General features: G+C 50.4%; 58 protein-coding genes and 2 pseudogenes (2 of these 60 running past the window's edge). 7 read left to right on the top strand and 53 right to left on the bottom strand.

Annotated elements, in window-relative coordinates:
• From opp4C to KVT34_RS18825, 6 genes are all read right to left on the bottom strand, one after another.
• Positions 1–310: the start of an oligopeptide ABC transporter permease gene (gene opp4C, locus KVT34_RS18850; protein ID WP_217560355.1), read on the bottom strand. 620 nt of this gene lie to the left of the window's left edge; only the first 310 of its 930 coding nucleotides appear in the window; the start codon lies at positions 308–310; the stop codon falls past the left edge of the window.
• A gap of 12 nt (positions 311–322) precedes the next feature.
• Positions 323–1,279, bottom strand: coding sequence for an ABC transporter permease (locus KVT34_RS18845; protein WP_042231988.1), 957 nt, complete (start codon positions 1,277–1,279; stop codon positions 323–325).
• 75 nt (positions 1,280–1,354) lie between these two features.
• Positions 1,355–3,079: an ABC transporter substrate-binding protein gene (locus tag KVT34_RS18840; protein ID WP_217560354.1), complete on the bottom strand. Its 1,725-nt coding sequence runs from the start codon at positions 3,077–3,079 to the stop codon at positions 1,355–1,357.
• 774 nt (positions 3,080–3,853) lie between these two features.
• The gene (locus tag KVT34_RS18835) at positions 3,854–4,333 is read right to left on the bottom strand and encodes a hypothetical protein (protein ID WP_217560353.1); all 480 of its coding nucleotides are present in this window, start codon (positions 4,331–4,333) and stop codon (positions 3,854–3,856) included.
• A gap of 99 nt (positions 4,334–4,432) precedes the next feature.
• The gene (locus KVT34_RS18830; RefSeq protein WP_009675738.1) at positions 4,433–4,603 is read right to left on the bottom strand and encodes a hypothetical protein; all 171 of its coding nucleotides are present in this window, start codon (positions 4,601–4,603) and stop codon (positions 4,433–4,435) included.
• Between the two features lie 220 nt (positions 4,604–4,823).
• Positions 4,824–5,726 (bottom strand): LysR family transcriptional regulator, encoded by a 903-nt coding sequence (locus KVT34_RS18825; RefSeq protein WP_217560352.1) that lies wholly within the window; start codon positions 5,724–5,726, stop codon positions 4,824–4,826.
• A gap of 179 nt (positions 5,727–5,905) precedes the next feature.
• Between KVT34_RS18825 and KVT34_RS18820 the strand changes: the two genes are divergently transcribed.
• Positions 5,906–6,649 carry an SDR family NAD(P)-dependent oxidoreductase gene (locus KVT34_RS18820; protein WP_217560350.1) on the top strand — a complete coding sequence of 248 codons (744 nt, stop codon included), beginning with the start codon at positions 5,906–5,908 and terminating at the stop codon, positions 6,647–6,649.
• Between the two features lie 334 nt (positions 6,650–6,983).
• On the opposite strand, the gene KVT34_RS18815 is transcribed toward KVT34_RS18820, so the two are convergent.
• Positions 6,984–7,775, bottom strand: coding sequence for a formate/nitrite transporter family protein (locus KVT34_RS18815; RefSeq protein WP_042231999.1), 792 nt, complete (start codon positions 7,773–7,775; stop codon positions 6,984–6,986).
• Positions 7,776–8,053: 278 nt separating this feature from the next.
• Here KVT34_RS18815 and KVT34_RS18810 point away from each other — a divergent pair, with 278 nt between their 5' ends.
• Positions 8,054–8,659 carry a hypothetical protein gene (locus KVT34_RS18810; protein ID WP_217560349.1) on the top strand — a complete coding sequence of 202 codons (606 nt, stop codon included), beginning with the start codon at positions 8,054–8,056 and terminating at the stop codon, positions 8,657–8,659.
• A 207-nt stretch (positions 8,660–8,866) separates the two neighbouring features.
• On the opposite strand, the gene KVT34_RS18805 is transcribed toward KVT34_RS18810, so the two are convergent.
• The 9 genes from KVT34_RS18805 to KVT34_RS18765 all read right to left on the bottom strand — a co-directional run bounded on the left by KVT34_RS18805 (position 8,867) and on the right by KVT34_RS18765 (position 20,020).
• A complete protein-coding gene (locus tag KVT34_RS18805; protein ID WP_254634986.1) occupies positions 8,867–9,757 on the bottom strand; it encodes a transporter substrate-binding domain-containing protein in 891 nt (296 codons plus the stop codon).
• Between the two features lie 71 nt (positions 9,758–9,828).
• Positions 9,829–11,817, bottom strand: a complete 1,989-nt coding sequence (locus KVT34_RS18800; protein ID WP_217560514.1) for a methyl-accepting chemotaxis protein — start codon at positions 11,815–11,817, stop codon at positions 9,829–9,831.
• 346 nt (positions 11,818–12,163) lie between these two features.
• Complete coding sequence (locus KVT34_RS18795) at positions 12,164–13,195, bottom strand: Gfo/Idh/MocA family protein (RefSeq protein ID WP_217560348.1); 1,032 nt, start codon at positions 13,193–13,195, stop codon at positions 12,164–12,166.
• A 29-nt stretch (positions 13,196–13,224) separates the two neighbouring features.
• Positions 13,225–14,226 (bottom strand): sugar phosphate isomerase/epimerase family protein, encoded by a 1,002-nt coding sequence (locus KVT34_RS18790; RefSeq protein WP_254634985.1) that lies wholly within the window; start codon positions 14,224–14,226, stop codon positions 13,225–13,227.
• 17 nt (positions 14,227–14,243) lie between these two features.
• Positions 14,244–15,068: a carbohydrate ABC transporter permease gene (locus KVT34_RS18785; RefSeq protein ID WP_217560347.1), complete on the bottom strand. Its 825-nt coding sequence runs from the start codon at positions 15,066–15,068 to the stop codon at positions 14,244–14,246.
• Positions 15,069–15,125: 57 nt separating this feature from the next.
• The gene (locus tag KVT34_RS18780) at positions 15,126–16,079 is read right to left on the bottom strand and encodes a carbohydrate ABC transporter permease (RefSeq protein ID WP_217560346.1); all 954 of its coding nucleotides are present in this window, start codon (positions 16,077–16,079) and stop codon (positions 15,126–15,128) included.
• 33 nt (positions 16,080–16,112) lie between these two features.
• Complete coding sequence (locus tag KVT34_RS18775) at positions 16,113–17,474, bottom strand: ABC transporter substrate-binding protein (RefSeq protein WP_217560345.1); 1,362 nt, start codon at positions 17,472–17,474, stop codon at positions 16,113–16,115.
• Positions 17,475–17,481: 7 nt separating this feature from the next.
• Positions 17,482–17,706: a hypothetical protein gene (locus KVT34_RS18770; protein WP_217560344.1), complete on the bottom strand. Its 225-nt coding sequence runs from the start codon at positions 17,704–17,706 to the stop codon at positions 17,482–17,484.
• 40 nt (positions 17,707–17,746) lie between these two features.
• On the bottom strand, positions 17,747–20,020 hold the full coding sequence (locus KVT34_RS18765) for an Ig-like domain-containing protein (RefSeq protein ID WP_217560343.1): 2,274 nt from the start codon (positions 20,018–20,020) through the stop codon (positions 17,747–17,749).
• A gap of 237 nt (positions 20,021–20,257) precedes the next feature.
• Between KVT34_RS18765 and KVT34_RS18760 the strand changes: the two genes are divergently transcribed.
• From KVT34_RS18760 to KVT34_RS18745, 4 genes are all read left to right on the top strand, one after another.
• Complete coding sequence (locus tag KVT34_RS18760) at positions 20,258–22,390, top strand: cache domain-containing sensor histidine kinase (RefSeq protein WP_217560341.1); 2,133 nt, start codon at positions 20,258–20,260, stop codon at positions 22,388–22,390.
• Positions 22,391–22,407: 17 nt separating this feature from the next.
• Complete coding sequence (locus tag KVT34_RS18755; RefSeq protein ID WP_217560339.1) at positions 22,408–23,466, top strand: helix-turn-helix domain-containing protein; 1,059 nt, start codon at positions 22,408–22,410, stop codon at positions 23,464–23,466.
• Positions 23,467–23,702: 236 nt separating this feature from the next.
• Entirely contained in the window at positions 23,703–24,731 is a 1,029-nt protein-coding gene (locus KVT34_RS18750) for a YrpD family protein (protein ID WP_254635007.1), read from the top strand.
• Between the two features lie 284 nt (positions 24,732–25,015).
• A complete protein-coding gene (locus KVT34_RS18745) occupies positions 25,016–25,477 on the top strand; it encodes a hypothetical protein (protein WP_217560337.1) in 462 nt (153 codons plus the stop codon).
• 169 nt (positions 25,478–25,646) lie between these two features.
• Here KVT34_RS18745 and KVT34_RS18740 read toward each other — a convergent pair whose 3' ends face one another.
• The 16 genes and pseudogenes from KVT34_RS18740 to KVT34_RS18665 all read right to left on the bottom strand — a co-directional run bounded on the left by KVT34_RS18740 (position 25,647) and on the right by KVT34_RS18665 (position 36,676).
• The gene (locus tag KVT34_RS18740; protein ID WP_217560336.1) at positions 25,647–26,102 is read right to left on the bottom strand and encodes a DUF6630 family protein; all 456 of its coding nucleotides are present in this window, start codon (positions 26,100–26,102) and stop codon (positions 25,647–25,649) included.
• A gap of 180 nt (positions 26,103–26,282) precedes the next feature.
• On the bottom strand, positions 26,283–26,699 hold the full coding sequence (locus tag KVT34_RS18735) for a DUF6985 domain-containing protein (protein ID WP_254634984.1): 417 nt from the start codon (positions 26,697–26,699) through the stop codon (positions 26,283–26,285).
• A 53-nt stretch (positions 26,700–26,752) separates the two neighbouring features.
• Positions 26,753–27,241 carry a hypothetical protein gene (locus KVT34_RS18730; RefSeq protein WP_217560334.1) on the bottom strand — a complete coding sequence of 163 codons (489 nt, stop codon included), beginning with the start codon at positions 27,239–27,241 and terminating at the stop codon, positions 26,753–26,755.
• Between the two features lie 131 nt (positions 27,242–27,372).
• Positions 27,373–27,853: pseudogene (locus tag KVT34_RS18725) on the bottom strand (DUF6985 domain-containing protein).
• 216 nt (positions 27,854–28,069) lie between these two features.
• Positions 28,070–28,726: a hypothetical protein gene (locus tag KVT34_RS18720; RefSeq protein ID WP_217560333.1), complete on the bottom strand. Its 657-nt coding sequence runs from the start codon at positions 28,724–28,726 to the stop codon at positions 28,070–28,072.
• Positions 28,727–28,962: 236 nt separating this feature from the next.
• The gene (locus tag KVT34_RS18715) at positions 28,963–29,505 is read right to left on the bottom strand and encodes a DUF6560 family protein (RefSeq protein WP_217560332.1); all 543 of its coding nucleotides are present in this window, start codon (positions 29,503–29,505) and stop codon (positions 28,963–28,965) included.
• Positions 29,506–29,660: 155 nt separating this feature from the next.
• Positions 29,661–30,374 (bottom strand): pentapeptide repeat-containing protein, encoded by a 714-nt coding sequence (locus KVT34_RS18710; protein ID WP_217560330.1) that lies wholly within the window; start codon positions 30,372–30,374, stop codon positions 29,661–29,663.
• A 25-nt stretch (positions 30,375–30,399) separates the two neighbouring features.
• Complete coding sequence (locus tag KVT34_RS18705; protein WP_217560329.1) at positions 30,400–31,191, bottom strand: hypothetical protein; 792 nt, start codon at positions 31,189–31,191, stop codon at positions 30,400–30,402.
• A gap of 59 nt (positions 31,192–31,250) precedes the next feature.
• Complete coding sequence (locus tag KVT34_RS31885) at positions 31,251–32,513, bottom strand: hypothetical protein (protein WP_254634983.1); 1,263 nt, start codon at positions 32,511–32,513, stop codon at positions 31,251–31,253.
• Positions 32,474–33,337 carry a hypothetical protein gene (locus KVT34_RS18695; protein ID WP_254634982.1) on the bottom strand — a complete coding sequence of 288 codons (864 nt, stop codon included), beginning with the start codon at positions 33,335–33,337 and terminating at the stop codon, positions 32,474–32,476. The genes KVT34_RS31885 and KVT34_RS18695 overlap by 40 nt, the downstream gene beginning before the upstream one ends.
• A 189-nt stretch (positions 33,338–33,526) precedes the next feature.
• The gene (locus KVT34_RS18690; RefSeq protein ID WP_217560328.1) at positions 33,527–33,970 is read right to left on the bottom strand and encodes an SMI1/KNR4 family protein; all 444 of its coding nucleotides are present in this window, start codon (positions 33,968–33,970) and stop codon (positions 33,527–33,529) included.
• Positions 33,963–34,112: pseudogene (locus KVT34_RS31880) on the bottom strand (HNH endonuclease); the annotation flags it as partial. The pseudogene KVT34_RS31880 and the gene KVT34_RS18690, both read right to left, overlap by 8 nt.
• A gap of 344 nt (positions 34,113–34,456) precedes the next feature.
• A complete protein-coding gene (locus tag KVT34_RS18680) occupies positions 34,457–34,834 on the bottom strand; it encodes a hypothetical protein (protein ID WP_217560327.1) in 378 nt (125 codons plus the stop codon).
• A complete protein-coding gene (locus KVT34_RS18675) occupies positions 34,771–35,661 on the bottom strand; it encodes a restriction endonuclease fold toxin (RefSeq protein WP_217560326.1) in 891 nt (296 codons plus the stop codon). Before KVT34_RS18675 ends, KVT34_RS18680 begins: the two co-directional genes overlap by 64 nt.
• Positions 35,651–35,929: a hypothetical protein gene (locus KVT34_RS18670; RefSeq protein WP_217560325.1), complete on the bottom strand. Its 279-nt coding sequence runs from the start codon at positions 35,927–35,929 to the stop codon at positions 35,651–35,653. The genes KVT34_RS18675 and KVT34_RS18670 overlap by 11 nt, the downstream gene beginning before the upstream one ends.
• 204 nt (positions 35,930–36,133) lie before the next feature.
• Positions 36,134–36,676, bottom strand: a complete 543-nt coding sequence (locus KVT34_RS18665) for a T6SS immunity protein Tdi1 domain-containing protein (protein WP_217560324.1) — start codon at positions 36,674–36,676, stop codon at positions 36,134–36,136.
• A gap of 249 nt (positions 36,677–36,925) precedes the next feature.
• On the opposite strand from KVT34_RS18665, the gene cdiI reads away from it, so the two are divergent.
• Positions 36,926–37,309, top strand: a complete 384-nt coding sequence (cdiI, locus tag KVT34_RS18660) for a ribonuclease toxin immunity protein CdiI (protein WP_217560323.1) — start codon at positions 36,926–36,928, stop codon at positions 37,307–37,309.
• Positions 37,310–37,648: 339 nt separating this feature from the next.
• On the opposite strand, the gene KVT34_RS31875 is transcribed toward cdiI, so the two are convergent.
• The 21 genes from KVT34_RS31875 to KVT34_RS18555 form a co-directional block, all read right to left on the bottom strand.
• Positions 37,649–37,813, bottom strand: a complete 165-nt coding sequence (locus tag KVT34_RS31875) for a hypothetical protein (protein WP_254634980.1) — start codon at positions 37,811–37,813, stop codon at positions 37,649–37,651.
• Positions 37,814–38,018: 205 nt separating this feature from the next.
• On the bottom strand, positions 38,019–38,612 hold the full coding sequence (locus KVT34_RS18650) for a hypothetical protein (RefSeq protein ID WP_217560322.1): 594 nt from the start codon (positions 38,610–38,612) through the stop codon (positions 38,019–38,021).
• Positions 38,613–38,615: 3 nt separating this feature from the next.
• On the bottom strand, positions 38,616–39,443 hold the full coding sequence (locus KVT34_RS18645; RefSeq protein ID WP_217560321.1) for a hypothetical protein: 828 nt from the start codon (positions 39,441–39,443) through the stop codon (positions 38,616–38,618).
• A 16-nt stretch (positions 39,444–39,459) separates the two neighbouring features.
• Positions 39,460–42,183 carry a contractile injection system protein, VgrG/Pvc8 family gene (locus KVT34_RS18640; protein WP_254634979.1) on the bottom strand — a complete coding sequence of 908 codons (2,724 nt, stop codon included), beginning with the start codon at positions 42,181–42,183 and terminating at the stop codon, positions 39,460–39,462.
• A 22-nt stretch (positions 42,184–42,205) separates the two neighbouring features.
• Positions 42,206–42,595, bottom strand: coding sequence for a DUF4280 domain-containing protein (locus KVT34_RS18635; protein WP_217560320.1), 390 nt, complete (start codon positions 42,593–42,595; stop codon positions 42,206–42,208).
• A gap of 28 nt (positions 42,596–42,623) precedes the next feature.
• Positions 42,624–43,055 (bottom strand): hypothetical protein, encoded by a 432-nt coding sequence (locus tag KVT34_RS18630; protein ID WP_254634978.1) that lies wholly within the window; start codon positions 43,053–43,055, stop codon positions 42,624–42,626.
• A 143-nt stretch (positions 43,056–43,198) separates the two neighbouring features.
• The gene (locus tag KVT34_RS18625) at positions 43,199–43,747 is read right to left on the bottom strand and encodes a hypothetical protein (RefSeq protein ID WP_217560318.1); all 549 of its coding nucleotides are present in this window, start codon (positions 43,745–43,747) and stop codon (positions 43,199–43,201) included.
• Entirely contained in the window at positions 43,744–44,379 is a 636-nt protein-coding gene (locus KVT34_RS18620) for a hypothetical protein (RefSeq protein ID WP_217560317.1), read from the bottom strand. Before KVT34_RS18620 ends, KVT34_RS18625 begins: the two co-directional genes overlap by 4 nt.
• Entirely contained in the window at positions 44,376–45,788 is a 1,413-nt protein-coding gene (locus KVT34_RS18615; RefSeq protein WP_217560316.1) for a phage baseplate assembly protein V, read from the bottom strand. The genes KVT34_RS18620 and KVT34_RS18615 overlap by 4 nt, the downstream gene beginning before the upstream one ends.
• Positions 45,785–46,384: a hypothetical protein gene (locus KVT34_RS18610; protein ID WP_217560314.1), complete on the bottom strand. Its 600-nt coding sequence runs from the start codon at positions 46,382–46,384 to the stop codon at positions 45,785–45,787. The genes KVT34_RS18615 and KVT34_RS18610 overlap by 4 nt, the downstream gene beginning before the upstream one ends.
• Before the next feature lie 29 nt (positions 46,385–46,413).
• Complete coding sequence (locus KVT34_RS18605; protein ID WP_217560313.1) at positions 46,414–47,190, bottom strand: DNA and RNA helicase; 777 nt, start codon at positions 47,188–47,190, stop codon at positions 46,414–46,416.
• Positions 47,191–47,216: 26 nt separating this feature from the next.
• Positions 47,217–49,868 carry an Hsp70 family protein gene (locus KVT34_RS18600; RefSeq protein ID WP_217560312.1) on the bottom strand — a complete coding sequence of 884 codons (2,652 nt, stop codon included), beginning with the start codon at positions 49,866–49,868 and terminating at the stop codon, positions 47,217–47,219.
• 22 nt (positions 49,869–49,890) lie between these two features.
• Positions 49,891–50,586 (bottom strand): iron-dependent peroxidase, encoded by a 696-nt coding sequence (locus KVT34_RS18595; protein ID WP_174446831.1) that lies wholly within the window; start codon positions 50,584–50,586, stop codon positions 49,891–49,893.
• On the bottom strand, positions 50,577–51,863 hold the full coding sequence (locus KVT34_RS18590) for a normocyte-binding protein (RefSeq protein WP_217560311.1): 1,287 nt from the start codon (positions 51,861–51,863) through the stop codon (positions 50,577–50,579). The genes KVT34_RS18595 and KVT34_RS18590 overlap by 10 nt, the downstream gene beginning before the upstream one ends.
• Positions 51,860–53,623 (bottom strand): serine/threonine protein phosphatase, encoded by a 1,764-nt coding sequence (locus KVT34_RS18585; RefSeq protein ID WP_217560310.1) that lies wholly within the window; start codon positions 53,621–53,623, stop codon positions 51,860–51,862. Before KVT34_RS18585 ends, KVT34_RS18590 begins: the two co-directional genes overlap by 4 nt.
• A gap of 50 nt (positions 53,624–53,673) precedes the next feature.
• The gene (locus KVT34_RS18580; protein WP_217560309.1) at positions 53,674–54,516 is read right to left on the bottom strand and encodes a PP2C family protein-serine/threonine phosphatase; all 843 of its coding nucleotides are present in this window, start codon (positions 54,514–54,516) and stop codon (positions 53,674–53,676) included.
• On the bottom strand, positions 54,516–55,052 hold the full coding sequence (locus KVT34_RS18575; protein ID WP_217560308.1) for an FHA domain-containing protein: 537 nt from the start codon (positions 55,050–55,052) through the stop codon (positions 54,516–54,518). Before KVT34_RS18575 ends, KVT34_RS18580 begins: the two co-directional genes overlap by 1 nt.
• Before the next feature lie 60 nt (positions 55,053–55,112).
• Entirely contained in the window at positions 55,113–55,649 is a 537-nt protein-coding gene (locus KVT34_RS18570) for an FHA domain-containing protein (RefSeq protein WP_309244107.1), read from the bottom strand.
• A 209-nt stretch (positions 55,650–55,858) separates the two neighbouring features.
• Complete coding sequence (locus KVT34_RS18565) at positions 55,859–56,290, bottom strand: DnaJ domain-containing protein (protein ID WP_217560306.1); 432 nt, start codon at positions 56,288–56,290, stop codon at positions 55,859–55,861.
• A gap of 189 nt (positions 56,291–56,479) precedes the next feature.
• Positions 56,480–56,905, bottom strand: a complete 426-nt coding sequence (locus tag KVT34_RS18560) for a hypothetical protein (protein ID WP_009675650.1) — start codon at positions 56,903–56,905, stop codon at positions 56,480–56,482.
• 119 nt (positions 56,906–57,024) lie between these two features.
• On the bottom strand, positions 57,025–57,671 hold the 3' portion of the coding sequence (locus KVT34_RS18555) for a transcriptional regulator (RefSeq protein WP_217560305.1). Its footprint extends 1,522 nt past the window's final position; the window shows 647 of its 2,169 coding nt (coding positions 1,523–2,169); its start codon lies off the right edge, out of view; its stop codon occupies positions 57,025–57,027.

The raw sequence follows: 57,671 nt of genomic DNA, 5'->3' as shown, positions 1-57,671 counted from the left end.
CGACCGTAAGCGAAATGCGGCCCGCCTGCATAAGCCGGGTCAGAATATCGCGGCCAAGCTGGTCCGTACCGAGCCAGTGCTTTAGACTGGGCGGCGCCTTAATCAGACCGGCATCCACTTTACCGGAGCTGTACGGTGAGAAAAACGGGCCGATGAAGCAGAGCAGAAATATAAATATAAGAACGCCCAGACCGAGCATGGCCATCTTGTTCTTCCTGAGCCTCAGAAACGACTGTTTCCACAAAGAAGACTTGGGAGCCGACGGCTGTACCGCGGCCGGATTTAACGGATGTTGAGCGGTGACTGACATGCAAGAGCCCTCCTATTTCAATCTTACGCGCGGGTCGGCCACGCGGTAGAGCAGATCGGCGATCAGGTTGCTGATCACGGTCAAGGTCGCGATAAAGATCGTGAACCCCATCAGGACCGGATAATCCCGTACGGAAAAAGCCTGCATATACACCTGCCCGATCCCCGGCCAGTTAAAGATTTTCTCCGTGATGATCGCTCCTCCGAACAAGGAAGGAATCTCGAAGCCGAGCAGAGTGATGGCGGGCAGCAGCGCATTGCGCAGCGCGTGCTTGTAGACGACCGTCTTCTCCTTGAGCCCCTTGGCTCTGGCGGTCCGGATAAAATCCTGCTTGATGACCTCCAGCAGATTCGTCCGGAAGTACCGGGTCAGCGAGCCGACGCTCAGCATCGTGAGGACAGCGACCGGAAGGGCCATGTGACGGATGACTTCCCATACGTAAGCCAGACCCGTCGTTGTGCTGCCGGTCGTGATTTTGCCTCCCGGCGGAAACCAGCCGAGGTCGACCGCGAGCAGTTTAATAATAAGCAGCCCCACGAAAAAAGCCGGAAGCGACATGGCGGCGAAAACCAGAAACGTAATCAGGGCGTCAAACCAGGAATACTGCTTCGTAGCCGAGAAAACCCCGATCGCTATCGCGATCAGCCACGTGAAAATCATGGAAGTGAACGCGATCAGAAAGGAATTGCCGATAAAGCTGACGACCAGCGAGGTCACCGACTGCTGGTACTGCAGCGAGAAGCCCAGATCGCCCTTCAGCAGATTGCCCAGCCAAATAAAATAGCGCTCCACGACCGGCTTATCCAGTCCGTACAGCTCTTTCAGCTCGATCTTGCGCTCCATCGACAGCTTCGGGTTGGAATCGACGAAGTCGCCGGGCGTCAGCGCATACAGCATAAAAATAAGCATGGACGCCCCGATCAGGGTGATCAGCATATAAATCAATCGTTTGATTACGTAAGACTTCATTGTGTACCTCCCAAGAAAGATGCCCAGCCTGTAAGCTGGGCATGACTCTTTCCGCTATTGATAGGATGGAAAAGACTACTCGACCTTCAGCTTAGGCAGGCTGGAGGAAATGCCCGTGTAGCCGTTCGGTTTGAAGCCTTCGATTCTCGCGTTATGCGCGGAAATGATTTTCCGGTACGTCAGGAGGATAAACGGCGGATCGTCGGACAGTTCCTTGTACAGCTCTTTATAAGTCGCTTTTCTCTGCTCGATGTCAAAGGAAGAGATTCCTTTCTCGATCAGCTCATCGACTTTCGGATTCGCATAGCCGTTCGTATCGGTAAAGCTGCTTTTGTTCTTGGAGTAGAAGCTGATGACACCGTCGGACGGATCGGGCAGCATCGTAGTCGAGAAGGAAGCCAGATCGTGATCGCCTTTGCTTGTTCTCGCCAGCAGGGCGTTGTAGTCCATCAGTTCCGTTTCGAGCTGGATGCCGATGTTCTTGTAATTTTCTTTGGCAATCGGAACGAGCACGTCGCTGAGCGGGCCTTTCGTCGTGAAGTAATGGACGACCAACTTCGTGCCGTCTTTCTCCCGGATGCCGTCCGCTCCCGGTTTCCAGCCCGCATCGTCGAGAAGCTTCTTCGCTTTTTCCGGATCGAACTTGAACGTATTGACGCCTTCTTCGGTATAAGCCCAGGAAGCGGGAGAAATCGGCACGTTCGCTACCTGCCCGTAGCCCTGGTAAGCGGCTGCGACGATTTTCTCGCGGTCCAGGCCGTAAATAAACGCCTGACGGACGTTTTTGTCTTTAAAAATCGGCTTGCTGTGGTTGAACTTGATAAAGCTGTAAGCCGTAGACGTATAAATGTTTACGTTCGCGTAGCCAAGGCCTTTGAGAAGTTCCAGGCTGTCGTCGTTGGCCGGATAAGCGCTGTAATCCACTTCTCCGGTCTGGAAGAATTGCGTCGCGTCACCCGAGGTCGTTTTATAAATAAAATGTTCCACGGACGGCTTGCCGCCGAAGTAGTTTTCGTTCGCGATAAAGCGGACTTCCTGTCCCGGAATGAATTTCTCCAGTTTGTACGGACCCGTTCCCACCGGCTTGGTATGGAGCGTTTTTATGTATTCGAGATTGCCCGGCTTGTAGTCTTTGCCGTAGTAGGCTTTGGAAAGAACCTGGCCGCCCAGCAGCAGAAGCGCTCTGGCGTTAGCTTTCTCCGTCGTGATTTCGATCGTTTGCGGATCAATGACCTTGATGCCTTCGATTGTGGAGGCTTTGCCCTCTTTATAAGCCTGACCGCCTTTAACGGCCGTTTCCGTAATATCCGTTTCGCCGTCGTAAGCTTTGTCGTAGAGCACGCTCAGGGTAAACGCCACGTCATCCGCGGTCAGCGGGGAACCGTCGCTGAATTTAAGATTTTTTTTAAGATGGAACGTATACTTCAGCCCGTCCTGGGAAATATCCCACTTCTCGGCCAGAGCCGGGATCGGCTTGCCGGTTTCGTCGATGTCGACCAGCGGCGAGAACATGACCGAGGTTACGTTGCCGTCATAGCCGTTGTGATAAAAATAAGGATTGAACACGCCGCCGGGTTCCGTGAGCGTAACCACGACCGTATCCTTCCTTGCGGTAGCGGCGGCCGGCGACTTGGATTTGTCGGTTGCGGCAATAAACTGATTCGCGCCCGTCTGCTGTTTGGCCTGGTCGTCCGTTTTCGGCGCTTCCGATGCGCCGGGTGTTCCGGAGCTGCTGCAAGCCGACAGGGCCAGTGAAGCAGCCAAAATCAGACTAACCGCGTATGAAGCTCTTTTTTTCATGATTGTTCCTCCCCGTTTTTAAGCTGCATCCCATCCGAATGCTAATTTCTTAATATCCCATTGGTAAAGTAGGAATTAATCTATCGCCATTATAGGAGGATTTTTCGGTTCTGTAAATAGGGAACTTAAAAATTTTTCTCCGAAAACAGTACCTCTAAATACCCGATAGGCATTATCCCTTAACAAAATCATTTTATGGGCATTTTCCCCTTTAGCGGTTTATACTACAATCTGTTAAGGAGGTGCTGTATCTAAATGGAATTCATAGAAACAGGACTAAAACTATTTGTTTTTATACTAGTTATTTCACTATTTTTTACTTTGGTAGGGTTCCTGGTCAAAAAGTATCTAAGTGACTTCTTTCAAGGTTTTTCTGAAATCATAATGAAAACGTTTAGTTCAATTAAAGAAATTTTTAGAAAAACGGGCTAACCCTATTGTTAGCCTGTTGAACCTGTTGAGCAACTTAGCTGCTCTAAGCATAGCGATTCAGACTGATGATTCTGTGGCCGCCCATTACGGCGACATATCCCTCAGCGCGGGCTGGTTCAATCCTTTCAGTAAAGGTCATTTTATAATCAACTTAAGCCGAATGATAACCGAATAAAAGCAGCACAAAAAAGACGCCCGGCCAAAAATCGGGGGTCTTTGTTTCGTCGGCGGGCGTCCTTGGAAGAGGGTGTCCGCTTATTCAATTTGTAGATTCGGGCGTGTCTGGGTACACGTTCGTGCCGATTTTCCTCTCGGGTTTCCCGCCCCGTTCCCGGTCAGCCGTTACCCGGCTGCCTTTTCCGAACCGGGCGCAAGCTTGCTCCCTCCGCGGAAAAAGGCCGGCAGCCGCATATGTACGAACTCGGCCGCCAGCAGCACAGCCGTCAGCCCTGCCAGGGACACGGCAACCGCGAGCGGAATATCCCAGATGCGGGGAGTCACCGTAAAGAAAGGGATCAGCGAAACGGCGAGAATCGGCGGCGCGTTCCACTTGGCCCTATTTAGCCAGATGATGATCAGCGTATTGACGAAGAGCGAGAAGATGCCGGGAATGAGGTGGTAAATCAGGGTGCCGACGACCGAGGCCAGCACCGCACCCGCCGAAATGGAGCTCATCGCCTTCGCGGTGAACGGACGGGAAATAAACAAAAAGCTGAAAGCGCCGATCGCCGGAAAAAACAGTCCGTGCATAGCCGGGTAGTGCTTCGAGATCCCGTAGATAAGCATGATGTAGAGCGCTACACCGATTATTTTCACATTCATGACGGACGGTTCCTTTCTCAAACGAAAAACACCAAGTCCCGGAAGCGGGCTTGGTGTCTTCCTCTCCTTTATAAGTCATTACAAGGGTTTCAGGAAGATCTACGAGTTTCTTTGAAGTTCATATTCATTCTGATGCAGCTCTTTAATCATGTTTCTCAGAAAGCTGCTTTCCTGCATACCGAGACCTTTCGTATTGTCTTTTGCAATCATGTCTCCGATGGTACGCTTTAAAATTTCACTGCGCCGTCCCAACATTTCCGCATACGTCAATCCAAGTCAACTCCCGGTTCGTTTATTCGTGTGTAAAACACTCTTATAAGTATAAAGAAGGAAGCCGGGTTTGGAAAACGGACTCAGCCCCGCTGACGGTGGCTCACCCTTGCTCACCCCCGACGAGACGTACTGAGCCGGGACGTTCGGAAACATCCTCCGATATCCTCCCATATCCTGCCGCGAATCCTATGGATACGGACGGAAGCGAGCCGGAAATCTACTGGAGACCGCTTCTCAGCCGCTCCACAAACGTCTTGGAAACCCTCGGGAAATGGCGCCCTTCCGCGCGCACCCAGCCCAAGTAAACCGGCTGCCCCGCCTTGAATTCCAGCTCCGCCGTCAGCATGTTGACTTCCGTGAACAAGGGGGCCCATTCCCGCCGGAAGGAATAATCCATCCCCACGGTTACCGCATTCTGCTCTTCCACCGCCTTGCGGATGGCGTCCGTGTTGTTGGTCGTGAATAAAATGTCCACCTCGCCGTGCTCCGCGGCGAACCGGTTCATAAACCACCGCACGTATTCGTCGTTATACAGCACGACAGGCTGGGCGCGGAGCATTTCGGGCGTGACGTTTCCCCGGTAAGCCAGCGGAGACTTATCGCTCATGGCGACGACCATTTTTCCTTCCAGCAGCCGTTCGAAGGTCACGCCCTCGCTTTTTTTCAGCAGACTCTCGAACAAGATGATAAAACCGATGTCCAGCCGGTTATGGCGGATGTCATCGAGAATTTCCTGCGAGCCTTTCTCCGCGATTTCCATCCGCACCAGCGGGTAATCTTGCTTGAACCCCGCGACGGCATCTACCAGAAGGGACATGGGCCCCGGGATGGTGCCTATGCGAAGCTCCCCGCTCAGGGTCTCGCCCCAGCCCCGCGCGGCTTCTTTGAGCTCGTCCAGCTTGCTGAGCACTTCGAATGCCTTGCGGATGATTACCTTGCCTTCGGCCGTCGGAACCGCGCCCATTCGCGAGCGTGCGAACAGAACGACCCCGAGCTCGCCTTCCAAGTGAGTGATGGACTGACTGACCGCGGACAAGGACACGTGCAGATTGCGTGCGGCGCTAGTGATCGATCCCGTTTTCGCCACTTCGACGATATATTCCAACTGCTCCAGATGCAAAATCCCGCCCCCTTTCCTTAAGCACGGCTTAAGTATAGCTCACTAAGTTTAAATAGTTCTATAGGAATAAAAGCGATACAATAAAAGCAAGATGATGAGGACTTGCCTCATGGCAGGACCTCCTGGATTACACGGCCGTCACGACCGTTCACCCTACTTGAGAAACGGAGAGATACCTCATGAGATTTACCGATAAAGTAGCCATCGTAACCGGAGGAGCCAGCGGAATCGGAGAAGCGACGGTCCGCCTGTTCGCTCGGGAAGGCGCCAAAGTCGTTATCGCGGACTTTTCCGACCGCGGCCAGACCATAGCCGACGAGCTGAAAGCCGAGGGCCACGAAGCCATGTTCGTCAAAACCGACGTCACCAAGGAAGACGACGTTAAACATATGGTTGCCGAAACGGTCAAACAATACGGCAAGCTGGATATTTTATTTGCCAATGCGGGCATTGCCAAAGACGGCCCCGCCGACAAGCTGAGCTGGGAAGCCTGGCAGAAGACGATCGACATCAACCTGTCCGGCGTGTTCCTCAGCGACAAATACGCGCTGGAGCAAATGCTCGCCCAGGGAACCGGCGGAGCAATCGTCAACTGCGGCTCCATCCACAGCCACGTCGGCAAGGCCGGCGTCACCGCGTACGCTTCCGCGAAAGGCGGCGTGAAGCTGCTCACGCAAACGCTGGGCATCGACTACGCGCAGCACGGCATCCGCGTGAACGCCGTATGCCCCGGCTACATCGACACGCCGCTGATCGCGGGACGCACCCAGGCCATCACGGACCACCTCACGGCGCTGCACCCGATGGGACGCCTCGGCAAGCCGGAGGAGGTCGCGAAAGCGGTGCTGTTCCTCGCCAGCGACGACGCCTCCTTCGTGACCGGCACCACGCTGCTTGTGGACGGCGGATACACCGCCCAGTAACGCGCCGCGCGATTCGCCGGATTGATATTTCCCGACGGGGAATATCAGCGGGGTTTTATAAACCTTAAACCTCCTTAACCGTTTGTCCGGTTAAGGAGGTTTTTTTGCTGCCCGGGGCTGCCGGGACGGGGCTGCCGCACAAAAAGGCTCACACCCGTCAAACGGGGTGAGCCCTTTTGTGGGCCCGGCTGCGCAAGGCCCTGGACGTTCGCGTCCCGGGGTTGTAATGCGGCGTCCGCCCCGCGCCCGCGACGAAGCCCAAGCGCGGCGATCCGCCTCGGACTCCGCTGCGTCTCCGCATGAAGAGGACAGCTCTGCGCTCCTTTTTTCACCGCTAAGCTTCTTCGTGCTCGTCCATAAACGGTTTGTTCACGTAGTGATACATAACCGCCATCAGAATACCGCCTCCGATAAGGTTGCCGAACGTCACCGGGATCAAATTATGGAGAACTCCGCCCCAGGAAATCGTATCCGGATGCTCGACCACCAGCGCAATCGCGAACGTACACATATTGGCAATGCTGTGCTCGTAACCTGAGATGAAAAAACAAAAGACAAACAGCATCATGGCGAACAGTTTCGCCCCATCCCCTTTGAGCGACATCGGAATAAAAAAGGCCAGACACACGAGCCAGTTACAAAGAATGGCCCTGAAAAAAAGCTCCAGCGTAGGCGCGTTCATCTTTTTTTCCGCCACGCTGAGAAGGAATCCGTTCACGTTGTGCTCCCTGAAAAGCCCCGTTGCCAGAATAAGCAGCGCGAACGCCACGGCTCCGAGAATATTGCCTCCGTAGCTGGTTAGCCACAACCGGATGACCTCCGGCCAGCGGAGTTTCCGCCTTAACGCGGCAAACGTATAGTAGAACGTGTTTCCCGTAAAAAGATCCCCGCCCCCGTACGAGATCAGAATGATCGCGGCACCGAAGGTGATCGCGGCCATCGGATAAGTGAACGGGGAATGCTCCAAATAAAAGAAGCTGCCCGTCTTGAACGCGACAATCACCCCGAACCCGATAAACATGCTCGCTAGCGCCGAACGGGATAAATAGCGGAGCTTGCTCTGCTTGTAAATTTTCATTTTTTTCATCGCCAGCTTCTCCACTTGCAGCAGCGGCTGTACTTCCATAACCCGGTCTCTCCCTTCCCGGTGTCTTCACCCGTTGTTGATATTTTCCATTCCTATGTAGCTTATTATGAATTCCGTTTTTAATAAAGGTATCCGACGTTGAAAACTATATTTAATGGTATTCACCATTCTAACCTCAACTTTATCATCCACAAAATAAATGCAAGACAAAAAAACATTTATTGTAAAATATGTTATAATGCCTGCTATTATTGGTATAGCTTTATGTTCCACTCATGAGATCGTTTTTTATATCCCTAAAAAAGTGAGGATACAAAATGAAACTCAATAAAACGGCCAACAAACAAACTATTATTTTAACTCTGTTAGCAGGCCTTCTCTTAATTTCTAGTTTATATTATTTTTTCATTTACAACTCAGTTAAAGATACCGTTATTAACACAACTGGAGTTTACGCATCGTTTGAATCGGAAGATGAGCTTTTCAACAGTGCCGAATGGATTGTATCAGGATCAACTAATCAGAGTTTCGAGGAAAGAAAAAAAATGATCGCAACTTTTTCGGTCACTAATGCTATCCAGGATTTTTATACGATCACCGATTTTCAAGTAGAGCATGTTATCAAAGGCAATCTTACACCTAAAACAACGATCCAAGTCGGTGAGCCAATTAGTTATTATCAAGGCTTAACAGGTAAAAGTAAAATAACAAGAGAAGATTATTCGGAATTAAAAAAATCGAGTAACTATCTTCTGTTTCTGAAAAAGAACAGCGAGGGCCTTTATTTCATCATGAATGCAGAGTTCGGAAAATATAACACGGACCATACGGATGCGGACGACGAGAAGTATGCCCCCAAACAAACGTTCAGAGAGCAAATGATTCAGGACAAAACGTACGCGCCGCTGAAGCTTGACCGTTAAACCCGGGCGCTTAAAACCTTTGGGTCATCAAGCAGAATGCGCGTGAACGGAGTGTAAAAAAGAAAAAGAGACCTTCACGGAAGGTCTCTTTTTCTTTTTCTTTTTCTTAGGCACTACACGGCTGACGACCGGGCTTACGCCAGACGCCGCCGCACTGCCCTGTTGAACAGCGGGCAAACCGGGTAGATTACTTAATGTTTCCGCAGCTTACTCTACCCAAGTTTTACGAAGCTCGTCGAATTTGCCCTGCAGCTTCATTTCGTCCATCCATACGTCGAGGTAGTTCTCGAAGATGGTGTCGCCGCGCTGGATCATGAACGCTTTTTCGCTCTTCGTGAACGTGTTGTCGGACAGAGCGGCATACAGACGCTTGTCTTTCTTCGCATAAGTCAGCGCTTCGATGTTGTCGGTGATCATGACATCATAGGTGCCGTCGGCAACCAGACCAGGGATGTCCAAGTTGTTTTGAACGACGGTCACGTTGGCGTTTTTCAGGTGTTCGCGTACGAACACTTCGTTCGTGCCGCCCGGATTTACGCCGATTTTTACCGTTGGCTTATTGATATCTTCAACGGATTTGTACTTGTCTTTGTCTTCCAGACGAATCAGCGGGGACTTGCCGAACGTGATGTAGCCTTCCGTCATTTGAGCTTTCTTCTGACGGTCGGTGTTGCGCGTTACGCCGCCCACTGCGATATCGAATTTGTCGGCCAGCATATCGGTCATCATGTTCGGCCAGGAAGTCTGTACGAAACGGACTTCAACGCCCAGGCTTTTCGCCAGCTGCTTCGCCGCGTCGATGTCATAGCCCTCGTACTGCTTCGTTTCCGGGTTCAGGTAAGTGAACGGGCGATAGTCGCCTGTCGTACCCACACGGATATATCCTTGAGCCACGATTTGGTCGAGGCGGGATTCGTATTTTTTCTTGTGGTCTTTTTTGAGCTCTTTCGCTTCATTATTGTCCTGTGCCGCAACCGCTACCGGAGCTACCGCGTGAGACACGCTGATCGTCGAACCGACGGCAATTCCTCCCGCAAGCAGAGATACCGCCAATGCCCCTTTTACCCATACGCCTGTCATGCTCTTCAACTGTTTCATCGTTTATCGTCTCCAATTCTATTAGATGTGTAAAAAAATGTGCAGCCGGAGATTTTCCGCAGCCGTGAGTTTTACAGCGTAAACTTGCGCAGTTCCTCCCGCAGCTGCTTCATCATGCTGTCGAGTGAATGCATGGAACGGGCCATGTCCTCCATCGCCTGGAGCTGATCCCGCGTCGCGACGGCGACCTTCTGCGAATCGTCCGACGTATGCTTCGCGATTCCCTGCATCTCGTCTACCGATGCGGAAACCTCTTCCGCACCAGCGGACATTTCCTCCGAAGCCGCCGACACTTCCTGGATATTGGCCGCTACGTGGCGGGACGAGGACAGAATGTGCTGGAACTTCTCGCGCACTTCTTCGATCAGCTTAAGGCCGTCCCGGACGTTGCGGTCGCCGGCCGACATCGCATCGACGACATAATCGGTCTGGCTGCGGATATCGCCGAGAAGAACGGAAATCCGGCCTGCGGAGTCTTTCGACGCCTCGGCGAGCTTCTTCACTTCCTCGGCGACGACCGCAAAGCCGCGGCCGTGTTCGCCGGCCCGGGCCGCTTCGATGGACGCGTTCAGCGAGAGCAGGTTGATCTGCCCGGCCAGCTCCGTAATCGTGTCCACGATGCCGGAGATTTCGCCGGAGCGCTCATGCCACTGCTCCGCCGCCTGCAGGGCACGGGTCGTGCCGCTGCTGATCTCGTTCATCTGGCGCACCGTCTGCTCGACGACATCGGCGCCCTCTTCGGCCTCGCGGGCCGCGTCGGTAGCGGCTTCGGCCACAGTGGCGGACGTTTCCGCAATCCGGACGATCCCGCGCGACATCTCGCCCATGGAGATCGTCACTTCTTGCGAGCTGCCGGCCTGCGCTTCCGCGCCCTGCGCGATCTGGGTGATCGCTTCGTTGGTCAGACGGCTGGAATCCGCCGCAAGGTCGATCCGCTTGGCGAGATCGCTGCCCAGCTGAAGCACTTCGTTCGAAGACTTCGACACGCCTTCGATGAGCTGCTTGAGATGACCGACCGTCTGGTTGAAATCTTGAGACAGAACCGCGATTTCGTCATTTCCGAGTACCTCGACGGCATTGCTGAGATTGCCTTCCGCCACCAGCTTAACGGCTTTGTTAAGACGCGTGATCGGACGGACCAGACGTGCGGCGAAGAGGTAAATCAGCCCCACCGCGACAACGAGCGTGCCGAGCGAGATCAGCACGAGCTTGGTGGACAACTGGGTAACCGGCGCAAAAAGTTCGGATTTGGGAGCGGTGATGAAGATCCCCCACATGAGTCCGGTAGGAGCGTAAGACACGTATTTCTTGTCTCCGTCCGTCGTGTAAGTGGCCGTTCCGCTTTCGCCGGCGACGATTTTTTTATAAGCGTCTTGAAGTTCCGGGACCGGGATATCCGATACGGATGCCTTCAGAATCATTTCTTTGTCCGGATGCCATAAAAATTTGCCGGTTTTGCTGATCAGATAGGCATAACCCGTCTGCCCGAACTTTTCCTCCGAGACATACGTCTGGATTTCGTTGATCGGGATGGTCGAGCCCGCGTAGCCGATCTGCTTCTTGTCCTTCATGATCGGCACGATCAGCGTCACGATGTTATTGCCTGTCCGCTTGGAAACGATCGGCTCGGAAACGACGATCTTGCCTTCGCCCTTGCCCGCTTCCTGGTAGTGGACGCGATCGCTGACGTCCGTAACTTCCCCTTTGAAGTTGATGACGTTCTTGCCCGTCAAATCGTGGGAAAAGAAAAACGTCTCAAACTCGGGATATTGTTTCTGCGCCTGCTGGATCACTTTAAGATCCTGCTCCCGGCTTGCATCTTCCGAAAGCAGCTTGGTGACCGTTTCCACAATCGCGATTTTGTTCTCGAAAAACTTGTCGAGCTTCATGGCCAGTTGTTTGGACTGCAGGGCGGATTCCCTGTCCAGACTCGTGCTCAGCATCTTGGAAGCCGTTAAATAACTCGCCGTATACACGGCAGCCAAACTGACAATCAGAATCAGGCACATCAACCAAATCAGTTTTTGCTTAAGGCTGTTGAACTTCAGTAGAGCCTTCATATTCACCGTCTCCCCTCCTCTTCCGTTATGTCGTACCCATCCGTTATCCGGTATGATCCGTAAGATCGTTGTCGGCCCGCCAACTCTCCAGTCGTCTCCGGATTTGTCGGTCTCCCCCGCAAAGGGAAGCCCTCTTTTTATATCGGCTGAAAGTCCTGGTTTTTTATACCTATTTTCGACGAGAATTTAGAATTTTTTGTTGATATTTGTTGAACATTGCTCGTTTATAACCATTTTTTGTGATTAAAACGCCAACATTCCCTAATCCATCTTCTTCCATTTCAAAAAAAGAAACACCTCTTCCCCGCCTTTTACGGCAGAAAAAAGGTGTCTCTTTAAGTGAAGATTACCCGACCGGAGCGCCCTGGCAAACGATTTCCTTGCCGGTCCGGGCTGATTCGTAGGTTCCCAGTATGATCTCCAGCGAATGCCTTCCCTCCGTTCCGGGCACAATGGGCTCTCTGCCCTCCCGCACAGCGAGTGCCATGTCCCGGATCTGGATCCGATGGCCGTCGGGAATGACCTTGAACGGTTCGAATTCCGGGAGTTCCACAGGGTCCCCGTCGATTTTAAGCGCTACGATATCGTCGTCTTCGATCACCAGGGAGCCCTTCTCCCCGTGAATTTCGATCCGATGCACAGGCCCCAGATGCGCGGTGGTCGTAATTTCAAGCAGTCCCAGCGCGCCGTTCTCGAACTGAAGCACCGATACCGCGGTATCTTCCACCTCGATATCCCTCAGGACGGCCTTGGCTTTGCCGTACAGGGAAGCGACGGGGCCCGCCAGCCACTGGAGGAGGTCCACCGTATGAATCCCCTGATTCATCATGGCTCCACCCCCGTCCATCGCCCAAGTGCCGCGCCAGCCTGCGCTGTCGTAATATTCCTGGCTGCGGTAAATATTTACGCGGCCCGAGCAGAGGCTGAGCTTGCCCAGCCGGCCTGCCCGGATCAGCTCCCGGGCATATCGGGCCGCCGGGGACATCCGGCGGGGGAATACCGTCGAGAGGATTACGCCGTTCTCGCGGCTTACCCGGAGCATGTCGTCGAGGTCGGCCATTGTAATGGCCATCGGCTTTTCGACGAAGACATGCTTGCCCGCTTTGGCGGCCTGCATGGCCTGCCCGGCATGAAGCCCGCTCGGCGTGCAGATGCAGACCACGTCCAGATCGTCGCGGGCGAGCATCTCTTCGAGGCTCTCGTACACCGCCGCCGAGTAGGTCTGTCCGAAACGGACCGCGGTCTCCGGCACGAAGTCGTACACCGCGGTCAATTCCGCTTCCGGCGTCTCCCGGATTCCCTTGGCATGGATGTCGGCGATGATGCCGCATCCGATAAGGCCGAACCGGACTGGCTGCGCCGTAACCGGTGTTGTCATAAGAAAGTCACTTCCCTTTCGATGGTAGGCTAATTTCCGCAGGGCGCGGACACGGATGAAGAAGATGGAGATGCCGATTTGGGCGCTGTTGTCGCTGCAGTCGGAGATGCCGGTGCTGTCGTTGTCGGCGCTGTTGACGCAGTCGGGGATGCTGGCGCTGGCGCCTGCATCGTCGCCGATGCCGTCTCCCGAAGCAGCTGCCGGACCGCGTCGCGGTCATGGGCAAGCTGCTCCAGAGGCGGATACGGGGCGAAGCATTCGAGCGTCACCCAGCCCCCGTATCCCGTCTCCGCCAGCGCCTCGAAGAGCTCCCGGTGGTCCACTTCCCCTTCGCCGAGGCGGCACTGGAGGAAATGCTCTTCCCCGTGACGGGTGACGTTTCGGAACGTCCCCGGCCCGCCCGCCTCGGGGATTCTTTTCTCGTCCTTCACATGGACATGGAGCAATCGGCTGCCCAGCCCCGTAACGGAAGCGCGGCCGAAATCGGTGTCGCTGATGTACATGTTGCCCGCGTCGTGAATCAGTCCGACGTTATCCTCGCCGATCATCTCCAGCAGACGCATGGAGCTCTCCACGGTCTCGATCAGGCTCACATTGTGAATCTCCAACAAAATTTTCTTCTCATGCCTGCGGGCTTCCGCCGCACATTTGCGCAGCCAGTGAGCCGCCTTCTCATAATGGTAATCGGCAGCCAGGAAAGCGTTGGGTCCTCCCGGAAAAATCCGGATCATATCCGTCTCCAGATAATCCGCCCGCTCCAGCAAACCGAGAAACTCGTCGTAAGCGGCTGCGCATTCGGAATCGCCGGATTCGGAGAACCGTCCCATGTAACCGCCGAGCGCGGGGATGTCCAGCACATGCTCATCGGCGAGCCTGCGGATCTCTTTTACCCTTGGAAGAGAGGTCTGAGGCGAGAGATGCGGCTCCCGGCACGCGATTTCGATCCCGTCGAATCCGAGATTCGCCGTGATTTTCATCGCTTCCTGAATGCTGTACTCCATGAGAGCGCCGCTGAATGCCGCGATTTTCATAAGAGTGCCGTCTCCTTTCACTTAATGCCCGAGGCACTGTGATTTTGAACGAAATACTTTTCCGCGAACAGGAATACGACCAGAATCGGCACCAGGCTGAGCAGCGCGGCCGCAACCATCAACTGCTCGTTGCCGAACCATTGGCCGCCGAGCGAAAGAATCCCGATCGGAAGCGTAAACTTATCGTTCGAGGTCAAATAAATGACCGGCGTCAAAATTTCGTTCCATTTGCCCATAAACGTAAAGATCGCCAACGTAGCCAGAGTCGGCCTCGCCATCGGCATGAAGATCCGCCAGTACACTTGGATCGGGTTGCAGCCCTCCAGCTTCGCGGACTCCTCGTACTCCTTCGGAATGTTCATGAACGCCTGCCTCATCAGGAAAATGCCGAACGGCTGCGCGAGCCATTCGATTACCCAGAGCGGCGTCAGCGTATCGAGCAGATGCAGCTTATTGAAAATAATAAAATGCGGGATAATGATGACGACCGGCGGAATCATCATCGTTCCGAGCACCATGACGAACAGCGCGTTCTTAAGCGGAAACCGGAGTCTGGCGAACGCATAGCCGACCATGGAGCACGAAAGCAGCGCCCCTATCACCGACAGCAGGGCAACGGTAAAGCTGTTCAGCGTGTACCCGCCGATATTGCCCAGCTTCAGCACCTCCGCGTAATTCGACCATTGGAAAATCTCCGGTATCCATTTCGGAGGTACGGACGTGTACTCTTTATACGTTTTGAGCGAATTCATCAGAGCCGTCGCAAACGGGACGATCATCACCAGCGACGACAAAATAATGGCCGTGTAACGGAGAATCGTCGGCAGCCTTTTATGTTTCATACAGGGTTCTCCTTTCCGGCGGCGGAACCGCGCCAGCGTCCATTCCGCAAGGTACGGTCAATCGTAGTGGACCCATTTTTTCTGCACCTTCATTTGGATCAAGGTAAGCGTGAACAGGATCATGAACAGCACCCAGGCGATAGCCGAGGCATAGCCCATCCGCATGAAGGTGAAGCCCTCGCGGTACAGATACAGCATCAGGACGAGACTCGAATTGTTCGGGCCGCCTGCGGAACTGATATCTCCGCCTCCCGTCAGAACGTACACCTGCTCGAAAGCCTGGAACGTGCTGATCGTGCTCAGAATCACGACCAGGAACGTGGTCGAAGAGATGAGCGGAAACGTAATCGACAGAAATTTACGCAGTGTGCCCGCTCCGTCTATTTCAGCCGCCTCGTACAAATCCTGGGGCACGCTTTGCAAACCGGCCAGATAAATGACCATGATATAACCGATCCCCTTCCAGACGGCGATCAGAACCAGCAGCGGGATCACGAGCTTCCCGTCCTGCAGCCAGCGCTGCGGATCGAGTCCCAGCGAAGCCAGAATCGAGTTGGCGAAGCCGAAACGGGGATTGAAGATGGCATCCGACACGTACAAAATGACCGTCCACGAAGAGATCACGGGGATGAAATGGGCCATCCGGAACAGCTTCAGCCCTTTCAGCTTCTGGTTGAGCACGACGGCCAGGACCAGCGCCAGAATCGTCTGGGCCGGCACGAACAGAATCGCGAAATACAGCGTGTTCCACAGCGATTTCCAGAAGAGAGTGTCTCCGAACAGACGCCCGTAGTTGTCCAGTCCCGTCCATTTCGGCGGATTCATCATGTCGTACTGCGAGAAGCTGAAATAGAGCGAAGCGATAAGAGGCCCGGCGACGAATACAATAAAATGAAGCAGGTAAGGGGAGACGAGCAGCAGTCCCCATTTCCCCTCCTGATCAAGTTTTCCGAACTTTCTTGCCGGAGTCTGAGCTTTCGCATAGGCTTTGCCGCTTACGGTATCGTTCATAGAAAGCCCGACCTCCCTTCCGTAAATTGCGGTTTACTTCTTATAAAAATCATCCAGCACCTTCTGCACCGCCTTGTCGGCATCCGCCAGCGCGGCATCTATCGGGGCGTCTCCGAGGAAAGCCCGCTGCGCGTTCTCGTTGAACTTCCCGACCCACTCTTCCCATACGGCGTTGTTATCGAGAGTCTTGGCGAAGTCCAGGCTCTCCAGGAACGCTTTCCGGTTAGCCGGCTTCTCGCCCGCTTTCAGGAACACGTCGGAATTCGCGACGGATTTCTTCACCGGAATCGCTTCGCCGAGCGCCGCCCATTCTTTCTGGACGTCGTCCTCCGTGGCCCAGTATTTGATCCATTCCCAAGCCGCCTGCGCCTTGGCGTCCGCCGACTTCTGGTTCACGACCCAGGAGTTCGCGATAACCGGCGACACCCGCTTGCCGTCGGGCCCTTTGGGCAGCAGCGTGACATCATAGTTCAGCTTCGCTTCGTTGGCGGCCAGCACGCGGGCGTAGATGCCGATGCGCATCGCCGCGGAGCCGCTCGGGAATACCGCCATGGAGCTCTGGAAGCTTTTCAGATCCGCCGGGTCGGTAATAATGCCCCTCTTCATGCCGTCCACCATCCACTCGAACGCCTGCTTGTTCTGCGGGGTGTTGATGACCGACTTCTGTGCCGTCTCGTCCAGCACGCCGCCCCCGTAGGATTTCATCACGGAGAACCAGCCTTCCGTAATACTGAAGAAGGTCAGCCCGAACTGGTTGACGTTCTTCGGATCGAAGCCGGATTCGTCCGCCTTCTTGCCCTTGGCGTCAAGCGTAAGGAGGGCCGCATTCTTCTTCAAGTCCTCCCATGTCCAATTCTCATTGGGATAGGCTACACCGGCTTTGTCGAACAAATCCTTGTTATAGAAAAGCGCTCCTACCTGAATGCCCTGCGGCACGGCCCAGTACTTCCCTTTGGCGTCTTTGTTAAAATCCAGCCCGTAGTAGTCGTCCTTCTTCAAATCTTTGCCGATCCATTCGGTGAGGTCTTTAACCGCGCCCCGCTCGGCATATTTCATGACATAGACTCCGTCCGAGAGCCACACGTCCGGCGCCTGACCGGCCGCGATCTGCGTATCGAGCTTCTGATAAAACTGCCCGTAAGGCGCACTCTGGGTGTTTACTTTGATGTCCGGGTGCTTCTTCATAAACTTATCGATCAGTTCTTTCATCTTCGCATCCGACTTCCCGTCGGAATAATAACCGAGCAGGATTTCGACCGGCTTGCCGCCGCTCTCCTGGGAACCGCCGCCCGCAGTCGTTCCTGTCGTTTCCGCCGTCCCTTTCGAGCAGCCTGCACCCACAACCGCCAGAGTCAGTGCGGATAGAAGTACGTTCGTCCAAATCTTTCTTCTCATCTCTCGTTCAGCCCCTTGTCTCTTCAAAATGAAGTTGTTCATTCGGCGGTTGACCGCCGTTATTGCGAGCCCCCGCTAAAGCACCGGGACCTTCGCACGGCGCGCCGATCACGCGTTGAAAGCCTTTCTTGCGGAGTACGCCGCCCTCAACGGAAGCGGTACGCCGGTACGCCCGGCCCTTCGGGGTCCGGACGGACGGAGCGAAGTGCCGAAGCGCGCGCCTACGGTTCACGCACGCCGCCGCATAACGCCGGAAGCCCGGAATGTCCGCCCTACTCCCCCGTGCCGCCCCAGACGGCGGAAGCTTCACGTGGCTTATCGTAGGCATGCGCCCAGTAATAGCCGCCCGCCATCACCCGCCGGGGCGCGAAACCGATCTCGCCGGAATCGGCCTGAACAAGCTCCGACACCGCGGTGAAAGTCCCGTCGGCGGCGGAACGGCCGTCCACGTACTTGCCGCCCATCCGGGTGAATCGCCCGTGGACCGCGGCCGCGACGGGCTCGCCCGTCCGCATGTCCGCCGTCTTCAGCCGGACCGTGGCTCTCGTGCCGTCGTACGTCACCTGCATGCCGTCCACGATCATCGGCTTCAGGCCGGTGACGCCCGTCTTCGCGGATACTTCCGGCGAGGCCGGACCCTCGTTGCCCGACGTGTCGACCGCCGCTACACGGTAATAGTACACCGTGTCCGGCAGGAGACCGTCGTCCTTGAACGTCAGCCCGCGCGCGGTTCCGGCCAGCAGCTCTTCCGCGGGCTTGAAGCCCCGGACCGTACTCCGGTAGATCTTGTAGCCCTCGACTTCCATGTTATCGGTAGCCCGGCCGTAGGTCAGATCGATCCGCTGGTAATCAAAAGCGGCCGCTTGGGGCTTGCCTTTCACTCCCGAAGGAGGCCGGTTGTCTGCCGGCGGCTGCCAGAAGCGGGCGCCGGGACCCCAGGCGGAAGGCAGCGCGCGCAGCGTATCGTAGTGATGCAGCGCGATTCCGCCGAATGCGGCGTTCCCCTCGAACGCGGCGTACACTTTATCCAGCTCCCGCTCCATATAGGAGCGCCCTTCTTCGCTGAAGGAGATCGTTTCCGGATCGCCTCCGTCCGCGATGTCTTTGGTCTCTACGCCGAGGATGACGGAGTTCGGCTTTCCGATTTTATTGGCGTAGTCAATCTCTCCCTGCGCCTGCTGGATAATGCCGACACTTCCGTCGGCCTGATCCCGGTAATCCATGATGGCGATATAGTCCGCCGTATCCTGGATATGCTCGGACAGCCATTTCGTCGAGCCGTTCCACGTGATGCTTTTCGCCGTGTCCGACGAATCGTACCATCTCGGGATGGCGGGACCGACCGGCAGAGACAGGCCCGACGCCTCTTTGCGCTCCATCAGCGCAGCGAGCATATCGAGGTATTGAATCTGAACGTCCGGGTAGCCCGTTTTAAAATCCGGCAGCGAATACGGCTCCGTATCCACGTTTACTCCGTCAAACTGCTCCGCAGACTCGGAAGCGAGGTTATAATTCAGCACTTTCTCGAATTCCCGGAGCGCTTCTTCCCTATATCTCGGATAAGTTCCGAAGTACGGCGGAACCGTTCCTCCCGCTATCAGCGCCTGCACGCGGTATCCTTGGGCATGGGCCCATCGCACGAAATTCCGCACCTCGGGCCTCTCGTCCTCCAGCATGTCCGCGCTCCCTAATTTGTCGACCCCGAGATAAAGCGTCGTAACGGGGTCCTGATCGAACGTCTTCGTATCCTTCGCCATCGCATCCAGCACCTGGCGGGAACCCGGCGTCCGGATGAGGTTGTAGGACGCGTTCTCCCAGATCCACATGGAGCGGTCCTGGCGGGGCAGCACGGTGACCGGCTTCGTTCCATTCCCTCCGCCCGTCTGAACGTAGGTCGTCAGGCTCCGGCCCGTATGGCCGCGAACGTCGGTTGCCCGAGCCTCGATGCTGTTCGTCCGGGTTCCCGCTTTCTTCGTGTCCCATTTGTAGGAATAGCCGTTTCCTTTCTTCTCGGCCCGTTTCCAATTCCCGCCGTTTATGCGCACCTCGACGGACTTAACCGGGTTCGCGCCGTAAACATTCACCGTGACGTCGGCAGTGCCGTTCACCTTGTCGCGATCCGCCGGGCTTGTGATCGTTACCTGCGGCACGCCCGCTGCCGGATTATGCACCGTCAGCCGGGTATAAGCCGACCAGGCATTGTACCGGGTCGCCGTATCCTTCGCCCTGGCGATCAGCTCGACTTCCCCGTCGTATGCGGTCGTATCCAGGTCATAATACCAGGTACCCGCATCATCTCCGTCGGGATCGTCCATGTGGGCATCCGCCACTTTTTGACCGTTGATCACCAGCTCGACCTCGTAAGCTCCCGCATAAGAGCCGCCGATTCTTACCGTACCGACCTCCAGCCGGCCTCCGTCCCTGTGGGAATCTATCGTCAGCAGCGAAGCCGCATTCCCCCTGGATACCGGAAACGTCACTAAACCAAGCAGAAGAACCAGTGAGAAAAGAAAACCTTTTTTCCAGCCGTTCCATACGGATGTCACGGGATCAACCTCCTTGTCGGATTCATGTTCGTTTTACGTCCCCGGCAGGCGTGCAGCTTGTTTTGCGCTTACCGACGGGCGCTTTTCTAACGAGGCGATGAAAATAAAGCGTTTTCAATGTGTAGTTGTAGTATACGAGATGAAAAAGCGGCCCCGCATGGTTTTTTATTTACAATTGGTGTTTTTTTGCTACACTATTTTTAACTTGGACTATGAAAACGGAAAAGGGGTGGGACGATGAAGACCCGGAATTCTCAACGCAAAATCGTTTCGATCCACCGGCGGCTGTTTATTCTGATCATTTTCTTCATCGCTCTGCCCGTCTTGATGATGGGCTGGCTCTGGTACGAATCGTCCACCCGCACGATCGAGCAGTCCGCCATTGAAACGAACCGGCGTTTTATCGAACAAACCGGTAAAAACCTGGATTTGTATATCAAGAACCTGGAAAACTCCACGTATCCCATCGTAACCAGTCCCTTGACCCAGCAGTTTCTGGCGCCTGCTCTGCCCTCCGCTTATCCCTACTACCAGCTTACGGAAAAAGTCGAAAACGATCTGTTCGCGCAGATGATCTACGGACGCTCCGATATTGTCGGCATTTCCCTGGTCGGCAAAAACAGCCTGCAGATCACCGATTTCAGCGAGGCGAAAGAAATTCTGGATATGAACACGATCCGCAGCCGCAACGCGGACCTGCTGAAAAGGCTGGACACCCTCGGCAATTTCGAGATCCTCGGTTTAAACCGGGTCGGCTCCAGCCCCGTTCTGACCGTCGCCCGCAAGCTGCACAGCAGCTCGACCTATTTGTACGAGGGACTGCTGATCGTCGATCTTAATCTGGAGCAGATCGAAAATATATGCAAAGACGAATCGCAAGGAAGCTTCAGCACCTGGATATCCTCCGCAGACGGAGAGCTTGTCTATCATCCCGACGCCTGGAAGATCGGAACGCATATCTCCGGGGAACAGTTGATGCAGATTCAGGGAGGGGAATCCGCTTCCGCTTCTGCCTCCTTCCGGACGGATACGCCACAGGGGGAGGAACTCGTCATTTATGAAACCTCCCGGGTGACCGATTGGATCGTCGGGGCCAACATTCCGATGAAGACCATTATCGGGGATCTGATCCGCCTGCGGAACATCTCTCTTGCGGCTGCGCTGCTGCTGTTCTTGATTGCGCTTTCAATCGTGGGCGGCTACTCGCTCTCCATCACACGCTCCCTGACTTATTTGCAGCGATTGATGGCAAAGGTCGAGAACGGCGATTTTAATGTCCGGCTTACTTCCACGCGGGAGCGCAAGGACGAGATCGGGCTTGTGTTCCGCAGCTTTTCCAAGATGGTCAGTGAGCTGAACCGGCTTGTGAGGGAGGTTCATTCTTCCAAGCTGAAAGAGCAGGAGCTCATTATCAAGCAGAAGGAATCGGCCCTGCAATCCATGCAAGCGCATATCAACCCTCACTTTCTGTATAATTCGCTGGAAATCATCAATTCTCATGCGATCCTCGAAAATAACCGCAGCATCAGCAAAATGACGGCGGCTCTGGCACATATTTTCCGCTACAACACCGGAAACGCCGGACCTCTTGTATCGCTTGGCGAGGAAACGGCGCATATCCGCTCCTATCTGGAGATCCAGACTTCCCGCTTCCGCAATCTCCGGGTAGAGATTGACGTCGAGGAACCGTGGGTCCGTACCGTCCCGGCCGTCCGGCTGACGCTGCAGCCCCTGGTGGAAAACGCGTTTATTCACGGCTACCGCGACAAAAAGCCTACGTATATCGGCATTATCGGCAAGCCCCGCGAAACGTACTACGCCGTCGAAATATCCGACCACGGCAGGGGCATGAGCGCGGATGCGGCCGCGAAGCTGACCTCGCTGCTAGCCGGTGACGCCGGGTATGTGCCGTCGGAACCGGGCGGCGCCGCTTCGGTTGGTCCGGGCGAAGCTCCGCCGGCCGTACCCGGCCGTGCCTCTGCGGCTGTCGCGGATCTTTCGAAAGCGAGCCTTGAAGCCGTTGCGGCTTCCGCCGGCCGGGGAGCGGGTTCCTCCGCCGGGAACGGCCCCGGAGCGGCCCCCGCACCCGTGAGCGATGCGGAGATGCCACAGCGCCCCGCCGCCGGGAGTGCCCCGGCCTCGTTGCCCTTGCGCGGGCCGGAGACGCCGCAGAGGCCTGCCGCCGAAAGGACATGGCCGGATGCGGCCGGGACGCGGCCGGACGACGGCGCGCGCCAAGGCGGAATCGGCCTGCTCAACGTTCACCAGCGCATCCGGCTTACGTTCGGGGAGGAATACGGAGTCTTCCTCCTCTCTTCCTCTCCCGGTGCCGGAACCTGTTTCGAGATCCGACTGCCGTACACCAACTAAATCAGGGAGGTCTTGCCATGTACCGGATGATGATTGTCGACGACGAATACATGATACATTTGAGCGTCCGCAAAATGGTGGAAACGTCCGGATTGGACATTATCATCGCGGGGGAAGCGGAGGACGGAGAGGAAGCGCTCCGGCTGCTCGGGAGCTGTTCCCCCGACATCGTCCTGACGGATATCCGCATGCCCGAACTGGACGGGCTCTCCTTCATCGAAGCGGCGAAAAAGCGGAATGAACGGACCCAGTTCATTATTTTGTCGGGCTACAGCGATTTCGAGTATGCCCGGCAGGCGATCCGCTTCGGCGTTTCGGATTTTCTGCTGAAGCCCGTCGATCCCGACCAGTTCCGCGAAGCGCTTCGACGGGTGTACGACCAGCTCGCCAGCAGCGAGACGAAGCTGTCCCGCCAGCATGAGTGGCTGCTGACGCTGCAGGGGCTGAGCGGGGAGCTGCTGGAGCAGATCTGGGCCGCTTGCGAGGACAAAGCGCAGCTTCTGGCCGGGGAGGCGCTCCGGCATTACATGAGCTCGGGACCGGCCGAGCTCAGCCCCCCGCAGTTTGCCCACCATTTCACGGGCATGCTGGAGACGGAGCTGGGCAAACGGGATTTCCGGCTTGCCCGCTCCTACGCAGACCGCGAGTGGCCGGGCCATGCGGCGGATCTCGGGGAGGCCCTGCGCGATGCCTTGAGCGGCATGATCCGGGAAATCAAGGGGACCCGCAACCTCGGGTCCCGGCAGAACATCCACCGGGCGATGCAGTACATGCAGGAGCACTTTGCCCGCGAAGATCTCTCGCTGAGCGAGGTGGCGGAGGCCATCGGCATGTCCGATGCGTATCTGAGCCGCACGTTCAAGGAGGAGACGAACGTGAACTTCGTGAAGTACCTCATCCGGCTGCGGATGGAGAAAGCCAGGGACCTCCTGGAGCATACGGATTGTCCGACGACGGATGCCGCGTACCAGGTCGGCTTCTCCGACTACTCCCATTTCAGCAAAACATTCAAAAAAACGTACGGGCTTACGCCTTCCGAGCTTAGGAAACAAAGCCGGCAGCATCCGAACGGATAGTCCCGTATATACAGAAGCCGCAAACGGTCCATACCGCTTGCGGTTTTTTGCATGGTGATCAGGCGGGTACAACCAAAGCATATACCCCATTTTATGGTAATTTGATTACTTTTTATGGTATTTTTATTATTACTTTTTAACTATTTAGATGAAATTATTTACATTTTTACTAAAAGTGTTAAGCTTTTTTTGTAAGAACCCATAAAACTATAAAGGATGTGTGCCGTTTGAAGAAAATGAAGACCGCTCTCGCTTCCAGTCTCACTCTGCTGTCCCTTGTAGTCTCTCTCGCCCCTGTGTCCGCTTCGTCAAATAACCAGGAGCTGGAGAAAGAAGTCGCAGCCGGAATTACCGGTCAGGAGCGTCAGATCATGATCGACGTCATGAAGAACCTTCCCAAAGCAGAACGCGAAAATGTCATTTACATCGACGACAACGGGCAAATTTATGCCAACAAGACTGAATTGAAAGATGTTTTCGGCAAAGCGGCGGTATCGGAAGAGAATACCGTAACCGTCAGCAACAATGAAACCTTCACCCTGCCGAAAAGTACCGACTCGGCGACACTGAACAAGAGCGCTTCCGTTACCCCGCTGGCGGGTTATGCCTGTGGAGAAGCGGGCGGCCCGTACAGACGCGTGTTCTCGAATCCCGGTTATTCCTGGTGGTCCGGCAATGTATACCTGCCTTCCAGCACCAACAATGAAGTCTACGTGAACAACGCTTCTTCCAACGATACTCCTTACATTTATACGGGTGGACACGCCAGCAACGGAGCCTCCGAAGTCGATGCCGGATTCCAGTACAGCAAAACTTACAACAACTGGGCCCACTCGATCTTTACCGGCGGTGTCTACTACCATAACAACTCGTTCCGCTTCAAGGCCGGACAAAATCTTACGTTCAAATTCTACGTACCGGCAGACGGACAAGTCGCTCTATATGCCGCAGGTATCCGGTATGACACGAATGTGGCGGACAACTACACCGTTGTAACCACTGCGTCCGGCTGGAAAAAAAGCGGTACCGGCAACGAGCTCAAACGGATCACGGCCATCGCGAGCAACGCCTCCAAGCCTTACAACACCGGTACTTACCTGAAAAACGTTAAATGGTCGAATTCCATGATCGGCACCAGCTCGACCAGCAATCATCAATGGCTCGCGGCAGATACGGGCGGCTACTGCACCTATCCGAACTCCACCCAGGTCAGCGTGAACTACGTCAACGCGGGTGAGGAGACCGTCAGCATCAACATGAACTAGCCGGAGCTGCTTTCCATTCCGTTCATTCCCGCATTCGTTCCATAAATTCATCCCTTTGGACGGGGCGCAAGAAAGATACCGACCCTCCATACGAAACCACAAAAGGTATATCCCCCTGGAGGAGGATATACCTTTTTGCTGGTTGGTTTCCCCGAGCAGAGGAAAAATTATTTCTCTATTTGAGACCATCACGCGTATCCCCGTAGAATACCGCCCTCCTCATTCCCATATAGTGTAAACGCAACCTGATTTTAAATCCCACTAAAAACAGAGGAGATGAGTTGATGAGCGTAAAAAAATGGGTGCTCGGTTTAATGACAGCCGCCCTGCTGTCGTTAACGCTGTTAATCAGCGGAGCAACCGCAGCGCCGGTAACGAGTGTACACAGTATTTGGTCTACGAAACCTATTCAGGTTATAGACAACGGTACCGCTTACAAAGCTAAGGCCGGAAATGTCATCATCAGTTGGACGAATGAACCCCTGTCCTCGGGTGACAGCGGTTTCTTCAACGCTATCGTTCAAGCGGGTGGCAGCCAGTATGAGTTCCGGCTCGTCTCGTTCGGCTCCAGCACAAATGATGAGATTGAAGGCAAATTCGACATTTACAAAAATTCCACCCTGGTCGCCTCCGTGGCCGGAACCGCTTACGGATTGAGCCAGCCGGTCGGAAACTATTTCAAGTTCTACGACACGACCCAGCAGTGGCATGTTTCGGCTTATATTACGAGCCGGTTCGATTATTAAAAGCTTGGTGAGCAAGAAGGCTGTGTAAACCCAGACTCCACCACCGGAGCAAGGGCTGCCGTGTAAAAAGGTACATTTCCCTTCGTTTTAAGGGAGATGTACCTTTTTTTAGATCGCGATATCCTGATAACCGTTCATTTAATCAACGGAGCCTTCAAATTCCCTCATTTTAAAAATAATACTGTACATATCTTTCTTTCGAAGGAATTCTTTCGTCACGCAGAAGATCCACTTGCAGCAATTTTGTTTTATTTTCTAGCTTGGCAATGAAAAGCGCATAAAAGTCACCAGAGGTCGGATAGGAAAATAACCCGTATCCCCTTTTCGATATCATTTTATTCGCTTCCTTTATCTTGTCAGGCAACAATTCATATTCAAATCCTCCAAGCTCCTCAAGTTCTTCTTGTGAAGCTAATTCTATGTTACGAGCAAATTCATAATCTAACATGTAATCCACGATCTCGCGATCATCCTCACCTTTATAATCAAGATAGAGAAATTTCTTCGTAGACAGCCCATAATTTAATATACACTCGTGTATATCGAATGCCTCCGGGTCGCCTAAAATCGCTTCTACATCTTTCCTATCATCAAATATGTACTGTACAACATCTTTATTCGACATGCTGGTATCCTCCGTAAAAATTATTGAAACAATTCTTCGTGTTTATTGGGAATATATTCGGGATAGTTTTTGCGATAGAAGGTATCGATAAGACGCAGTAAAAGGTCCCATTCGGGATATGTCTGCTTGAGCCTAGTCGCCAGACTCATGCGGCCCTAGATAGCCCCTATCCCAAAGTATTCACATCGCAACATCCTGGTATCCTACTCTGGCTACTTCTTCATTTATTAGAACTACACCTAATCCATTTTCTTCGTCCCATGTAGAGTCGAAAGATAGCCCAATATATCTACCTTCGAGACTCTTCGTATATAGAACAGAAACTCCAACTAAACTTATCCTTTCGAGAAGTTGATCAATCGTTTCAATTAAGGGATAGTTTTCATCGAACGACACATCATAACCAAGTTCATGCCGTTTTTGTACGTAATAATCTAACAATGGTTGTAAAATGTTTTGCTGTATTTGCTCCCAATTTTTTATGAATGATTGATAAGCAATATATTGTTTTTCTAAAAACTTACCATCCTTTTCACCGCTAATTATTTCATCTTTTGCTTCTACAATTTTCTGTTTATCTAATTCACTTAAACCCAAGAAATTTGACATGCAAATTTTCAATCACTACATTTTTAAGTACTTCTTTTAACTTAATAAACGATTAACTTACCATCAGGCCAACTACCTTTCCACCCGCATGGAAAGTTACCCGATTCGTATACTTTAAGCAATTCCAGGAAAAAAGCTGGCTCTTTTTCACTTTTGTAATTGTACTCCATAATAGCACTTATAATATCCCATTTTACATTATCCAAAATTGCGGGTGATAACTCTTGCTGGGTTAAATATTCACCTATTTTAGGAGTTACATGCATTTCTATTATTTCTTTTCCCTCTCTAATCAAATGATTCCACTTTTTGTACTTATCAGGGAAGTTTAAAGATAAAAATTCAGTCAATTCATTTCCTGCCTCCAGTGTAATCTCTTCCCAGTACCTACTTTGAGAATGTTTCACAGCATTTTTCCAACTAGTTTCATTAATGATTTTAAGGTCAATGCTACTTTTAAGTGAGTTTCCACAGTTGGAAAACCAATTAATCACACTAATCCTCTCAACGATCTCTTTTTCTATAGTCATTTATTTTCCTCCCAATACAAAATATGACTTTAAATAAAAATTTCTTCAACTGTTAACCGGGTATTACATGGGTTACATGTGCTATTGGATTAATGAGGAGTTCATTCAGCATAGGGTAGAGCCCAAAAAAATTATAAAACAATATCTTGGAAGCCTACCTCAACTATTTCTTCATCTTCAATTTTCACAGTAAGCCCATGTTCTATTTCACAAATACAATTAAAAAGCAAACCAATTCTTCTAGCTCCATTTTTCCGCACTCTTCTGATAATCAATTGAGCTGGTTCAACTAAATGACCTAACTCTTCTTTATTTACAATAATGGGGTACAATCTTGTCAGCTTCATCTTCTCCCACCATTTCTCGATAATCCATGTAAACTTCTTGATAATAGTCAAAGATAGCCTCTTCTACTCTAGTCATAATATCGTCCATATTTTCAGCAAGATTGGTATATGCTTCTTTTTGAGCATCGTGAAATTCGCCTTCTTCATTTCCATACATACTTAAGATTATGGCTTTCTCTTTTCCAAATATTTTTATTTTCTGCTGTCCGCTCCAATATAAATCGTAAGAAATTTCACCAAATAATTCATGATTAAGATTAGCCATGCCCATCACTCTCCTAGCTTCTTTTTGATATTATGTTCTCCAACTCCATCAATGCCCGCGTCTATCATCATAAGTACTATACTTCGGTGTTACATCATAACCTTTTGTTACCTTAGGAACATCACCCGTCCCCTTAGTTGTAAAACTATATTAGACAACAAAAAAGCAGTAACTGGGTTACCAATTACCGCATAGCGATGTCAAACAATTTGTGTACTATATTATCACAACTATTTTATTTTCTACGATGGTTCTAAAATTCGAATAATTTCGCATCATATTATTACCGTATGCACTTACAGCTTCATTGCCATTTATGATACTCTCATAATTTTCTTTAAATTCTTTTTTTATCGACTCGTCTAAACTAGCATAGTATCTTTTAGTGGCTTCTTCTGCTAACTCACGTGAACCGTATGTTAAGATAAAACTAATATCAACCACATAACCATTTGGAGGATAAAATCCTCTCACAGCAACTTGTTTAACAAAGTTATCCAGATCATTCATACAACATTCGACAATCGGTATGAATACACTATCTAACCAGTTAGTGAATTCTTTAACGGTACGTTCCCAATTTTCCTCATTTGCGATATTCCAATATAATTGCCCACTTGGAACATTGCATTGACGGGTATTAATATGAAATATTTTATCTTTCGATTTTAATGGGATAATTGCACACTCGCCATAAAATGCTACATTGGTATCAGATATATTATTCCAGCTTGTATAAAAAAACACCTTGTACATGAAATTCTTATCTTTTTTTGTCATCCAATGACCCGACTTAGAATATTTCCATCCACTGGCCGTATACTTTTCAGATATTACACTGCATACGTTATCAAACGCTTCGTTTGCTTTCATATTTACACCTCAGTCTAAATGGTCTGCATTCATTAAAAAGGGTAAATCATGGTAATATACGACCATAATCAATCTGTTCAATGCAACGAAATAGCGTTATTTAACGCTCCACCAAAACAGTAGCCCCCTCAAAAACTTCTTACCTATTCGCTAAAGGCTATTTGGAAACAAAGAAAAAACAGGTCAATCATAGCAGCAACTCACCATAACCGACCTGTATATTTTTATTGAAGAGATTACTGGTAAGAATTTATTACACGTATTCGTTCAGAGATTATTGCCCACGCATGAGAAACCCTCTCCGAACCTAATTTTCGAGATAAATGCTTTACGAAATCATGAATACCTCGATTCTCAAGCGTGACTGTTATAGACTTTTTGTTCGACCTGATAACAATGGCTCCACCGTAAAGCGTAGTGTTCTCAACTCTAGTAATATCGGCAAAACGTATTGTTTTCTTTCCATACCATTTGTACGTACGAATTGCCTCTTCATTTATAACCACCTTAGAGATAACCGCTCCAATCGAACAGAATCCAAGAATCAGCGCAAACATTCCACATGCGGCAACTGCTTCTTCTTTTATCTTGGGTTCAAAAAGCAATACAACTGTAGCGGCAACAAAGACTAAAGCTAATAGAAAGACTCCCAATTTGATGAACCAGTGCGGGGAAATCACCATCTCCCCATTTTGATTGATTTTGGCCGGTTTTAGGCAGGACGCCCACATTCTTATTTTTATCTTATGTGAAAGTTTCTGAACCAAATTGTGTTCCAATATGATTTCTCCATTTCAAAATTTGTTGATTAGGAGCTTGCATCTCTTTTTACGTAGAGACTACAGCACTTGTTTTTATCCAAGCAACTATCCCTCCCTTGATTATGGGCATAACGAAGACCGCCACTCAAAGATGACAGTCATCATGAAGCCTATTATACCATCTTTAAAATCTCTTCTCTGACAGCATCATCGAATATGGCTCCCTCTACAATAGCGCCTTTCCAAGAAACATCGTTAAGCTTTACATTTGTAAAGTTTGCCCCTGTAAAATTCCCTTTACAAAGTATGGCTCCTGTTAAGTTCCCACCTGTAAAATTTGCATAACTAGCATCTACTTCAGATAAATTCGCACTTATAAAATCTGATTCTTCAAAATTGCCGTTTACAAGATTAGCCCCTCTCAGGTCTGATTCATCAAAATAAGCTTTTGAGGCGCTTATTCCATGTAAATTGGCTTGGCGGAAAGTAGCTTTTATCAAGATTGATCCTGACAAATTACCATTACACAGCTCAACTTCATCAAAACATGTCTCTATGCATGTACTTATTTTTATTTCAGCATCTTTCATTTGTGCATTACGCAGAGTTGCTTTACTCAAGACACAATCAGCAATATCAGCACCCTCAAAATTGCAGCTATCAAAATTTGCTGAAAAAAATTCACAGTCCCGAAGGGACGCCCTAATAAGAGACGAAGCTCTTAAATTTACATCGTTAGCAAATATACGATTTGCTATGACCCCCGTTAAATCTGAAAACGAAAGATCCATACTACTCACTTCCAAGCCATCAATAAGTTCATTATTGTATCGAGATTTATTTAGTATTGCCAATATGTTCGATTTTTCATCATTTTGATTATTCATTTCCCACACCACCCATCAAACACATTTATCCTTCCAAATACTTCTTCCATGTGGAATTGGGACTAAATGATACTCCCATGCGATCTTCATCAAAACTGGGCAAAGCAAGGATCTTCGCTGATTGTAAATAATTCATTACATTCAACCACTTATCTAGAAAAATCTCTTTATCTGCCTCCCAAGGTTTATCCATAATATCAATCCGGATTCCTCCCCAGCTAAGTTCAGTTACAATTCCAGGAGAGTTTTTCAAAAAATCTCTTCCAAATAAATCCAATATGTGGCCGCCAAAATAGGTTCTTACTCCTACACCCAGCGGTCCGTTAGGAAGAAATTTTACCGGCACAGGCTGTGAGCATAAATTCATCCACATATGCTGACGCTCCCTCTCAGAATTCCAGGGATATGTCGGAGGCCAAAAAATATGAGTCACTCCCCACCGAGGTTTAACATTCTCGGCAATTTGATCGGATAGGTCAAAGAAAACTGACCACAATTTTTGAGGCATAGACTTATTAAACTCAAAATCCAAGTAAGAACGTGGATTTGTCAGCAAACTAAAACTCCCAGAATACTTTACAGATTTATCCCTATGAAGATTAATTTCAGATACCCTACGTTCCATGATCGCTTTTTCAATGATTTCATCACGATTATATTCTACACGTATCGTCTCACTATTCCCCCATTGAGTGGGGGTGAATTTGGTGTTATTTTCAAACACACCCAGTAAATTACTAAGAACCTGTTCATCGCATATAGATACTGTTGGGTACATGCTTATGGAAAATAAATTTGGGTCTTTCCAGCTCTTCATTTATAATTGTCTCCTTTTGCATCCATAAATCTCAAGCCACAATTAACTATGACTATAGTTTATAGAGTTTTCCAACGTCCACCATTAGGCAAGTCCTTATTGTATTCCCATACGTGCGTTATTTTTCCTGTTTTAAGATCGGTATAAAAAACATCGCTATCTTTGCCTAATGGGCCACTTGGTCTTGGTTTTGGAGGATTACCATATAAATCTGGCTTATCGCTGGACATTGTAACCGTATGACGACCATTTAGTTTGTCTTCTATCATTTCCCGTTGTGCACGCATCTGATCATCATTATAAATAACTTGATCTTCCCCGCCCGTTTTATGTTTGTGATCGTGTACTAAATCTACCTCACCTTTATCATTACGTCCAATACTGTCTGGACGTGTTTCCACTCCTTCAGATGATGTATATTTAATAACCGGAGCTTCATTATTATTCTTTATTTTATGTCCCAGGTAATCTTCTAAAGATTGTCTACCGGTTCCTTCTTCTATCATTCCACGTTGACTACTATTCTTCAATCGTTCATTTATGACATCCCACTTATCACGTGGTTCGGGCTGCTTGCCGAGATTTTTTTGTTTCTCGATATAGCGTTCATATCTAGCATCATCAGCTGCTTTCGTATCCCCAGCTTCATCTATTTTACGTCGATAATATTTCTCTTGTTCTGATGTCAAGCCATTTTTGTTAAGTTTTGTATTATCAGGGTTGCCTGACCTACTGTCACTATAATTACGTGTCAAGGCTTTAGCACTGCTATTTGCAGTACCTGCATCCGGCCGTATCATCTTACTTGCAAGATTAGGTAGATTCTCTGGGCTGAATCCACTAACTAATGCAGGCTCTAGGCCTACACGTGGAATAGTTATACCATTCGCAAGCTTTTGTCCCAATTCCCTGACGCCTTGGCCCATATCCATAAAATCGCGGGTAACTTTACCTAAAACAGCATTCCCGATTTTTTGAGCAAATTGCTGGGTTTCCTTCATGTAGCCCTTGCCCAAACTCGTTCCCCAATCATTTAAATTCCCTACAAACTTTCCAAAACCTTCTCCTATTTTGCCAAATCCGTCCGCTATCCACTTAGGGGCTATTTTAGTGGCTCCCTGTGAGATATATTCGCCTATCGTCTTCTGGGCTATCTTGGCATCCAGCAGACCTGCCGTTCCAAACCCGACCCCTGCAGTGAACAGCACTTGTCCCCAACTGAATCCCGGATCGCCGTCGGTAAGTTGACTGACGATACTTTCGGCGGCGCCTGAGACGCCCCCTACAACCATCTTGCCCAGTATCGGGGCGCCTGCGCCCAACGGTCCGAATACGGCTCCGGATACGGCCCCGATAACGGATTCCCGGAAAGCATCCGCCGCATAATCTCCAAAATCACTGACTTCCCCGCGCGAGATATCCGAGATGGCCTTAGCCGCCACTGCCGCTGTTCCTGCGGCTCCGCTCCGGCAGCCACGGCGGCAATGACAACGGTACCTGCCCCTAGTGTCGCTACCGTTACGGCCGCTACAACAGCTACGACCGCTACAATGGCTAGGGCGCCGACAACATTTCCAAGCAGCTTCCCCCAACTGAACTTCTTCTCCGGCGGCGGAGGTGGCGGGGGTGGCGGCGTCCCCTTCTGCGGCTCATCGTTGTACGGCGGATACGCGGTCTGGTCCCTTCCCTCCGCAAGTACGTTCTCACTGAGGAAGTGGTACTCGCCTTCAATGGCAAATCCGCTCTGCGCCGCCAGCTTCTTCGCCATCAACTGGCTTGTCGCCTTGATCACGATCCGTTTGGGCGTATACAGCGAGATGTCCTCTCCGGCATTCAGCGTCAGCTTCTTGTGGCTCGTAATGGTGACGCCGCTCGCATCGTCGAAGCTCAGCTTCAGCGGCTCTTTGCTGCCGCCTGCCACGTTGACGGCCGTCGGCGTCAGCTCGACTTCGCTTCCGTGCTCCGTGCCGAAATACCGGTTGCTCGGATTGCCCGTCTTGGCGCAGCTGTCTCCGTTCTTGCGCACGCAGTCGAGCACTTTCGCATTGCTGCAACTGTCGTCAGGCAAATACAGGCTCGCATCGGTGCCGACCTTCGGCATGCAGTATTGTGGGAAACCGGACATAACAAAAAACAGGTCAATCATGGTCGTATCTGACCACAATTAACCTGTTCGATGTAACGGAATAGTGACATTTAGGTTATAAAATTAATCTTTATACGGGTATAGCATGGGCTATATACGTTATCTTTAATTCATTCGGCAATGGGTACCGGCTATTTCAGTGTTAATGCAAAATGTGTAGTTTCAGCTTTTTAATTGTAACAAGAAATATTAATTATATTCATCATCGTACAAACTATCAATAAATTCTTGGATATTTTTCGCCAAGAAATGCATGTTATCCATAGCATCCTCATACTCTTCATCATGTATCCAGAAAAAAATCTGATCATGGAACTCTTCTCTTATACCTAAACAAACTTGATTACCCCCAGAATCTCTCGCTATGGGAATAAATCCAATTTCTAGTATTTCTTCAAAAAATCCAATTTTCTTTTCAAGATTATTTTTCATATTACCAATACCGTAAAAAACATTTAATGCACTTTCACCCTCATCCGATGGAATTTTAAAAACATTTGGTTCTACACGCCCCCCATTATACTCCAACAAAAAATCTTTATATAACTTAGGTAATTCAATCTCATTAGTTTTCTCAAAGTTCTCTACTTGCTCTAATGATACCGTTTCATGGATTTTTACAATTTCAGCCATTCTTATTACTCCTCACTTTTTTATTTTTACCATTGACATTAGATTGTCCACCTCTATGTTTAAACTCATCATGAATATCAGAATCCACTAGAACCATAGTCTCTCCATCTTCGTGATGATGCCAAGTATATCCTTCAGGAGGTTCGTTTTTACTCGGTACTGGTGGATCAGAATCTTTAGTTAAACCTGCTTCTAAGTCAGGTCAATCATGGTGGTATCTAACCATAATTGATCTGTTCAATATAACAGAGTAACTTAGGGTATAAACTTCAAGCAATGTGAGTACAAACAAAATGACGAAATCTTTGTAAATTTGACTTGAGTTATGTCTCTTGGACTCAGCTTCCAGCCTCATTCGGCACTGGGTAGGAGTTGAAACAAGAGCAAAAGAAAACCACAATACGGACCGCTATCTCGCATTGTGGCTTGGCTGGTTGTAGTGTATGATTTTGTTGTAGGGTGTAAACACATACACAAAAAACAAATCTAGTTATTAAATAGTATGTTTATCTGCTCAGTTTCTACAAAATGTCCATCAAATACTTGCCAACATATTTTTTTTTCACCTTCATGATCATCAATCAAAAAATATCCCGTTATTTCTGGGATTATTGCTATTTTAGAAATTTGCTGTTTAATAAAATCTAAGTGATACTCTCGTATATCTGCCCCATAAAAGATATACGTAGTCCAATTTACTTGGTTTTCAGGGAAAACCCACCCTGATTGGTACAATTTCCGGGTGTTATAATTTAATTCAGTGTCACTATAATTTTTGGTAAATTCCCTACATATTTCTTTTACTTTACTAACATCGTGTTCTTCACATTCAAACCAACCTCTAATTGAAATATATTTCCCCATGTCAATCCCCCATACCTGTTTTTACTATAACGCCTTTCTCTTCTAAAGATATTACGAATTTTAGGATGTACACCATATTTGAACCAATACTCTACTGTTAAACCATGTTCTTCTGCATATTGTATTGTAGCTTTAAGTTGCTGTTTCATCTTCTTATTTATAAAATTATCGGGCTTGGTGACAGCAGACATCGACCTCTTAGTCTCAATTACTGCATCTTTAGTAACACTATCAAGTTCCCTTTCTCTGCCCTTTTCTCCGTAGATCACTTCTTTACCACCGATTTTCTTTCTTACCAAGTCTTCATAATGTCTATCCATCGCTTGACTGTAGTGTCCTTTTTGCATTAATTCTCTTGCTTTATTAGACAATTTTAGCTTGTCCTCAACACTACCCGTCCCCTCAGACTTAATGCCTGTTGCTTCTTTCGCCGCCTTATCCTGCGTTTCCTTCATGTAGGCCTTGTAATTTTCGTGTGTGTCCGAATAATAAGGTTTTGGACCTTGTTCTGCTTTGGGTAATTGAATATTGGGTGATGAGCCGATGCCAGCTAACGCTGGTTGTCTCTGTCCAAACGAAATGCCGCTGAGTCCGTCTATATAACTCTTGGCTTCTTGCAAATACTTTTTCCCGAGATTACTTCCTGTTTGGGCCAGATCGCCCATCTTTAGGTACAATTTTGTTCCAACTGAAAGAGCACCATCCTTCACCCACTTAACAGCTGGTCCGGCCGCTGCAAAAATACCGCCAAACAGGACCCCGTCTTTAAATGCGCCCATACCTCCTGCTAAGGTTGGCTCCCGGCCCTCCATAAGTTCAGATGCCATTTTGGTCCCGTCCCTCCGCAAGTACGTTCTCGCTGAGGAAGTGGTACTCGCCTTCAATGGCAAATCCGCTCTGCGCCGCCAGCTTCTTCGCCATCAACTGGCTCGTCGCCTTGATCACGATCCGTTTGGGCGTATACAGCGAGATGTCCTCTCCGGCATTCAGCGTCAGCTTCTTGTGGCTCGTGATGGTGACGCCGCTCGCATCGGTGCCGACCTTCGGCATGCAGTATTGCGAGAAAACCGACATAACAAAAAACAGGTCAATCATGGTGGCTTCTGACCATAATCGACCTGCTTCGCGTAACGAAAAAGCGTTATTTAGGTTAAGAAATCAAAGTATTTGATGTGCGTACAATCAAAACGACGAAATCCCTGCACGGGTATTACATGGGTTATATGTGTTATTGGTTGAATTATGAGTTCATTCAGCACTAGGTAGCCCCCAACCAAAAAATTGAACCAATTACTTGAGTCACTCAATCTGACCCATGAATTCAGTTATCAAATAGATATGTTCTATCAACTTCACTTTTTTTAAATTTTCCACTTTTTCTGTCCCCCCTAACCCAAGAAGAGGAACATAACCGAAACATTCATCAAAAGCAGGTGTTTCATATTTTTTAATTGCATCTGGATATGGGGCCCAACCTAGAGCATTATTTAGGTAATAATCATCAAAGATATCATTAAAAAAGAACTTGAAATTTTTTGCCACTACGTTCACTTCATGTTTTCTGTAATTAAGCGACAATAAATACTCATCTTCCCAAACTAAAATATCGCCCATAGCTGTAGTGAATAATGGAATAGCCCTTTGATTTCTATTATAAGTGTCATTTAATACTTCTTGAAAATCGTCGGGATTTACAACCCTAAGATAACCATCATTAATGCCACCAAATCCGAAATTTCTCCATACTTCAACCACTTGGGCGGGTACATTATCCTTGTATTTTTCAATAACACTTATAGGGGTCTTTTCTTTAAACTTAAAATCATCAAAGATTTTAGACATACTTCCTCCTTTAATTACTCTCTTAATTTGATATTCAAATAGGTAGACTTTCTTTCTTCTTCTGTCATATTTTTAGCTAAGAAGTGGATTGGAAGCTGCAGAGGATGCTTTGGCAAAGGAGTCATCTGGAGTCTTGCCAACTGTTTGGTCAGGCGTGGATTCAAAAGGTGTATCATGGATTGGATATTTTAGAAATGGCAAAATTGATTCGTTTTTTCCGGCAACACCTAATCCATAGGAGGAAGAAGAATGAAAAACTTATTAGATTCTACTGATTTGGTCAATATAGAGCATTCACCAATTCATCATTTAATTAATGCTTGTTATCTTCAAGGATCTTTTAAAAAAGCTGTGAAGTCTCTAAGTACTAAAGTTGGTTTCGGTATTGATTTGGGTGATTTTACTTTCTGGAGCGATTTGGCTGATTATGACAAGGCTTTATATGAAGAGGAGTTTAACGGTATTCATATTGAACTTGGAAGTGAATCAGTAATTCTTGATTATGAAATCTTCTATTATTATCTTGAGTTAGCTGCGAAAAGATATATTGAAAAAAAACAGGAGGATGAACAAGATTTTCAAAAATATTTCGAAAACATGAAAAAAATTCTGAACATCAAGGGTATTGTATAGCTTAAACGTTGGTGGGGGCTACCAGTGCCGAATGAACCCACCATTCAACCCAAAACACATATAACCCATGTAATACCCGTATGAAGATTTCGATATTTTGTTTGTACGCACAGAGATGCTTTAATTTCGTCAGAAGGTATCTCAAATCCTTCTGTAAATTCTTCTTTTCCATCGCCGACCACTCTACCACTGGAATCCCTCAATTCAGGGAAGCCTTTTTCTTGATTTTCTGTATATGGTGCAGTCTCAGAGCTTTTATATTCTTGTAATATAACATTACCATCTTTATCAGTTGCAATTGCATAACCCTAATTTTTGTCCCATCGTTTGTTACGATCGTTATATCTTTTTGCGCATTTTTCCAAACTTTTCGTCGGAAAATATTTCCTTTTGCTCTCTAAGCTTTTCCCATTTTTCACTTGCTTCCTTCCATTCTAATGGGTCCTTAGGTGTCTCACCAGCTTTATATTTTCTTTCACAATAAGCTTCATATTTGGATTGCAAAAAAGCTCAATCCTACTCATGGTTCAAGTGGGAAAGAGCTTTGAAAATTTATCAAGTGTTTGAATTATTTAGTGTTTGATTTGTTGGTTGTATTGTACGATTTTGTTGCTGGGATTGAAATCTGATTACACAAAATTTTAGGCAGACCCTGACAGACCCAGCTAACCCTAGAAATATTAAATTGAGATTTAGTTTGTCAAATCTATTAAAACGTCATTAATAAACCTCGCTTCGCTTCTGTTGCATCTTTATAAAGGATTATGAGTTCGTCATAAGCCTCTATTAATTCTGAAAAAGATACATGATATACTAAATCATTTGACGGCAAACCATTACTTATTAGGTTTCGTTTTAATTCAAGTAGTTCGTTATACATACTAGGTACGTCTTCAGCGTATACAAATCCCAGTCCCATTCCTCCTGGATCAAGAATAAACATTTCTGATTCTAATGGACGCCCGAGAATATAATAATTAGGATCAAATTTAGTAGGTAGCTTAATTAGTGCTTCAATCAGTGCATCCCACAAATAAGATAATCCCTGTTCTTCATCTGGAGAATAGTAACATGTCATAGCAAAATCAGCTAGTTCTTGAACCTCGCCATTTTCTAATTCTTGTTCCCACTCTTTATCTAGCAGTTCCCCTGTGTATACAGATCTAACAATTCCCAAATGGTTAAAAATAAACTCCTTCAATAATTTAATATCATTCGTAGTACCCGAAGTAATGATAGTCTCACTTAATTCTTTCATAAAACCATTTGTATCAAATAAATAAGCTTTATGTTCCATACCCATTTTCTATTCGATTCCCCTTTCATTTTGGCGGAGAATCTGAATTGATTTTTCTAGTTCCTTTTTGACATCACCCTTTGCGCGTCCATTCATAATAGGTTCTAACATTAAATAGGCATACTCGGGTGACAATGCTTTTGCAAATATTGCAATGATTTCTTTTGCATAAGAATCTATCTTCATTTTCAACACGTGAGTCCCTACTTCAACTAACTTTTCATTGTATTCAGGACCTAAACTCCTTAACAAGGAACTATCTTCGGCTGCTGTCCAAAGTGCCTCTAATCCTTTAATTATCACATCTTCATATTCATCTTTTTTCATTTTTGCCATCCAGAATTCACTCTTATGAACATACGCTTTCAGTGCATTAATGATAAATTGCACATCATTCATAGTTAAAACTAAGTTGCTAGAATAATTATATAACAACCCTGTCTTAACAAGAGGAAGGATATCCCCCTTGAAAAATGCTTCTTCAGTGCCATTTGGCCCTTTTTCAAGACGTATGAGAACGGACTGGAGAATTGCCTTTTCACTTATCGGAGCGTTAAAATCATCCTCTAAGATCGCTTTCTCCTTTTCTGAAAGTATAGAGACACAGCCAATATCATTTAGACTTAGCAAACTATACATTGCCTCAATTCGTATCCGTTGTGTTTGATGAGAGAGAGCTTCAAGTAGTCTCGGAATATACTTTGTATCGTGTGAAGCACCCATAGCAATTATTATCTCAACAGGTAACTCTACCCCGTTTTTATGAAAAGCTTCATTCAATTGTTCATCTGTAACAATGACCTTATAATTGTTTTCGTTATAAACCTGATACTCCATAAGTTCCTCCTATACTTTATGGGATCTTAAAATCATTAGGATCATAGGTTTCACGACCAGCTGGAGCTCCTGTTTTTGGATCATATCGTTCTATTATTATCTGTTTAGGTGGTTCACCATACTTGATCTTATACGCATCAATAAACCTTCTTATTTCTTGCTTGTCTTTAGAAATTGGTCTACCTAGTGGCTTATCATCAATGATATTTCCTTTTGGTGGTCCTTGTACAGCATCGGGTATAGCTTTTTGGGTTTTCTTCGAAGGTCTGCCCTGCTTGTCTATTCTTTTTGGTACTTCAATTGTTTTTCCATCTTTATCTTTTAAAGGTTCATTAACCAAATCGTAATCGCCACTAGCACGACGCTCATCTGCCGTTTGCTTATGGACTTTCTTACCGGTTTTAGTGCTGCTAGTTTCACCAGTTATGTTTTTCTTCTCTTCACCCGGCCCCTCAGACTTAATGCCTGTTGCTTCTTTCGCCGCCTTATCCTGCGTTTCCTTCATGTAGGCCTTGTAATTTTCGTGTGTGTCCGAATAATAAGGTTTTGGACCTTGTTCTGCTTTGGATAATTGAATATTGGGTGATGAGCCGATGCCAGCTAACGCTGGTTGTCTCTGTCCAAACGAAATGCCGCTGAGTCCGTCTATATAACTCTTGGCTTCTTGCAAATACTTTTTCCCGAGATTACTTCCTGCTTGGGCCAGATCGCCCATCTTTAGGTACAATTTTGTTCCAACTGAAAGAGCACCATCCTTCACCCACTTAACAGCTGGTCCAGCCGCTGCAAAAATACCTCCAAACAGGACCCCGTCTTTAAATGCGCCCATACCTCCTGCTAAGGTTGGCTCCCGGCCCTCCATAAGTTCAGATGCCATATAGCTTGTATAATTGTCTACACCGCCTATAAATAGCATGGCTCCAAGCCTCTGCGCGACCTGTCCGCCAGTCTGTGGCAATAGCGACCCACCGGCTCCCCCAAGGCTTCCAAAGGGACCGAATATCGCACCGCATACAGCTCCTATTGTAGCTCCCTTTAAGGCATTAAAGAGGTAATCGCCAACGCCACTGAACTCGCCTTTAGCAATATCGGAAGCAGCAGTACTTGCTATTGCTCCGACTGCTCCAATAGCAGCACCTATCGCTGCGCCTACAAGAACAGCTCCTACACCGAAGGTTGCAACGGATACAGCCACGACGGCCACGACCGCCACAACTGCAACAGCGGCCATAAGCAAGCCCCCCCAACTGAACTTCTTCTCCGGCGGCGGAGGTGGCGGGGGTGGCGGCGTCCCCTTCTGCGGCTCATCGTTGTACGGCGGATACGCAGTCTGATCCCTTCCCTCCGCAAGTACGTTCTCGCTGAGGAAATGGTACTCGCCTTCAATGGCAAATCCGCTCTGCGCCGCCAGCTTCTTCGCCATCAACTGGCTCGTCGCCTTGATCACGATCCGTTTGGGCGTATACAGCGAGATGTCCTCTCCGGCATTCAGCGTCAGCTTCTTGTGGCTCGTGATGGTGACGCCGCTTGCATCGTCGAAGCTCAGCTTCAGCGGCTCTTTGCTGCCGCCTGCCACGTTGACGGCCGTCGGCGTCAGCTCGACTTCGCTTCCGTGCTCCGTGCCGAAATACCGGTTGCTCGGATTGCCCGTCTTGGCGCAGCTGTCTCCGTTTTTGCGCACGCAGTCGAGCACCTTCGCATTGCCGCAGCTGTCGTCGGGCAAATACAGGCTCGCATCGGTGCCGACCTTCGGCATGCAGTACATGGCATTGCCTGTCGGCGGCGCAAATGCGAACCAGTGCGCCGAGGCCTTCGGCTGCTCCTTGTCGATCGTCAGGTGAAGCTTGACGAGCTCCCCTTTCACGTCGAGCACCTTGCCCTCCAGCGAGATACCGGTCAGCTTGTCGTTATGCAGGCTCGGCTGGTACATGCCTTCCAGACGTGAAAGGCGGTACGTGTATTTCAACTGCCCCGCTTCCATCCGGCCGAATGCCTCACTGACCCGCATCGGCTTGTCCTTGAAGCGAAGCTCTTCCCCAATGGCATAGCGAATGCCGCTTTCGAATTCATAGCCGAAAAAATCCGTATCGTGCAGCCCCGCTCCGCTGCCGCCCGCTTTCTGATACGCCAGCAAATCCTTAAAGGCTTTATAGGATGTATCGGAAGGCAGCGTACGGCTTTTAAGCTTCGGGATGCCGAAACTGAATTTGGGCCGCACACTCCAAATATCGCTGATGAGCACCGTGTGAAAACGGCTCGCCAGCCGCTTAAGCAGCTCCCAGTCCGTCTCATCGTACTGGATAACCGGAGCGCCGATAGGCACGCCCGCACCCGCTTCGCAAATTGCATCGTGGCCGGGATAATCCGCCAGGATGGCGGCAATTAGAGCGGGATAATCCATATCCGCCTGCTGAAAAGAACGCCGTTTCCTGCGGACATCCAGCAGATAGCTGCCGGCCATCGCCTCGATTTCAAGGGTGTACACACCCTGGGTAAACATGGCCTGAACGTCCGTGATTAAACCTTTGAAGATAGGCTCTTCCCCATCTTCGCCGTTTTCAAACACTTGTATTTCATCCTTCAAGGAAGCTTCGAGTACCGCGCCGACATGATCCGCATCATCTACGATGCCGCGCAATTTCATCCGCCCATGCTCGCCCGGCTTCCAGGTAATCTCCACATGATCAATCCGCTTCATCCGGTAGGGAGATGTTACTCTGATTTGGTCGTACCCTATCATACTCCGTCAGCCTCCGATCGGATTAATTGTCATGCTGTCCGTCGTTTAAGAATTTAATGACCCCTTGTAACTCGCAGTGCAGCTCGGAGTCTGTCGTTAAGGCCGGTTTGCCGGCCACCTTTGTAGTTTCTTTGGAGTGGGTCCATTTGGCCAAAATAGACGGCAGACACGGTTTCCCGGAAATGGTCTCCCCGCTCTCGCTGATCAAATAAATCGTTTCCCCGCTCTGATTGAGCGGACTTATACAAATACCGAAATGGGAAATATTATCCGGCTTGTAGTCCTCTTCATTCATCATAGGTTTCTCATTCACGTAAGAGCCGTGGCTTTTAGGCAGATTGATGTGCCTTTTATGGGTTCCGCACTGGCATTGAATGTACGCTCCCCTGACCACATACCGGGGTCCTGTCATGACGTGCCGCCTCCTCGGTCAACATGATTTATAACCGTTCTATTTGCTGCTTTTGCTTGGCTAAGGCTTCTACAGCCGCCCCGGCCCGTTCCCTGCCGAGCTTCTCGCTCAGCTTGTCCACAAATTCCGCCGATCCCACGCTCATTAGGGGAACCTTGACGGCTTGGCTCGTCCCTTGCAAAATAAACCGGCCGCCGAAAAAACGGGAGTAGCCGACTTTCTCAATATCCGAAAAGGAGATCGTTTTACTTGCGAACCAGCTGTGAGAACGTACTTCATGATCGGTCACGATCGTTTTAGACAACAGCAGGAAAATAGCAAGGAATCCGAGAAGGAACGCACACGCCCCGATAATCGCTATGAACTGCCCGCTTTCTTCCGCATCCATCTCCATAGACGGCATCAGAAGCAGAGCACTTACCGCACATAAGAAACCAAGGCTCACCAGCCAGCGAAACATTCCCAATCTGACCAGTTTCAGGTCTCCTGCGGAATTTCTTTTCGCGGGTCCAAACATGGGATTGAGCATTTTTTCTGTCATTTTTCTTACAATTGAGATATACATGGTTCCAAATAAACCCGCTTTCTATGAATAATTTTCGGTTATCCCAGGTTTTCCGTATCTTCTTCAACTGCCGCGCGCTCCAGCCGGATTCCGGCAAAATCTCTTCGCAGCAGGCTTTCGGCAACATCCAGACGGACGATGATCAGCGGCTTGGCGCTTTCTTTGATCTTGAAAATTTTGCGTCCCGCCAGCTTGCTTCTCTGAAGGACCAGCTTTTTGACCACGGTTCCGTCCCGGTTGAGCTCGCTGGAGGGGCTCAATACCTCCGCCTCTTCAAAGAGAGGCAGATAATAATTGCTCTGCTTCCGCTGGACTCTGTCCATCAGGGGAATGAGCTTGACCGGCAGGTCCGGCTCATAGGCGGCCGCGATTCGTTTCAGCCGGTCGGAGATCAGATACAACTGCCCGTCCAGCAAATCCGGGTACTCCGTTTCCGGGGTCGACTTTACCTGCATCACAACCGTGTCGGCAATCCGGTGCGCTCTATCCGGGCGAATATCCCGGAGATCGATCCGGCTTCTCACATCAAGAAGAACCGGCGCGTCCGTGCAGCGCTCGTCCTGCTTCAGCACAAAGTAATCCATCATCCGCTTAGAGCCTCCCCGCTTGCGCCGCTTTGCGATTCCAACGAACCGTGCAGAAGCTGGCATTCATCCCGGTATTCCCCGGCCAGTAAGGCGATTTCCGGAAACTTATCTATCTGTTGATAGTTCTTGCAGGCAAGAAGCTGCGGTACCATATTCCTCATAAATTCCACGGTCAGCAGATGATATTTCACGGCTTCGATCTGCTTGATGCGGTCCAAATCCGCGGAAGTGACACGCCTTGCGTAAGATTTCTTCGTCTCCTCCAGCTCTTCCATGCGCCGAAATAACGGAGCAAATGTAAAATCCGCCCTCCACTCCGACCGGCAATCCGCCGTATCTATCAACCAGTTTTCATCGTAAGCTTCAATCCGGTAACAAGGGCTGTTCTCCATTACGCTTGTCCGCATAAGAGAAAAGTAGATGTACCGGATAGCTCCCTTACATCTTTTGGCTTGAAGCTCGGCGGCTTGTCCGCAAACCGCATCGAAAGCGGCAAGAAACTCCTCTTCTATGCGCTGTCGGTGTTCTTGATAGACGGCATCAACCGTCATCAGATCCTCCTGCCACTTGCCGAATAGATGCTTCTCCAGGAAGTCCCCCAGCGCCGTCTCTTTATCCATTCGTCTGCTCATTCGATGTTGACCTTGGCGCCGCTGATTTTGACTTCATTCATGATGCTCAGGCTTGCTTCGGCCTGCTTCAGGTCAATGCCTTCTTCCCCTTGAATGAGCACCTTGCCGCCCCCGGTAATCTCGATGTCTTCCATCGCCGATATGGATATTTTTTTGTGGCTGTTGATCTCGATCCCGCCGTCGTCGGTAAGCCGCATCAAGAGGCTGCCACTGCCGATAATCTCTACGGAGCCGGGCTTGAATACAATTTGCTTGCCGTATTTGGTGCTGATGCTCTTGACCGAGGGATCGCTGCGCTTCTGGGGGTCGGAGGAATCGGTATCCACAGAACTGGCGGCATAAGCATTCTTCTCCTGCTCGTCCGGGAAGTACAGCCTGACCTCGTCTCCAACCTCGGGCATGCAGTACCAGCCGCTGCCGTCGGGAGACGAATACACCGTCGAGTACGGGAACCACAGGGATTCATCGGAAGACGATTTCCCGTCGATATGAAGCTTGACCTTCACCTTGTCTTTGGATACGTCCTTGATCGACCCGAACAGGGAGGTCCCGGCCAGTTTATAGGCATATAAGGTCGGGCAGCTAAAGCCCTGCTTGTCTCTTAATTCATACCGGCTGGTCAGCGTGCCGCCTTCCATACGCGTGCTGGCGCGGTATACATACAGCTTCCTCCGCTGAAACGCAACCGGGCTGCCCAGCTCCAAAATCGAGCTGCTGCTGACCTCGTAACTGATGCTGTTCTGTTCGTCGATGCCGGAGACGCCGTTCTCCGACTTCCGCTTGAAGTCCTTCAAATTTTTGCGGATGCTGTAGTTGTAGGCGTCGAGCTTATGGGGCTCTCCAAGATCCGGCACGCCGACATAGCATTTCATCCCCTTCTGCGAACAGAGCGGAATCAGAGGCAGATGCAGACGGGAAGCCAGTCTCCTGGCGAATTCCCAGTCCGTTTCCTTGTATTGGACGACCAGTCCGCCAATACTTGTTCCTCCCGCAGCCTCCACGACAACGTCCGAATTCGGATAGGAACCCGCGATGCGATCTAACAGCCCGCGATAGGACATCTGCTTATTTTGAAAAGACCGGGTGACCTTCCGGATGTCCATCAGCAGTGTCGAGCTTTGGGCTTCGATGGTTAGCGTGCGGACATTGTGTACGGCCTTTACGGCCATATTCGTCACGATTCCTTGGAAAATGACGGTCGTACGCTCTCCGTCACGCACCGAAACGGCAATCTGTTCATTCTCATCGGCCTGCTCCACGTACCGGTCCAGCATCTCTTCCGGAACGATCCCGCTGATCGTCAGCTTGGCATGCTCATTGACTGCTTTGTCCAGATGGAGATCCATAATCCTCTCGAATTTGTACGGCGCAACGGAAATGTCGGCAAATGAAAACACCGTTTGGCTCATGCTGGCTCCGCCCCTTCCTCGACTTGAACGACCCGGACCGCTCGCACGATCTGAAAAGCTACGTCCCTCCAAGCCTCATACTCGTCGTATTTGCAGCTGAAAGTTCCCATAAGGGTCTTGCCTCCCAGCTCCAGAAAAAACATCAGATTATAGAGAAAAGCATCCAGCGCCGGACTCTTGAACTCGAAATAGCCGACCTGTTTTCCGTGGACTTCCTCGACCCCGTCCGTAAAAAACACGTTGGAGGGATTCACTTTTTTAAGGATCGTCTTCATCCCCTGAGTCAATTCCTCGACCCATCCCTCCTCCAGGTCTTGATCGATCCGGTTAAGCGTAATATTGATGCTGCCGTCTTCATTGGTTTTGATCGTTTCCGGCCGCTGGGAATGAGGGTATTTGATGGCACTTAATGCTTCGGGCATGTCTGTGAAATCTTTCGGAATAAATACCAGAAGCTTGTCATCGTAAAAAGCCTGCTGTTCAAACTCGTAAAAACGTTGTCCGATCCGCACAGGCCCTTCTTCAATGGTGTTTGTTTTTTTGGATTCTTCCATTTTGTTCAGCATCGCAATAATCTTCTCGTCCGAAAACGCCACGGCACATCCCGCCCTTTCTTCTTCCTGGATTAATCCACGATCATCCGCTGCGGAGCCCCGAATCTGCCCCCGGTTACCGGCCGGCCCCCACTCCCCGCTTCCTCCAGAATCCGGGTCAAATGGGTGTGGATCTGAACATTGGTATAGGTCTTATATTCCCTGCCGAGCCGGAGCGCCAAGTAATGAAGAATCGCCTCCCGGTCAACGGGCTGCACACTCAGGCACTGCATGGCGAACGCAAAGTCCTGGGTGCCGGAAGCCCGGCTTTTCATCAACTCCGCCGCAAAATACCGCGTGATTTCCGGGTGAAGCGTACTCTGCCGGAAGCCCGCATATTGTGCATGAAGCCGGTTAAGCGTGTTGTACTCGGTCGCCAAGTCCGCGAAATTGCGGTAATCCGAGCGCAGCCTCGCTCCTTCCTTCAGCTTGAACCGCGCCAGCTCCAGTTCTCCGGAAGAGACAGATACGTGTTCGTCCAGCAAGGGCTCGGCCCGGCAGACGGTAAAGTCACCCTCGGTTTCGGCCGGATAGAACCGGATTTTTAATACGGTTTCCCGCCCCGTGGCCGTGTAGGGAAGCTCAACCTCGCGAGTCAGCGTGTAGATGAGCCCTCCGTGCTTAACGATTCCGGGTCCGATGCACAAACTGTCTTCGCCAATTCGGATTTCGGTCCCCGCCACGATACCGTCTGAATAATCCCTGAGAAACAAATCCGTCAGCTCGTGAGGGAAATCCCTTAAATTTTCGAGCATCTCTGTTTTCAAAATCCGCCCTTTGGCGAAATTCGGATAGGATCGGGTAAACATGAACACCCCCCTTTCGTCCGCGCTTCTTACTTCAAGCCGTCGAAGAAATCAATTTCCGACAGATCATTTTCAAAGGCAAAAAATCGTTTGGCGCCCAAATACAGTTGTTCCCGGCGTCGCGCTACCGGCACTACGTGGAACCCCCAATTTTGACCTCCTCCGAAGACGAAAAATTTCACTTCTTCATTGACGATGGAATCGGTCTCGTCCTGAGGTATGTTGCGGCCGTATGTCTCCGCGATATCTTCATAAAGCACGGGTTGGAAACTGTCGGGCCGGCTCGGATAGCTGTATTTCTGCCGGAGCTTCCCGTTCATATCTTTGAGGCGGAACTCGATCTCGGCGGCTCCCCAAGGTCTCGAAATCGAGCCTTGCGCGGTATTGACGCGGTCCAGCGTGCTGATCAGCACCTTTTCGCTGCGGCTGTGCGTATAAGCCGTGACCGCGTAAGGGATAACGGCAGCCTGATGCGTCACATGAGTCTGGATGACTCCGGCCTTTTTGTCCCCCAGATAACGGATAGCGCCTCTCAGACAAGCCAGCTTCAAATCCGGCACCCGATCGGTCTCTCCCGCCTTTTGCGTAAATTGAATGGTTCTGCCGGGGACAAACTCCTTCAGCGCTTCCCGGAAAACATCGATCCGGCAGGACTGGCCCGTCAGCTTGATGATGGAGTAAGTCTGCAGCTCGCCGCTCTGGTAGAAATCTTCCAGAAACTTGCGCACAATTTCATAAATATCCGCTTTGATCAAATGATTAATTTCCTGAATGGTAAATACCACATCCGGGAATTCATACCTGTCCTTGAACCTGCCCTGCTCGCGCACGGACAAATACCACCGATCCACTCCCGTGATTTTGAGGTCGTGCTCGCGGACATCTCCGCTGCCGGAGTGAAACCGGTTCCTCAAGATGCCGGTTTTGCGGAAAAATTCCGTCTTCATGTTCTCCGCCATTTCCCACAGGAAGTGAGCATTGTTGCGAACCCGGTTGTAATCCTCCCGCGTATGGCTGCCATACTCCCGGAAACGGGTAGGAAGCAGCAGCTCCGCCTCCCTGTACCGTTCTTCCAGCCGTTCGTATACCGACGCCACCCCAAACTCATCGACATGCCGGAAAACATCTCCACTCGGAATCCCGATAAGACTGTCGATGTCCGTCACCGTTTCTCCGCAGCTGTAGTACTCGGCGAACACGATTTTCATATACTGCATGATGCGGTAAGTCAGGTTATTGCCCCCGAAGTTGGTGTCGCCGTTCTCATACGTAGTCTGAACGTCAAGCCTGTAAGACATATGGCCGTCCTCGATACGGAACCGGCAGGAAGACAGGTCCGTCGTGCCTCCGCCGCAATCGATCACAAGGGCTTTGTAGGTTTCCCCGTCTTCAAAACGGTTTTGCTGGAAGCGGTCCGCAATCGTGTTATAAAGGACAGCCATCCCTTCATCCAGCGAATCTTCCGTTTCCAGGCGGTATTCCGGCAAAATTTCCGCATACATGTCTAGAAACTGGGCTTTAAGCTTGACCGGGCTGGACATGTGCAAATTCCGGAAACGGCATTTGAACTGATGCTCGGCGGTTTCGATAATATAAGCGAGATAGGCGCGGATAATGTCGCTTCTGCGCACATGCGTGCTGTTGCCGCTCGCATCGCTTACTTCCTCCGATCTCGCGTAATCGTTCACCCATCGTTTGATCCCGTAAAATACGGTCGCCTGCGTGCCGGATCCGAGCTTCTTCCGGTATAGAAGGGCTTCGTGTCCGAACTGATACCGGATATTCGAAGGATCGGAACAATCCGCCACGCGGACGACCGTCGGCAGAAGCTCGATCCATTGACCGTCCGGGGCGGCCGGATCGGGGAACGCCGCGTAGTTAATCGCGTCAAGCCGGACCGTTCCGTTCAGGAGGTCCTGGCTGCATGGCGTTTGAACATAGGCGCCGTCGAGATAAGCCCCCGCCGTCGTATTGGAGGTGCCGAAGTCTATGGCCAATACGGCCTCGGTCAGCTCCGGCTCCCGGATTTCCAGATCGGCCGCCGGCAGGCGGCAGTAATGCAGATTAACCGGGGGGAGGGGTTTGTTCTGGTGGTAGATCCGGTACAAATAATCGGAATCGTTCCGGCTGAAGAAGAGCAAGCTGTAGTTGCGGTTGGCCGAGCGCTTCAGGTAGGCGTCCCGGTTCCTCGTCAGACAGAACGTACCCGGCTTCGATACACTCTCGACCACATTCAGTATGCCGCACAGCTCCATCTGCTCATTGACAAGGAGGGCGTTCGTTCCCGAGAAAGCGGCGGCCCCCTCCAGCCTGCAGCCGTCCCGCTCATCGAGACGAAGTCCCTCGTAGAGCGTGATTCTGGCCGGGACTTTGGTGCCCCTCTCCCCCAATGGCGTACGCAAATAGCGCCGGATCGCGGTTTGCAGCCGTTCTTCGCCGCCCGGAACCGGGCTTTCGATCAACAGGCGTTCTTCCGTCCCCCTGTATTTGAGGATGGTGGCGATGAAGCCTTCACGGTCCAGCGGATTGGCGAACCCTTCAATCAATTTTTCTTTACTGCAAATGGTCCGGAGCTGGTATGTCGTCATTTCCGTCAGCTCCTCGCGGCTGTAACGTACGACGCCCGGATCGGCCATTTTATTCTCCGGATGTTGATACAGCCTGTATGAGTATCCGTTCATCGTTGTCCTCCTTCACGGCTGGTCAATACATCGCAATGCGGTCCAACCGCATAGTCTCTTCTACGCCCAATATGCCGAAATGCCGGTTCCAATACAGCTCGGTATGAAAACGGACGGGGAGCAGCAGATCCAGCAGCAAACTGATCTTGGCCCGGCCGGACTCGCTCTCCTCCTGGTTGATATAGAAGAGAAGCTCATTCTTTTCCTCACAGTTTGCATAGATAGTGGACCCGGGAAACAAAAGACGGGCTGTCCGCTTCAAGGTAAAGAGCGCATCCCCCGTCTGAACCGTCTGCAGGACACTTGCCGCCACAATATCCTGCTCTTCCTTGCCGCACTTCTGAAAGTTCCGGCGCACCTTGTCCCCGAAAATCCCGGCTTCTATGTCACGGCGGACAAACCGGATGTAAAATTCCCTTTTGTTCATTCCCTGGAGCAGATCGATCTCACCCAGAAAATGAATGAGAATATCAAACAAGGCACCTCTGAATTCCGGGTACTCCGTGTAATTAATATCGAGCATTCCCCGGAACATCTCGTCAAAACGGTAGAACGGATTAATTTCAACCTGTTTCTCGACGTGGCTTGCGTTCATATGCTCCAAGCTCAGCTCCATATACGGGGAGTATACGGAAGCGGCGGAGAATTGAATGTCTTTCTTGTCCAGACCGCACTGCTCGGCCCGGATCAACAGATCCCATATGTAATTCAAACCCATACCCCTTCGCATGTGTATTCGGGCAGGTACATTTGAACCTCCGACACGACAAAGCTCATGAAGTCGTTTCTTATAAATTCATCCCTTCCGAACGACCGGCCGGGCCGAAAGCTCAGACACAGCGTGGCCCTGCCGTTCGACGCCCGGACCTGGTCGCTGATAAAAGGATTCATTTCGTACGTAACCGCCGCCGAATCGGCTTTGTCCACGATCCGGATATCCTCCAGCGTCAAATATTCGGAAGCTTCAAGGGAATGCACGATCCGCGCCACTTCCCCTTTGGAGCGCACAATCGTGGCCTGCTTTCGTGCATACTTGCCGACAAAACTGCTGGCGCAGCGGTTCGAGACAAGTGCGTATTGAAGTCTCCCGATCTGGATATCCACCGGTTGCACAACCTTCAGCACGTTCCAGACTCCCGCTTTCTCTTGCGGCGAAACGATCGTCAGCTCTTCCCCGGATCGTTTGATGTACCGGATATCGTCCGTGTGCCCATCCACCAGATACCCATGCTCCATCCCCGTTTTCCTCAGTGACAGAACATGTTCGAAATTAACCTTGTCCGAAGCGGGAACCGGAAATCCGCTGTTCTTGATCTCAAGCCGTTCCATATTCCAAAGCGGAATCCGGTCCGTCCGCTTGTACGCTTCGAACTCTTCCAGATTCACTGAGATTTCCGTAACGGTCTCGTCTTCCCCGGGTATTGCGGCGCATTCCGTCAGGACGACGTCGATAAATTTATAGGCAAACGGATGGTTGATGGTCCGCCATGGAATCCCGTTTTTCAAGAATATCTGATACAGATTCTCGATCTCTTTGATGTACTTCTGACAAGGCCGGAGCGCCACTTTAATCGGGTAGGTTCCCGAAAGCGTTTTGATATACCCGTCGAACAGCCTGCCGCTCTTCGTTAACTCCCGGATACGCACGGAATCACATTCCAGGAACAGAGAGATCAGCCTCTCTTCTCTGCCGTCCCTCAGCCCTTCGATGACGTGAAGCATATCAATCAAAGTATTCTCCACATCCTCCGGGCACATGGGATACAAAAATTCATGGAGAGGGTCCCATTCATCCCGCGAACATAAGCTGGCATAAATATCAAACCGGCCTTCCCAATCTTCAATCTCGTCAAAAACCCGCTTTTCCAGCTGCCGGTTCATTTGCTCCTGATAGTCCACCAGATTCAGAAAAAGCCCCGTCATCAACTGCTTGAGCATACGGCGCTGCTCCAAATCCTCCATTTTGTTCAGCCGGTCCAAAATAATATCCTTCATGCGGGGGAATCCCCTCCTTCGCCCTTAGCGGGCCGAGCCTGCCCTTCTCCGCCGGCCGGTGACCCCGATGCCCCCGCCGCCGAAGAAGGAGATTGTCCTCCTGCGGATGGTGGCGTCTGCGGCTGTACCGGCTGATTCGGTCCGGACGGATGCTCCCCCGATCCTTGACCCGGAAGAGCTTGTCCCCCTTGAGCCGCAGGAGCTGCGGGCGGTGCCGACGGGACGGGATTTTGCTTTTCCTCGGCTTTGGTAATCTTCCTCTCCATACCAAGCACCCGTTCCAGCATCTTGATTTCCTGATAAATTTCCTGAGCCGAAGCAAAAGCCGTGATCGCCCCGGCGTAGTCCTGGGCGGCCATGCTGCGGTCTCCCTTCTTGTCCAGCTTGTCCGCTTCAAGAAGCTTCGTCTCTTTCTCGAGGCCGGCGATCTTTTCCTGAGTCTCATCCAGCTTTCCTTTGATGAGCTTGTCCCCGTCCGTGAACGAAGCTTCCGCGGACGCCTGCTTCGCTTTCTGGTAAATCTCGAGAGCGCCTATGTAATCGAGAGCGGTAAACTTCTGATCCCCTTCTTTGACCGTATTCATGACAGCTGAATAAGCCTGGACACGCCCTAAGCGCTCTTCCAGATGCTGAGGATTAAAATCGTCCTGATTTTTGATCTCGGACTGGGCTTTGGTAAAACTCGCCGCGGCTTTATCGTATTCCCCTTCCTTCAGGAAGGTGTCCCCATCCACGATATACTGGGCGGCACGCTGTTTTTTGGTGAAAAGTACGGTGTGTACCTTATCTTTGATCTTCTGGGAATCGCTGCGCGCCTCGCTGTATTCCTTGAGCGCCTTGGCATAATCCCCCTCGGCGGCATAGTCGTCCCCGCTCTTTCCGTGCTCCAGCATGCCTTGGGCCGCTTCCGCTTTACGTGCGGCTTCTTTGGCCGCGTACACGTAGGCTCCGCCTCCGACCAGCAGCAGGGGAATGAGAATCAGCGCGATCCGTTTAGCCCACTTCCGCTTCTTCCCCTTCACTTCTTTGTAGACTTTGTTGGCATAAACAGCCGCCGCCGTATAGTTGGGAACCATCCGCTTTTGCCTGCTCAGAAGAACTTCTTCCAGCAGATCCGCAAGCTCCGCCGGCCCTTTCGCTTCCTCGACGGCGTCCACCATCTCGGCGGATGCGACGTTCTCCCACATTCCCGGAGTGCTCATCAAGAGCACATCCCCGTCTTCCAGCATGATTTTCCGGGAGACATACGGCTCGAACACATCCGGTTTGCCCGCATAATTCAGCAGGTTATGCCTTTCTTCATGCCGGTCCACGGCTTCAAGCGGAATACGTTCTTCATCCGCCCAGGACTGGGCCAGGCTCTGGTCCCGGCTCCGTTCCGCGAGCCTGCCTCCCCGGATCACATATAATCGCGCATTGCCCGCAACGGCCCATACGATTCTCGTATAATCCGTCACGACGATCAGCACGCTCGCCTTAAGGCGGACCCGGCGGCTTTCCTCATTCAGCCATTCGCTGGCTTCCTGCATGTAACGCTTAAGCCGGGCGGCCGACAAAGTAGGCTTATTCAAAAAGCGGGACAAAATACTGCGGACAACCATTTCCGCACTGTTTACCTCGCTGTCCGAATCAAGACCGTCCGCCAGCACCCAGCAAGCCATATCTTCAAGCTCGACAAAGGCAAAGTAGTCCCTGTTCTGCACAAAGGTCCCCGCTTCGGTAACGAAACCGGTCTTGAAATCGCTGTTTTCTTTTCTCATTCGTCCCCCCGCTCCCTTTGGTCAAAACCGGTTTCCTTCATCCGGCACTGTCAGCCCTTCTCCAAAATGATGACCGTCGCATTATCCTGCTTATGAAGCCCCTTGGCTTCAATCGCATCGATCATGCCCTGTGCAGATTCCTCAGGCGAACCGCTGCCTGTCAAGATTTGCTCCATTTCAACCTCTGTTAACGTGTTGTACACTCCGTCACTGCAGAAAATGATTTTGTCCCCTGTCTTTAGCGGGAACGGGGTCTCACTGATTTCCATGTTCTGAAACTGCTCATACCCGAGGTAGTTGACCAGTTGTCTTCTCTTGGGGTTAGCTTCCATTTCATCCTTTGTAATTTCACCCGATAAATATTTCTGCTCCAGTACGTTCCCATACGTATGTTTGGGATTAACAGGAAGAAACTCCCCCTGCCGGTAAATCAGAATCACACTGTCACCGACAGCGCCCCAATACAGGTGATCCCCGTTAAGGATTCCCGCCACTAGGGTCGTACCGCCTTGAGCCCCTCTAAGCTGCTCGACTATCTCGGAATTCACCCTGCGAGCCGTTTCGCTGAGAAAATAAGGGATATGCCGCACATGCTCCACATTCAAGAAATTTTTCAAGAACGTGGACACCGCAAGTGTACTGCACATTCTGCCGTTCGCCAGTCCGCTGATTCCGTCTGCCAGTACGGCCAAAGTTCCGATGGATGTCGTGGTGCTGGCGAAGTAATCATCCTGCTCGTTCCTGGCTCCGATGGTCTGTCCGTTCCCTATCCGTACCCCGGGCACTTCGGGCTTCCGCTTATTCAGCCGGCTCCGTACATACAGCATCAGCAGAATGAGGAGAATGGAGGCCCCGACAATCAGATACGGCGTTCCGTCTGATCCCGCCGGCATTAGCCGATCCCCGCAGCGGCCGTATTATTCCACTCGAAGTGGGCTCCGCACAGCGGAATGAAAACAAATTTGCTCCGCCCGAGCTGGAGCAGATCATAAGCGGTTAATTCCACCGGCGAATAAACCGCCTCGTTATTGTGGTACGCCAAACCCGACGCATCTCCGGGCAGCAGGTAAAAGTTCCGCTTCTTCGGGTCATAGACAATGACCGCGTGGTTCCGTCTGGAAATCGTGTTGTCCCCGATAATCCGGATGTGCATTTCTTCCGAGCGGCCGATAAAATTTTTCTCGGCCATGATGCGGTAATCTTGTCCCATTTGAGGCCCTTCGATGCAAACCAGCCATCCCGCAACCGGCTCAATGCCGGTCGTCTCGCCGAGAAATGGCATCGTTTTATCGTCTTCCTGCAATCTCTGGGCCCTTGATTCCTCGGCTCGTGATGCCGGCGGCTCGACCACAATGCTGCAGTAAGGGCACGTATTGCCATGCTTTCTGGTGCTGAACATGTGTCCATTGGCGCATCTTGTCAAACTCATCCTGTTCATTCCTCCGTTTGTCCTGTCGGATCGGCTGTCAGCTTCTTCTCCGCTTGCTCTTTATTTGACCAAAAGCCTCGTATTGGCTATGTATACAATATCTCCGACATCCAGCTTATGAGGCTCCTCGACTTCTTGTTTGTCTCTGGGACCCCTGCCGCTTTTCTGGATGCCCACGCCGCTTTCGGAATCGACGTCCTCGATAAACCACTCTCTGCCGCTGCGGTTTAACACGGCATGCTCGCTTTGGATCAGTGATGCGTATTCGGTATCGGCCAGATCTATATCAACCTCGTTTTGACCGGAGCTTTTGCCGATCAGCAAGGACGTTTCCCCCTGGATATACCACTCCTTCACGCTCTCCCCGTCCTCATTAAGCAGGACAAGCTTCGCGATCGCCTCCCGTTCCGGCTTTTCTACCGGCATACGGTAATATACGAACCCCAGAACGGACAGCCCTAGCGCCATAAGAAGACTGACGAACATTTTCAGCGTATTGTCGGTATTGATAAAATAGACATAAATCAGGACGGCTGCCGCCAGCCCCGCAATGAGTACGTCCAGTAGAGTAATCCACCCGGATTTTCTGCCTTTCACGCCGGTTTCCCCCATGTCCTTCGCATTATTGCGTCACAACATTCGCGCCATCGGGAACGCAAAAAAGTTCCCTTCCTGCGGCAAGATGTCTCCGACACATCCCCTACACCGTAGAAGTGGAACATACTGCTTCATTGGCACCCGCCAGCTTCTTCACCAGAGGGACATCCCGCAAGCCGACTTTGCTTACGCGTTGTTACCGAAGCAGACTACTTCTTCTTCGCATCGAAGAACCGGTTAAAGAGGTCTGTCGTATCCATCGGATTTTTCTGAGATGGTTTGGCTTCCCCGCCTCCGGCCTTGCCGGCAAAACCGAAAAAGCGCTCAAAATTCTTTCTTACGTCGCTTGGATCAAATTCAGCCTGCCGCGCTCCGGCACGGCTGCCTGCCGCTTTCTCATGCGGGCCCTTGCCGCTGCTTTCCCGCCGGTTCTGCCCGTCGAGTTTATGATCGTAAGCTTTTCGCGACGCTTCATCCTCCAGCGTCTGGTATGCTTCGTAGATTTGCTTGAACTTGCGCTCCGCATCCGGATTGCCCGGATTAAGATCCGGATGGTGTTTCTTGGCCAGCAGCCTGTACGCCTTCTTGATCTCCGCTTGCGGAGCGTTCCTTGCCACGCCAAGCACCTGGTAATAATCCATTCTGCCCTCGTCCCTGCACATATGAGATAAACCTCTGCCAAGGTCTTCCGAAAATAAACGACCGCGGTGTAGAGGTAGGTTTATTCGCCAATCAGAACCGCTTTCCGATGCATACATGCCGGAAAATTCCGGAACAGAATTCAAGAGGCATAACGCCTCTTAAATTCTGCTCCGATGAACGTCCGGAAGTTATACGGAGTAGCCGCCTTCGACTTTCGCGAATTCGGTTTTGTCCTTCTTCTGCTTAATGAACAGGCTGAAACTTCCAACGCCTTCGGTGTCTCCGAAATTCTCGGTGTAGTCCACTACGAAAGCATTCGGGAAATAAATCTTACGGACAACTTGGTCAGCCGCAATGACTTCAAGCGTCACTTTTCTGTAGCAGTCCGCTTTCTCGGCCGGAACCAGGGACCACAGACCCAGCTTCAGCGTGTCATCCGCGCTGTCGCCGTCGGTAGCCGTAATAATTTTGCCCGAGATACGGAGCGTTGCCCCTACGTCGGTCGATCTTGCATTGGAATCGTTCGGCGTGTCGGTATCGTAAGTTACCGTTTGAATGTTATCCATGCCCAATTCGAATGTTTCTGCGCCTTCTACTTTAAGTCTGAAACCCATTTGTATTACCTCCTTGAAATTGGTTGATAAGGTTCCCGCAGGCAAGGATTGCTTACGGGATTTATGTATAAAGGCAGGTTTGGGAAACCATGCCTTTAACATACGTTTTAGCGCACCGATCATACTTTGACCGGCGACGTACCCTTCGTAATCGTCACTTCCAGGTTCTTCACGTTGCCGTTAAATACAAGATCGATATGGCACAGGTTGCTCTTGTCGTCGATGATGTAGCTCATATCGTCTCCATCCTGGATGATCGAGTTTACGAATCCCCGGGTGCCGAGCCATTTGCTCTTCTGGCTGCTTGGATTGTTGCTGAAAAATTTAACGATATTCTCGTGCTTGAAATCACCGGTCTGGAAGCGGAGAATCCGCTCTATGTAAGTGCTCACCAGTGTTTTATAAATGGAATCGAATCCGTCTTCCGCCATCGCAAGACTGCGGGCCTTATACACGGTAATTCGTTTGATATCCCGGTCCTGAAGCTGGGCATTCTCCGAAGAGAAAATGAATCCGAAGTTTTTGCGGTTAATGGCATCCTTGATGTTGTTGGTGAAGCCGGATATTTCCTTGGCCATAGTGGACACGGCCCTCAGGCTGTGATCGCCCGCCTCGATATCGAAGCGCACCCCCGGATAGTCTCTGCTGACGCTCTTAAACTGCTCCCGCAAATATTCCGGGCATTGGTACGCGGATACCAGACCGGCCGCCACGTAACTCGCGCCGATATAAACGCCTTCGATCCACAGCTTCAGGATGTCTTCCT

This window comes from Paenibacillus sp. GbtcB18 (assembly GCF_019091125.1).
Lineage (GTDB): Bacteria > Bacillota > Bacilli > Paenibacillales > NBRC-103111 > Paenibacillus_F > Paenibacillus_F chitinolyticus.
Note: the sequence above shows the minus strand (reverse complement) of the source record. Positions and strands in the feature narration are given on the sequence as shown.

Coding starts and splice junctions, on each gene's coding strand:
- KVT34_RS18845 (WP_042231988.1), bottom strand. CDS start 1,279: ATGAAGTCTTACGTAATCAAACGATTGATTTATATGCTGATCACCCTG.
- KVT34_RS18840 (WP_217560354.1), bottom strand. CDS start 3,079: ATGAAAAAAAGAGCTTCATACGCGGTTAGTCTGATTTTGGCTGCTTCA.
- KVT34_RS18835 (WP_217560353.1), bottom strand. CDS start 4,333: ATGAATGTGAAAATAATCGGTGTAGCGCTCTACATCATGCTTATCTAC.
- KVT34_RS18820 (WP_217560350.1), top strand. CDS start 5,906: ATGAGATTTACCGATAAAGTAGCCATCGTAACCGGAGGAGCCAGCGGA.
- KVT34_RS18815 (WP_042231999.1), bottom strand. CDS start 7,775: ATGGAAGTACAGCCGCTGCTGCAAGTGGAGAAGCTGGCGATGAAAAAA.
- KVT34_RS18810 (WP_217560349.1), top strand. CDS start 8,054: ATGAAACTCAATAAAACGGCCAACAAACAAACTATTATTTTAACTCTG.
- KVT34_RS18805 (WP_254634986.1), bottom strand. CDS start 9,757: ATGAAACAGTTGAAGAGCATGACAGGCGTATGGGTAAAAGGGGCATTG.
- KVT34_RS18800 (WP_217560514.1), bottom strand. CDS start 11,817: ATGAAGGCTCTACTGAAGTTCAACAGCCTTAAGCAAAAACTGATTTGG.
- KVT34_RS18795 (WP_217560348.1), bottom strand. CDS start 13,195: ATGACAACACCGGTTACGGCGCAGCCAGTCCGGTTCGGCCTTATCGGA.
- KVT34_RS18790 (WP_254634985.1), bottom strand. CDS start 14,226: ATGAAAATCGCGGCATTCAGCGGCGCTCTCATGGAGTACAGCATTCAG.
- KVT34_RS18785 (WP_217560347.1), bottom strand. CDS start 15,068: ATGAAACATAAAAGGCTGCCGACGATTCTCCGTTACACGGCCATTATT.
- KVT34_RS18780 (WP_217560346.1), bottom strand. CDS start 16,079: ATGAACGATACCGTAAGCGGCAAAGCCTATGCGAAAGCTCAGACTCCG.
- KVT34_RS18775 (WP_217560345.1), bottom strand. CDS start 17,474: ATGAGAAGAAAGATTTGGACGAACGTACTTCTATCCGCACTGACTCTG.
- KVT34_RS18760 (WP_217560341.1), top strand. CDS start 20,258: ATGAAGACCCGGAATTCTCAACGCAAAATCGTTTCGATCCACCGGCGG.
- KVT34_RS18755 (WP_217560339.1), top strand. CDS start 22,408: ATGTACCGGATGATGATTGTCGACGACGAATACATGATACATTTGAGC.
- KVT34_RS18750 (WP_254635007.1), top strand. CDS start 23,703: ATGAAGACCGCTCTCGCTTCCAGTCTCACTCTGCTGTCCCTTGTAGTC.
- KVT34_RS18745 (WP_217560337.1), top strand. CDS start 25,016: ATGAGCGTAAAAAAATGGGTGCTCGGTTTAATGACAGCCGCCCTGCTG.
- KVT34_RS18740 (WP_217560336.1), bottom strand. CDS start 26,102: ATGTCGAATAAAGATGTTGTACAGTACATATTTGATGATAGGAAAGAT.
- KVT34_RS18730 (WP_217560334.1), bottom strand. CDS start 27,241: ATGACTATAGAAAAAGAGATCGTTGAGAGGATTAGTGTGATTAATTGG.
- KVT34_RS18720 (WP_217560333.1), bottom strand. CDS start 28,726: ATGAAAGCAAACGAAGCGTTTGATAACGTATGCAGTGTAATATCTGAA.
- KVT34_RS18710 (WP_217560330.1), bottom strand. CDS start 30,374: ATGAATAATCAAAATGATGAAAAATCGAACATATTGGCAATACTAAAT.
- KVT34_RS18705 (WP_217560329.1), bottom strand. CDS start 31,191: ATGAAGAGCTGGAAAGACCCAAATTTATTTTCCATAAGCATGTACCCA.
- KVT34_RS18695 (WP_254634982.1), bottom strand. CDS start 33,337: ATGATTGACCTGTTTTTTGTTATGTCCGGTTTCCCACAATACTGCATG.
- KVT34_RS18690 (WP_217560328.1), bottom strand. CDS start 33,970: ATGGCTGAAATTGTAAAAATCCATGAAACGGTATCATTAGAGCAAGTA.
- KVT34_RS18680 (WP_217560327.1), bottom strand. CDS start 34,834: ATGGGGAAATATATTTCAATTAGAGGTTGGTTTGAATGTGAAGAACAC.
- KVT34_RS18675 (WP_217560326.1), bottom strand. CDS start 35,661: ATGGCATCTGAACTTATGGAGGGCCGGGAGCCAACCTTAGCAGGAGGT.
- KVT34_RS18670 (WP_217560325.1), bottom strand. CDS start 35,929: ATGATTGACCTGTTTTTTGTTATGTCGGTTTTCTCGCAATACTGCATG.
- KVT34_RS18665 (WP_217560324.1), bottom strand. CDS start 36,676: ATGTCTAAAATCTTTGATGATTTTAAGTTTAAAGAAAAGACCCCTATA.
- cdiI (WP_217560323.1), top strand. CDS start 36,926: ATGAAAAACTTATTAGATTCTACTGATTTGGTCAATATAGAGCATTCA.
- KVT34_RS18650 (WP_217560322.1), bottom strand. CDS start 38,612: ATGGGTATGGAACATAAAGCTTATTTATTTGATACAAATGGTTTTATG.
- KVT34_RS18645 (WP_217560321.1), bottom strand. CDS start 39,443: ATGGAGTATCAGGTTTATAACGAAAACAATTATAAGGTCATTGTTACA.
- KVT34_RS18640 (WP_254634979.1), bottom strand. CDS start 42,183: ATGATAGGGTACGACCAAATCAGAGTAACATCTCCCTACCGGATGAAG.
- KVT34_RS18635 (WP_217560320.1), bottom strand. CDS start 42,595: ATGACAGGACCCCGGTATGTGGTCAGGGGAGCGTACATTCAATGCCAG.
- KVT34_RS18630 (WP_254634978.1), bottom strand. CDS start 43,055: ATGTTTCGCTGGCTGGTGAGCCTTGGTTTCTTATGTGCGGTAAGTGCT.
- KVT34_RS18625 (WP_217560318.1), bottom strand. CDS start 43,747: ATGATGGATTACTTTGTGCTGAAGCAGGACGAGCGCTGCACGGACGCG.
- KVT34_RS18620 (WP_217560317.1), bottom strand. CDS start 44,379: ATGAGCAGACGAATGGATAAAGAGACGGCGCTGGGGGACTTCCTGGAG.
- KVT34_RS18615 (WP_217560316.1), bottom strand. CDS start 45,788: ATGAGCCAAACGGTGTTTTCATTTGCCGACATTTCCGTTGCGCCGTAC.
- KVT34_RS18605 (WP_217560313.1), bottom strand. CDS start 47,190: ATGTTTACCCGATCCTATCCGAATTTCGCCAAAGGGCGGATTTTGAAA.
- KVT34_RS18600 (WP_217560312.1), bottom strand. CDS start 49,868: ATGAACGGATACTCATACAGGCTGTATCAACATCCGGAGAATAAAATG.
- KVT34_RS18595 (WP_174446831.1), bottom strand. CDS start 50,586: ATGGGTTTGAATTACATATGGGATCTGTTGATCCGGGCCGAGCAGTGC.
- KVT34_RS18590 (WP_217560311.1), bottom strand. CDS start 51,863: ATGAAGGATATTATTTTGGACCGGCTGAACAAAATGGAGGATTTGGAG.
- KVT34_RS18585 (WP_217560310.1), bottom strand. CDS start 53,623: ATGAGAAAAGAAAACAGCGATTTCAAGACCGGTTTCGTTACCGAAGCG.
- KVT34_RS18580 (WP_217560309.1), bottom strand. CDS start 54,516: ATGCCGGCGGGATCAGACGGAACGCCGTATCTGATTGTCGGGGCCTCC.
- KVT34_RS18575 (WP_217560308.1), bottom strand. CDS start 55,052: ATGAGTTTGACAAGATGCGCCAATGGACACATGTTCAGCACCAGAAAG.
- KVT34_RS18565 (WP_217560306.1), bottom strand. CDS start 56,290: ATGGATTATTACCAGGTGCTTGGCGTGGCAAGGAACGCTCCGCAAGCG.
- KVT34_RS18560 (WP_009675650.1), bottom strand. CDS start 56,905: ATGGGTTTCAGACTTAAAGTAGAAGGCGCAGAAACATTCGAATTGGGC.